The 56,054-nt window shown below is 71.3% G+C and carries 55 protein-coding genes, 1 tRNA gene, 1 pseudogene and 1 riboswitch (1 of these 58 running past the window's edge); of the genes and pseudogenes, 39 read left to right on the top strand and 18 right to left on the bottom strand.

What is annotated here, in order from left to right; translation table 11 throughout:
* Both ABZ806_RS18065 and ispF read left to right on the top strand, forming a co-directional pair.
* Positions 1-24, top strand: the end of a protein-coding gene (locus ABZ806_RS18065) for a CarD family transcriptional regulator (RefSeq protein WP_067634555.1). Its footprint begins 459 nt before the window's first position; only the last 24 of its 483 coding nucleotides appear in the window; the start codon falls outside the window, past its left edge; the stop codon is at positions 22-24.
* A gap of 34 nt (positions 25-58) precedes the next feature.
* The gene (ispF, locus tag ABZ806_RS18060; protein WP_500218437.1) at positions 59-520 is read left to right on the top strand and encodes a 2-C-methyl-D-erythritol 2,4-cyclodiphosphate synthase; all 462 of its coding nucleotides are present in this window, start codon (positions 59-61) and stop codon (positions 518-520) included.
* Positions 521-557: 37 nt separating this feature from the next.
* On the opposite strand, the gene fahA is transcribed toward ispF, so the two are convergent.
* From fahA to ABZ806_RS18045, 3 genes are read right to left on the bottom strand one after another with little or no spacing between them, the layout of a single operon-like run.
* The gene (gene fahA, locus ABZ806_RS18055; RefSeq protein WP_500218436.1) at positions 558-1,775 is read right to left on the bottom strand and encodes a fumarylacetoacetase; all 1,218 of its coding nucleotides are present in this window, start codon (positions 1,773-1,775) and stop codon (positions 558-560) included.
* Positions 1,772-2,551, bottom strand: coding sequence for a hypothetical protein (locus ABZ806_RS18050; RefSeq protein WP_500218435.1), 780 nt, complete (start codon positions 2,549-2,551; stop codon positions 1,772-1,774). The genes fahA and ABZ806_RS18050 overlap by 4 nt, the downstream gene beginning before the upstream one ends.
* A gap of 28 nt (positions 2,552-2,579) precedes the next feature.
* A complete protein-coding gene (locus ABZ806_RS18045; RefSeq protein ID WP_500218434.1) occupies positions 2,580-3,770 on the bottom strand; it encodes a DUF2637 domain-containing protein in 1,191 nt (396 codons plus the stop codon).
* A gap of 215 nt (positions 3,771-3,985) precedes the next feature.
* Between ABZ806_RS18045 and ABZ806_RS18040 the strand changes: the two genes are divergently transcribed.
* From ABZ806_RS18040 to ABZ806_RS18015, 6 genes are all read left to right on the top strand, one after another.
* Positions 3,986-4,747, top strand: coding sequence for a DUF6585 family protein (locus ABZ806_RS18040; RefSeq protein ID WP_500218433.1), 762 nt, complete (start codon positions 3,986-3,988; stop codon positions 4,745-4,747).
* Between the two features lie 94 nt (positions 4,748-4,841).
* The gene (locus tag ABZ806_RS18035) at positions 4,842-5,210 is read left to right on the top strand and encodes a YciI family protein (RefSeq protein WP_500218432.1); all 369 of its coding nucleotides are present in this window, start codon (positions 4,842-4,844) and stop codon (positions 5,208-5,210) included.
* Positions 5,207-6,457, top strand: coding sequence for an RNA polymerase sigma factor (locus ABZ806_RS18030; protein ID WP_500218431.1), 1,251 nt, complete (start codon positions 5,207-5,209; stop codon positions 6,455-6,457). Before ABZ806_RS18035 ends, ABZ806_RS18030 begins: the two co-directional genes overlap by 4 nt.
* A gap of 138 nt (positions 6,458-6,595) precedes the next feature.
* A complete protein-coding gene (gene cysS, locus ABZ806_RS18025; protein ID WP_500218430.1) occupies positions 6,596-7,990 on the top strand; it encodes a cysteine--tRNA ligase in 1,395 nt (464 codons plus the stop codon).
* Between the two features lie 163 nt (positions 7,991-8,153).
* Positions 8,154-9,068, top strand: a complete 915-nt coding sequence (rlmB, locus tag ABZ806_RS18020; RefSeq protein WP_500218429.1) for a 23S rRNA (guanosine(2251)-2'-O)-methyltransferase RlmB — start codon at positions 8,154-8,156, stop codon at positions 9,066-9,068.
* A gap of 546 nt (positions 9,069-9,614) precedes the next feature.
* Complete coding sequence (locus ABZ806_RS18015) at positions 9,615-10,547, top strand: EamA family transporter (RefSeq protein WP_500218428.1); 933 nt, start codon at positions 9,615-9,617, stop codon at positions 10,545-10,547.
* A gap of 18 nt (positions 10,548-10,565) precedes the next feature.
* Here ABZ806_RS18015 and ABZ806_RS18010 read toward each other — a convergent pair whose 3' ends face one another.
* Both ABZ806_RS18010 and ABZ806_RS18005 read right to left on the bottom strand, forming a co-directional pair.
* Entirely contained in the window at positions 10,566-11,726 is a 1,161-nt protein-coding gene (locus ABZ806_RS18010; RefSeq protein ID WP_500218427.1) for an RNA polymerase sigma factor, read from the bottom strand.
* Entirely contained in the window at positions 11,723-12,070 is a 348-nt protein-coding gene (locus tag ABZ806_RS18005) for a YciI family protein (protein WP_500218426.1), read from the bottom strand. Before ABZ806_RS18005 ends, ABZ806_RS18010 begins: the two co-directional genes overlap by 4 nt.
* Positions 12,071-12,424: 354 nt before the next feature.
* Here ABZ806_RS18005 and ABZ806_RS18000 point away from each other — a divergent pair, with 354 nt between their 5' ends.
* Complete coding sequence (locus ABZ806_RS18000) at positions 12,425-12,958, top strand: hypothetical protein (protein ID WP_500218425.1); 534 nt, start codon at positions 12,425-12,427, stop codon at positions 12,956-12,958.
* A 193-nt stretch (positions 12,959-13,151) separates the two neighbouring features.
* Here ABZ806_RS18000 and ABZ806_RS17995 read toward each other — a convergent pair whose 3' ends face one another.
* Positions 13,152-13,616, bottom strand: coding sequence for a MarR family winged helix-turn-helix transcriptional regulator (locus ABZ806_RS17995; protein ID WP_500218424.1), 465 nt, complete (start codon positions 13,614-13,616; stop codon positions 13,152-13,154).
* 102 nt (positions 13,617-13,718) lie between these two features.
* Between ABZ806_RS17995 and ABZ806_RS17990 the strand changes: the two genes are divergently transcribed.
* The 4 genes from ABZ806_RS17990 (at position 13,719) to folP (ending at position 17,364) form a co-directional block, all read left to right on the top strand.
* A complete protein-coding gene (locus ABZ806_RS17990; protein WP_500218423.1) occupies positions 13,719-14,666 on the top strand; it encodes a quinone oxidoreductase family protein in 948 nt (315 codons plus the stop codon).
* A 157-nt stretch (positions 14,667-14,823) separates the two neighbouring features.
* The gene (locus tag ABZ806_RS17985) at positions 14,824-15,060 is read left to right on the top strand and encodes a hypothetical protein (protein ID WP_500218422.1); all 237 of its coding nucleotides are present in this window, start codon (positions 14,824-14,826) and stop codon (positions 15,058-15,060) included.
* A 271-nt stretch (positions 15,061-15,331) separates the two neighbouring features.
* Entirely contained in the window at positions 15,332-16,411 is a 1,080-nt protein-coding gene (locus tag ABZ806_RS17980) for a tetratricopeptide repeat protein (protein WP_500218421.1), read from the top strand.
* 50 nt (positions 16,412-16,461) lie between these two features.
* The gene (gene folP, locus ABZ806_RS17975) at positions 16,462-17,364 is read left to right on the top strand and encodes a dihydropteroate synthase (protein ID WP_500218420.1); all 903 of its coding nucleotides are present in this window, start codon (positions 16,462-16,464) and stop codon (positions 17,362-17,364) included.
* Here the strand turns inward: folP and ABZ806_RS17970 are convergent.
* Complete coding sequence (locus tag ABZ806_RS17970) at positions 17,361-18,017, bottom strand: dihydrofolate reductase family protein (protein ID WP_500218419.1); 657 nt, start codon at positions 18,015-18,017, stop codon at positions 17,361-17,363. The genes folP and ABZ806_RS17970 overlap by 4 nt on opposite strands.
* A gap of 98 nt (positions 18,018-18,115) precedes the next feature.
* Between ABZ806_RS17970 and ABZ806_RS17965 the strand changes: the two genes are divergently transcribed.
* Entirely contained in the window at positions 18,116-18,916 is an 801-nt protein-coding gene (locus ABZ806_RS17965; protein ID WP_500218418.1) for a glycosyltransferase, read from the top strand.
* Between the two features lie 531 nt (positions 18,917-19,447).
* Here the strand turns inward: ABZ806_RS17965 and ABZ806_RS17960 are convergent.
* Complete coding sequence (locus ABZ806_RS17960; protein WP_500218417.1) at positions 19,448-20,200, bottom strand: GntR family transcriptional regulator; 753 nt, start codon at positions 20,198-20,200, stop codon at positions 19,448-19,450.
* A gap of 396 nt (positions 20,201-20,596) precedes the next feature.
* Here ABZ806_RS17960 and ABZ806_RS17955 point away from each other — a divergent pair, with 396 nt between their 5' ends.
* A complete protein-coding gene (locus ABZ806_RS17955) occupies positions 20,597-20,836 on the top strand; it encodes a hypothetical protein (protein WP_500218416.1) in 240 nt (79 codons plus the stop codon).
* A 69-nt stretch (positions 20,837-20,905) separates the two neighbouring features.
* Here the strand turns inward: ABZ806_RS17955 and ABZ806_RS17950 are convergent.
* The 3 genes from ABZ806_RS17950 to ABZ806_RS17940 all read right to left on the bottom strand — a co-directional run bounded on the left by ABZ806_RS17950 (position 20,906) and on the right by ABZ806_RS17940 (position 22,359).
* Positions 20,906-20,978 (bottom strand) — tRNA-Thr (locus ABZ806_RS17950).
* A gap of 41 nt (positions 20,979-21,019) precedes the next feature.
* A complete protein-coding gene (locus tag ABZ806_RS17945; RefSeq protein ID WP_500218415.1) occupies positions 21,020-21,781 on the bottom strand; it encodes a polyphosphate polymerase domain-containing protein in 762 nt (253 codons plus the stop codon).
* The gene (locus ABZ806_RS17940) at positions 21,778-22,359 is read right to left on the bottom strand and encodes a DUF4956 domain-containing protein (RefSeq protein WP_500218414.1); all 582 of its coding nucleotides are present in this window, start codon (positions 22,357-22,359) and stop codon (positions 21,778-21,780) included. Before ABZ806_RS17940 ends, ABZ806_RS17945 begins: the two co-directional genes overlap by 4 nt.
* Positions 22,360-22,506: 147 nt before the next feature.
* Here ABZ806_RS17940 and ABZ806_RS17935 point away from each other — a divergent pair, with 147 nt between their 5' ends.
* The 4 genes from ABZ806_RS17935 (at position 22,507) to ABZ806_RS17920 (ending at position 26,237) form a co-directional block, all read left to right on the top strand.
* Positions 22,507-22,776: a hypothetical protein gene (locus ABZ806_RS17935; protein ID WP_500218413.1), complete on the top strand. Its 270-nt coding sequence runs from the start codon at positions 22,507-22,509 to the stop codon at positions 22,774-22,776.
* Positions 22,760-24,211: a sensor histidine kinase gene (locus tag ABZ806_RS17930; RefSeq protein WP_500218412.1), complete on the top strand. Its 1,452-nt coding sequence runs from the start codon at positions 22,760-22,762 to the stop codon at positions 24,209-24,211. Before ABZ806_RS17935 ends, ABZ806_RS17930 begins: the two co-directional genes overlap by 17 nt.
* Positions 24,208-24,867 carry a response regulator transcription factor gene (locus ABZ806_RS17925; protein ID WP_500218411.1) on the top strand — a complete coding sequence of 220 codons (660 nt, stop codon included), beginning with the start codon at positions 24,208-24,210 and terminating at the stop codon, positions 24,865-24,867. Before ABZ806_RS17930 ends, ABZ806_RS17925 begins: the two co-directional genes overlap by 4 nt.
* Before the next feature lie 128 nt (positions 24,868-24,995).
* Positions 24,996-26,237 (top strand): cytochrome P450, encoded by a 1,242-nt coding sequence (locus ABZ806_RS17920; protein WP_500218410.1) that lies wholly within the window; start codon positions 24,996-24,998, stop codon positions 26,235-26,237.
* 50 nt (positions 26,238-26,287) lie between these two features.
* On the opposite strand, the gene ABZ806_RS17915 is transcribed toward ABZ806_RS17920, so the two are convergent.
* Positions 26,288-27,346, bottom strand: coding sequence for an FAD-binding oxidoreductase (locus ABZ806_RS17915; protein ID WP_500218409.1), 1,059 nt, complete (start codon positions 27,344-27,346; stop codon positions 26,288-26,290).
* A gap of 311 nt (positions 27,347-27,657) precedes the next feature.
* Between ABZ806_RS17915 and ABZ806_RS17910 the strand changes: the two genes are divergently transcribed.
* The 6 genes and pseudogenes from ABZ806_RS17910 to ABZ806_RS17885 all read left to right on the top strand — a co-directional run bounded on the left by ABZ806_RS17910 (position 27,658) and on the right by ABZ806_RS17885 (position 35,051).
* Positions 27,658-27,942, top strand: a complete 285-nt coding sequence (locus ABZ806_RS17910; RefSeq protein WP_500218408.1) for a GlsB/YeaQ/YmgE family stress response membrane protein — start codon at positions 27,658-27,660, stop codon at positions 27,940-27,942.
* Between the two features lie 222 nt (positions 27,943-28,164).
* Positions 28,165-28,692: pseudogene (locus tag ABZ806_RS17905) on the top strand (TerD family protein); the annotation flags it as partial.
* 1,596 nt (positions 28,693-30,288) lie between these two features.
* Positions 30,289-30,576: a DUF485 domain-containing protein gene (locus ABZ806_RS17900; RefSeq protein WP_500218407.1), complete on the top strand. Its 288-nt coding sequence runs from the start codon at positions 30,289-30,291 to the stop codon at positions 30,574-30,576.
* Positions 30,573-32,237, top strand: a complete 1,665-nt coding sequence (locus ABZ806_RS17895; RefSeq protein WP_500218406.1) for a monocarboxylic acid transporter — start codon at positions 30,573-30,575, stop codon at positions 32,235-32,237. The genes ABZ806_RS17900 and ABZ806_RS17895 overlap by 4 nt, the downstream gene beginning before the upstream one ends.
* A 245-nt stretch (positions 32,238-32,482) precedes the next feature.
* Positions 32,483-34,642, top strand: a complete 2,160-nt coding sequence (locus tag ABZ806_RS17890) for a S8 family peptidase (protein ID WP_500218405.1) — start codon at positions 32,483-32,485, stop codon at positions 34,640-34,642.
* A 109-nt stretch (positions 34,643-34,751) separates the two neighbouring features.
* Entirely contained in the window at positions 34,752-35,051 is a 300-nt protein-coding gene (locus ABZ806_RS17885; protein ID WP_500218404.1) for an SHOCT domain-containing protein, read from the top strand.
* 194 nt (positions 35,052-35,245) lie between these two features.
* On the opposite strand, the gene ABZ806_RS17880 is transcribed toward ABZ806_RS17885, so the two are convergent.
* Positions 35,246-35,860 (bottom strand): MarR family winged helix-turn-helix transcriptional regulator, encoded by a 615-nt coding sequence (locus ABZ806_RS17880; RefSeq protein WP_500218403.1) that lies wholly within the window; start codon positions 35,858-35,860, stop codon positions 35,246-35,248.
* A gap of 325 nt (positions 35,861-36,185) precedes the next feature.
* Between ABZ806_RS17880 and ABZ806_RS17875 the strand changes: the two genes are divergently transcribed.
* From ABZ806_RS17875 to ABZ806_RS17865, 3 genes are all read left to right on the top strand, one after another.
* On the top strand, positions 36,186-36,512 hold the full coding sequence (locus tag ABZ806_RS17875) for a DUF3263 domain-containing protein (RefSeq protein WP_500218402.1): 327 nt from the start codon (positions 36,186-36,188) through the stop codon (positions 36,510-36,512).
* 19 nt (positions 36,513-36,531) lie between these two features.
* Positions 36,532-37,353, top strand: a complete 822-nt coding sequence (gene otsB, locus ABZ806_RS17870) for a trehalose-phosphatase (protein WP_500218401.1) — start codon at positions 36,532-36,534, stop codon at positions 37,351-37,353.
* Positions 37,354-38,288: 935 nt separating this feature from the next.
* On the top strand, positions 38,289-39,149 hold the full coding sequence (locus tag ABZ806_RS17865) for a hypothetical protein (protein WP_500218400.1): 861 nt from the start codon (positions 38,289-38,291) through the stop codon (positions 39,147-39,149).
* 52 nt (positions 39,150-39,201) lie between these two features.
* Here ABZ806_RS17865 and ABZ806_RS17860 read toward each other — a convergent pair whose 3' ends face one another.
* Positions 39,202-39,798, bottom strand: coding sequence for a PadR family transcriptional regulator (locus tag ABZ806_RS17860; RefSeq protein ID WP_500218399.1), 597 nt, complete (start codon positions 39,796-39,798; stop codon positions 39,202-39,204).
* Between the two features lie 583 nt (positions 39,799-40,381).
* Positions 40,382-42,487 (bottom strand): serine/threonine-protein kinase, encoded by a 2,106-nt coding sequence (locus ABZ806_RS17855; RefSeq protein WP_500218398.1) that lies wholly within the window; start codon positions 42,485-42,487, stop codon positions 40,382-40,384.
* Positions 42,488-42,609: 122 nt separating this feature from the next.
* On the opposite strand from ABZ806_RS17855, the gene ABZ806_RS17850 reads away from it, so the two are divergent.
* Positions 42,610-43,161 carry an RNA polymerase sigma factor gene (locus ABZ806_RS17850; RefSeq protein WP_371946335.1) on the top strand — a complete coding sequence of 184 codons (552 nt, stop codon included), beginning with the start codon at positions 42,610-42,612 and terminating at the stop codon, positions 43,159-43,161.
* Between the two features lie 239 nt (positions 43,162-43,400).
* The gene (locus ABZ806_RS17845; RefSeq protein WP_500218397.1) at positions 43,401-44,423 is read left to right on the top strand and encodes a sulfotransferase family protein; all 1,023 of its coding nucleotides are present in this window, start codon (positions 43,401-43,403) and stop codon (positions 44,421-44,423) included.
* 60 nt (positions 44,424-44,483) lie between these two features.
* On the opposite strand, the gene ABZ806_RS17840 is transcribed toward ABZ806_RS17845, so the two are convergent.
* Entirely contained in the window at positions 44,484-46,025 is a 1,542-nt protein-coding gene (locus ABZ806_RS17840; protein ID WP_500218396.1) for an alpha,alpha-trehalose-phosphate synthase (UDP-forming), read from the bottom strand.
* A gap of 121 nt (positions 46,026-46,146) precedes the next feature.
* Between ABZ806_RS17840 and ABZ806_RS17835 the strand changes: the two genes are divergently transcribed.
* The 5 genes from ABZ806_RS17835 (at position 46,147) to ABZ806_RS17815 (ending at position 49,770) form a co-directional block, all read left to right on the top strand.
* Positions 46,147-47,085, top strand: a complete 939-nt coding sequence (locus ABZ806_RS17835; protein WP_500218395.1) for a cation diffusion facilitator family transporter — start codon at positions 46,147-46,149, stop codon at positions 47,083-47,085.
* A 116-nt stretch (positions 47,086-47,201) separates the two neighbouring features.
* Positions 47,202-47,343, top strand: a riboswitch (SAM riboswitch).
* Between the two features lie 16 nt (positions 47,344-47,359).
* A complete protein-coding gene (gene thrC / locus ABZ806_RS17830; RefSeq protein ID WP_500218394.1) occupies positions 47,360-48,604 on the top strand; it encodes a threonine synthase in 1,245 nt (414 codons plus the stop codon).
* A gap of 13 nt (positions 48,605-48,617) precedes the next feature.
* A complete protein-coding gene (locus ABZ806_RS17825) occupies positions 48,618-48,893 on the top strand; it encodes a MoaD/ThiS family protein (RefSeq protein WP_067634656.1) in 276 nt (91 codons plus the stop codon).
* Between the two features lie 49 nt (positions 48,894-48,942).
* Positions 48,943-49,344, top strand: a complete 402-nt coding sequence (locus ABZ806_RS17820; RefSeq protein ID WP_500218393.1) for a hypothetical protein — start codon at positions 48,943-48,945, stop codon at positions 49,342-49,344.
* Positions 49,345-49,359: 15 nt separating this feature from the next.
* Positions 49,360-49,770: a DUF5959 family protein gene (locus ABZ806_RS17815; RefSeq protein ID WP_500218392.1), complete on the top strand. Its 411-nt coding sequence runs from the start codon at positions 49,360-49,362 to the stop codon at positions 49,768-49,770.
* Here the strand turns inward: ABZ806_RS17815 and ABZ806_RS17810 are convergent.
* Positions 49,767-50,348 (bottom strand): GNAT family N-acetyltransferase, encoded by a 582-nt coding sequence (locus ABZ806_RS17810; RefSeq protein WP_500218391.1) that lies wholly within the window; start codon positions 50,346-50,348, stop codon positions 49,767-49,769. The two genes, ABZ806_RS17815 and ABZ806_RS17810, sit on opposite strands and share 4 nt — an antisense overlap.
* A gap of 833 nt (positions 50,349-51,181) precedes the next feature.
* Here ABZ806_RS17810 and ABZ806_RS17805 point away from each other — a divergent pair.
* From ABZ806_RS17805 to ABZ806_RS17790, 4 genes are all read left to right on the top strand, one after another.
* Entirely contained in the window at positions 51,182-51,721 is a 540-nt protein-coding gene (locus ABZ806_RS17805) for a hypothetical protein (RefSeq protein WP_500218390.1), read from the top strand.
* A 171-nt stretch (positions 51,722-51,892) separates the two neighbouring features.
* A complete protein-coding gene (groL, locus tag ABZ806_RS17800) occupies positions 51,893-53,524 on the top strand; it encodes a chaperonin GroEL (protein WP_163061358.1) in 1,632 nt (543 codons plus the stop codon).
* 960 nt (positions 53,525-54,484) lie between these two features.
* A complete protein-coding gene (locus tag ABZ806_RS17795) occupies positions 54,485-55,072 on the top strand; it encodes a phospholipid scramblase-related protein (RefSeq protein ID WP_500218389.1) in 588 nt (195 codons plus the stop codon).
* A 60-nt stretch (positions 55,073-55,132) separates the two neighbouring features.
* A complete protein-coding gene (locus ABZ806_RS17790) occupies positions 55,133-55,489 on the top strand; it encodes a hypothetical protein (protein ID WP_500218388.1) in 357 nt (118 codons plus the stop codon).
* Between the two features lie 258 nt (positions 55,490-55,747).
* Here the strand turns inward: ABZ806_RS17790 and ABZ806_RS17785 are convergent.
* Positions 55,748-56,054, bottom strand: a 307-nt coding sequence (locus tag ABZ806_RS17785) for a hypothetical protein (protein WP_500218387.1), incomplete at its 5' end; no start/stop codon positions are given.

The following is a 56,054-nucleotide window of genomic DNA, read 5'->3' as shown; positions in this document are numbered from 1 at the left end:
CTCGACGAGGTCCTGGCCAGCTGAGCGGCCGACCGAGTTGACCGAGCGGCTTCCCCGGGTGGGCGTCGGAACCGACGTCCACCCGTTCTCGTCCACCCCGCGCCCGCTCAAGGTCGCGGGTCTCGAATGGCCCGGCGAGGGCCACGGCCTGGCTGGCCACTCCGACGGCGACGTCGCCGCGCACGCCGCGTGCGACGCGCTCCTGTCGGCGTCCGGCCTCGGTGACCTCGGCGCGGTCTTCGGCACCGCCGACCCGCGCTGGTCCGGGGCGTCCGGCGTCGACCTGCTCCGTGAGGTCGCCCGGCGCGTTACCGAGGCGGGCTTCACCATCGGCAACGTGGCCGTCCAGATCATCGGCAACCGCCCCAAGATCGGCAAACGCCGCGCCGAGGCCGAGAAGACCCTCACCGAGGCCCTCGACGGCGCCCCGGTGACGATCTCCGCCACCACCACGGACGGCCTGGGCCTCACCGGCCGGGGCGAGGGCCTCGCCGCCGTGGCCACCGCCCTGGTCTTCTAGGTCGGTCTTCCAGGGCCGCTCTTCGCAAGCCGATCACCTAGGACTGGGCGGGGTGGACGGTGCCCGTCACTTCGCCGAGGGTGATGCGGGAGCCCGCGGCGCCCGGGGCCTGGGCGCGGATCGTCACCGTGTCGCCGTCCTCCAGGAAGGTGCGTTCGGTGCCGTCGGGCAGTTCCAGCGGCTCCTGGCCGTTCCAGCTGAGTTCGAGCAGGCAGCCGCGCTGACCGCGTTCGGGGCCCGAGACCGTCCCGGACGCGAACAGGTCGCCGGTGCGCAGCGGGGCCCCGTTCACCGTGGCGTGCGCGAGCTGCTGCGGAGGCGTCCAGTACATCGACGCGAACTGCGGGCGCGCCGCCACCTGGCCGTTGATCAGGACCTGCAGGTGCAGGTCGAGGCCCCACGGCTCGTCGCAGCTCAGATAGGGCAGCGGCGCCGGGTCCTGGACGGGCGGGGTCACCCGCGCCGGTTCGAGCGCCGCGACCGGCACCACCCAGGACGAGACCGACGTCGCGAACGACTTGCCGAGGAACGGGCCGAGCGGCTGCGACTCCCATGCCTGCAGGTCCCGCGCGCTCCAGTCGTTCACCAGGACGAACCCGAACACGTGATCGCGGAAGGCGCGGACCGGGACGCCGCGTCCCGCCGACGAGGGGACGCCCGCGACGAACCCGACCTCCGCCTCGAAGTCCAGGCGCAGGGAGGGGCCGTAGGACGGCTCCGGGTCGCCGGACGCGCGGCGCTGCCCCGACGGGCGGATGATCGGCGTCCCCGACGGGTACACGGTCCCCGCGCGGCCGTGGTAGCCGACCGGCAGCCGCTTCCAGTTCGGCGTCAGCGGTTCGCCGTGCGGCCGGAACATCCGTCCCGCGTTCACGGCGTGGTGCTCGTTCGAGTAGAAGTCGACGTAGTCGGCGACCTCGAACGGTCGCAGCAGCTCGACGTCCGCGACCGGGATCAGGTGCGGCTCGACGCGGGCGCGGTACGACGCGTCGGTGAGCAGTTCGGTCACCCGCTCGCGGTTCGCCCGCCAGGCCGGGCGTCCCGCGACCATGAAGGCGTTCAGGGAGCCGGACGCGAAGTAGTGCCGGTCCTCGACGAGCCCGGCGGCCGACATCTCCGCCAGGTCGAGGACGCGGTCGCCGATGGCCACGCCGACGCGGGGCAGCTCACCGGGGCGCGCGAAGACCCCGTACGGCAGGTTCTCGATGCCGAACCCGGCGTCCTCATCGACGTCAACCCACGAAACGGTCGTCATGGAGACATATCTTCCCCCGTGTCCGGCATCAGACCCACCGCGTGCAGATTCCTGCGGCACGTGTCGAGGTCGCGGACGGTGAACGCCGCCAGGAGGCGCCGGGCGGCCCGCGCCGCGTCCTTGGGAAGGGCCTGGACGTCCACGGCGAGGCGCGCGGCGTCGGTGCGTTCGAGCGCCCGGCGGATGTCGCGCTCACCGGCGGCGGCACCGGCCGCGGCCAGCAGCACGTTCAGGCCGGAGCTGGACGCCCGGCCCGCTCCGACCGCACATGTGAACTCGAGGCCGCGCTCGGCGCAGGCCGCGATGAACGCCGCCGACGCGGTCGTGGTCGCGGTGCCGAGGGGCGCGCCGTGGTCGCGGGCGGCGGCGATGCGGTCCAGTGCGTCCCGCCAGCCGGGGGTGGGACGCACCTCGATGCGCGCCGGAACGCCGGACGGCAGGCGCGCGAGCGTCACGGCCACGGCCCGCGCCTGGTCGGCGTCCGGGGGGACGGCGATCTCCACCGCCGACGGCCGGACGCGCGGCTCCGCCCGGACGGCGTCCAGCGCCTCCGGCAGCTCGTCGATCCCGGTGTCGGCGACGAGGACGAGGTCGAGGAGGTCTTCCGGGACGAGATGCGCCCGCAGCTCCGCGAACCGCGAGGCGGGGCAGCGCAGCCGTCCCGCGGCGGGATCGCGGACGGCCGCGCGGTAGGCGGGCAGCGCCTCGCCGACCGGGGCGCGGTCCGGCGGGCAGAGCGCGGCGTCGTCGAAGAGCCGGGCGAATAGGGCGCCCATGCCGGACTCGTACCCCGGGCCCGTCCCGCTAGTCGGCGGGTGGGGTGGGGCCGCTGCGGAAGCTGCTGGACGGCGGCGGGTTCCAGTCCTTGGCCGCGGGGTCGCCGGCGTCGGGATCCTCGGCGCGGTCGGCGGGCGGCGTGTCGTGGAGGTCCTCGTCGGCGCCGGGGATCACGATGTCGGGCCGGGTCGTGGACGCCACCGGACGCTGATCCGCGGCCTCCCGGTCACGGCCGCGGACCAGTTCGACGTCCGTCGGCAGCAGCGCCGGGACCCGGTCGAGCGGCGGCCGCGGCTCCGGCAGCGCGTCCAGCGGCGGCGCCGGCTCGGACGACAGGCCGCCCCCGTAGCCGAACGGCTCGGGGTTGGCGGGTTCAGCGGGCTCAGCGGGCTTGGCCGGCTCAGCTGGTTCGGCGGGCTCGCCCTCGGCGTCGTCCTGGGGGGCCCTTCGTTCCTCCGGCACTTGATCCGCGCTCCCGTGCCCGTCCGAGGCGTCCTCGTGCCGGACGGGCTCCGGAGCGCTCGGCTCGGACCCACCGGACGCCCCCAGGACGGGCTCGGGCTCGGCGGCGGCGCCGGGCCGGTGGGCGGGGAAGTCCGGAGCCTGCTCGGCGGGCGGCTCCGGGAGGAACGGGATCAGCGGCTCCTCGTCGGCGGGTTCGAACGCCGGCTCGGCGCCGGCCGGGGCCTCCAGGGCGAGCGGCGGCGCGGCCGGCTCCAGGACCTTCACGTGGCCGCGCTGCGTTTCGACGGGCGCGGCCTCCTCGGCGGCGGGGCGGCCCACCCGGATCTGCTTGAACATCGTCAGCCACAGCCAGATCGCGATCACCAGCATGACGTGCGGCGCGATCGCGACCCCGGCGCGCACCGCGTCCTCCGGGAGGGAGCCGTACCCCCACACCGAGTGCTGGACGGACGCCGCGGCGCCTCCGGCGGCGAGCACGAGCAGCAGTGCCCAGCGCAGCAGCCGCGTCCACCAGCGGGCACCCCGGGTGACGACCAGCGACAGGATCGTCATCGCGACGAGCGTGTCGGCCATCGCCGGGTACAGCGGCGCCCAGCGGCGGCTCACCCCGCCGGTGCGGGCGAGTTCGCGCAGGACGTCGTAGGTGAGCACGTACGCGCCGGCCGCGAGCGCGGCGACGACGAGGCCGGCGAGGGCGGTCAGCAGCCGCCGCTGGCCGCGGCTGTAGGACGGCGGGGTGCGATCAGATGGCATGGAGTCTCGTTCCGGGGGAGGGCGCCTGAGGGTCCTCAGCCGAGATTAACCAGCCGGGACGGAGGCGAACCGCAACTTCTTGGTGATCACATTGTCGCTGCGCACCATAAGGGGGGAGACGTACGGTATGGACGACGCCATACCGAGGGGAGGCTGCGATGCCGCACGGCTGGTTCGTGGACGGAACGCGGACCCGAACGGCCGGGTAGCGCGGCATGGCATGGCCTCATGACGGGCTGAACGACGGGCCGGACGACCGGCTGGGCGAGCCGATCCGGATCTTCGACGGCCGGGCCGCGGGCCGCCGCACGTGGGCGTGGCTGTGCCTGCTGGGCCTGGCGTCGGCGGCGCTGATCCCGGCGGCCGTCGTCTACCTGCGTGACCGCACGTGGTGGGTGGGCGTCCCGGCGCTGCTGCTCTCGATGGGGTACGCGGCCGCCGCCGGCTGGATCGCGGGACGCGACCGCCCCCGCCTCCGCCACCGGGTCGCCCGCCTCTACACCGGCGGCCTGTCGGTCACGGAACCGGGCGGCGGGGCCGGCTACACGTGGGACGAACTGGTCTCGGTGACCGTCGCGGGCCGGCACCGCGGGCCGCGGATCCGGTGGTGCTTCACGATCGTGGCGGACGACGGCGGCGTCCTGCGCCTCGAAGACGACATCCCGGACGTCCGGACGCTGGGCCTGGCCGTCGCGGAGGAGGTGACGGCCCGGATCGTCCCGCGCCACCTGGAGGCGGTGCGGGCGCGCGAGTCCGTGCGCCTCGGCCCGTTCGCCATCGACCTGGACGGTGTCGAGAAGGATGGCGAGCGGCTGCCGTGGAAGGAGGTCCAGGACGTGGTGATCGACAACGGCATGGTGGCCGTGCATGCGCACCCCGGCCGCGCTGACCTGCTGGCGGTCGCCTCCCAGGTGCCGGACGCACTGGCGTTCGCGGCCCTGTGCCACCGGCTCAGGGACCTCGCCGGATCCTCCTGAGGAATTTCTCGCCGGGGATGTCGAGAACGGGCCCGCCGCTCCGATCGTTCTGTGACGAACGGCCGCCATGGCCGCTCACGACAAGGAGCGCACCATGAAGTACATGCTGCTGATCTACAACCGTCCGGGCTTCGTGGAGGAACTGACGGAGGCCGAGCGCGAGGCGCTGTTCGGCGAGGTCGACGCGATCATGCGGGAGCTGACCGAGTCGGGGGAGATGGTCGGCGGCGACGCGCTCGCCGACCCGTCCACGACGAAGACCGTCCGGGCGGGCGCGGACGGCCGGCCGGCCGTGACCGACGGGCCGTTCCCGGAGGCCAAGGAGCACTTCGCCGGGCACCTCACCGTCGACGTCGAGTCGGCGGAGCGGGCCGTGGAGATCGCCTCGCGCTGGCCGGACATCCGGCACGGCGGGCGCATGGAGGTCCGGGCGATCATGGACGGCGCCGGGACGGAGATGTGAGGACGCCCCCGGCCGTCGAGGACCTGCTGCGCACCCTCGCGCCGCAGGTCCTCGGCACGCTGGTGCGGCGGCACGGCGCCTTCGACGCCTGCGAGGACGCCGTGCAGGAGGCGCTGCTCGCCGCCGCCGTGCAGTGGCCGGGGGACGGCGTCCCAGAGCACCCGCGCGGCTGGCTGCTGACCGTCGCGACGCGGCGGCTCACCGACCAGTGGCGCAGCGAGCGGGCCCGCCGCGACCGCGAGGCCGCCGTGTTCGCCCAGGACACCGCGCCCACGGGCGAGGCCGCGGACGAGAACCGGCCCGGCGACCGGGACGACACGCTCACGCTGCTGTTCCTGTGCTGCCATCCGTCGCTGTCGCCGCCCTCGCAGGTCGCGCTGACGCTGCGGGCGGTCGGCGGCCTGACGACCGCGCAGATCGCGCGGGCGTTCCTCGTCCCCGAGGCGACGATGACGCAGCGGGTCAGCCGCGCCAAGCAGAAGATCAGGGCGGCGGGGGCGCGGTTCGTCCCGCCGCCGGCCGGGGAGCGGGACGAGCGGCTGCGGGCCGTCCTGCACGTCCTGTACCTGGTCTTCAACGAGGGGTACACGGCGTCCAGCGGGCCGGACCTGCAGCGCGCCGACCTGACGGCGGAGGCGATCCGGCTGGCGCGGGCGCTGCACGCGCTGCTGCCGGGCGACGGCGAGGCCGCGGGCCTGCTCGCGCTGATGCTGCTCACCGACGCCCGCCGCCCGGCCCGGACGGGCCGCGGCGGCCTGCTGATCCCGCTCACCGAGCAGGACCGGACGCTGTGGCGGCGCGAGGCGATCGAGGAGGGCAGCGCGCTGATCACGGACGCGCTCACCTGGTCGCCGCCCGGCCCGTACCAGGTGCAGGCCGCGATCGCCGCCGTCCACGCGGAGGCGCGGCGCCCGGAGGACACCGACTGGGCGCAGGTCCTCGCGCTGTACCGGCTGCTGGCGCACCTGTCCCCGAACCCGGTGGTCACGCTGAACGAGGCGGTCGCGCTGGCGATGGTGTCCGGGCCGTCCGCCGGGCTGGACCTGCTGCGGACACTGGACGGCGACGACCGCCTGTCGGGGCACCACCGTCTCGCGGCCGTCCGCGCCCACCTGCTGGAAATGGCCGGAGACCTGGACGCGGCGCGGGACGCCTACCGGGAGGCGGCGCGCCGCACGACCAGCCTGCCGGAACGCCGCTACCTCGAATCCCGCGCCGTCCGGCTCAACGGAGGAAACGGCGGGTGATCCCGCGGCATGAAGGCGGGTGATCCCGCGGCATGAAGGCGGGTGATCCCGCGGCATGAAGGCGGGTGATCCCGCGGCATGAAGCCGCGACGCGTAATGCGCGGCGCGGTCGTGCGCCGATCCAATAGCCTGGGCCCTGTGAGTCTGCGCTTTTACGACACCGGCACCCGCAGCGTCCGCACGTTCGAGCCCCTGGAAGAGGGCCGCGTGGGGATGTACGTGTGTGGTGCGACCCCGCAGGCATCACCGCATATCGGGCACCTCCGCTCGGGCGTCATCTACGACGTGCTGCTGCGCTGGCTGCGCGCGTCCGGCTACGAGGTGACGTTCGCCCGCAACGTCACCGACGTCGACGACAAGATCATCGCGGTGGCGGCGGAACGGGACGTCCCGTGGTTCGCCATCGCCGAGGGCAACCAGCGCGTCTTCACGCAGGGCTACGACCTGCTCGGCTGCCTGCCGCCGACGGTCGAGCCGCGCGCCACCGGGCACGTCCCGGAGATGATCGTGCTGATCCGGCGGCTGATCGAGAAGGGCCACGCGTACGCGGCGGGCGGCGACGTGTACTTCGACGTGAACTCGTGGGCGGACGAGTACGGGTCGCTGTCGAACCAGCGGCTGGACAACACGCGGCATACCGGCGACTCGCCCCACGAGGACGCGAAGCGCGACCCGCACGACTTCGCGCTCTGGAAGGGCGCCAAGCCCGGCGAGCCGTCCTGGGAGACGCCCTGGGGCGACGGGCGCCCCGGCTGGCACCTCGAATGCTCCGCGATGGCGACGAAGTACCTCGGGCCGACGTTCGACATCCACGGCGGCGGCGTCGACCTGATCTTCCCGCACCACGAGAACGAGATCGCCCAGTCCCGTGCCGCCGGTGACGGGTTCGCCCGCTACTGGCTGCACAACGGGCTCCTCACCGTGGACGGCGAGAAGATGAGCAAGACGGTCGGCAACGTGGTTCTGCTGCCCGATCTGCTGGGCAAGGCCCGTCCGGTGGAGGTGCGCTACTACCTGGCGTCCGCGCACTACCGGTCGCTCATGGACTACTCCGACGACGCCCTGGCCGAGGCCGTCTCCGCCTACCAGCGCATCGAGGGTTTCGTCACGCGGGCCTCCGAACTGGTCGGCGCGGTGCCGCCTTCCGCGGTGCCGTCCGAGTTCGCCGCGGCGCTGGACGACGACCTGGGCGTGCCGCACGCGCTGGCGGTGCTGCACGAGACCGTCCGGGAGGGGAACAGCGCCCTCGCGTCCGGCGACCAGGACGCGGTGCGGGACACGTTGGCGTCCGTGCGGGCGATGGCGGACGTCCTCGGCCTCGATCCGCTGTCGCCGCAGTGGAGCCGTGCGGGCGAGGAAGACCTGCGTCCCGTCGTGGACGCGCTGGTGGCGGTGGCGCTGGAGCAGCGGCAGGCGGCGCGCGCGCGGAAGGACTACGGGGCCGCCGACGCGATCCGCGACGGCCTGGCGGAGGCCGGGATTCTCGTCGAGGACACCCCGCAGGGCCCCCGCTGGGAACTGAAGCGGGACTGACCCGGGACCGCCACAGGACTGCCACGGGACTGAACGACGCCCCGCGCCGGATAAAATCGGACGTTCGCGGGGGTGTCGATGCCGTCCCGCCGAGACCGAGCCGCCCCGGCAGCCGCGAGGGCGAGCGAGCACGCAATCGTCATCGCAAGGGGCGTAACGGACAATGGCCAAGCGCAAGGGCAAGGGACCCACTCCCAAGGCCGAGGACCGGCACTGGCACGGCAAGCGCCAGAAGGCCCGCGCCGTCAAGAGCGCCAAGCGCACCGGCACGCCGACGCTCGGCCCCGGCGGGCGCGGGAAGCCCGCCGCCGCGCCCGCCGCCGGTGGGCGTCCGGCCGGGGCGCGGCGCGCGAACGGCGAGGTCCCCGAGCTCGTCACGGGCCGGAACCCGGTCGTCGAGGCGATGCGCGCGGGCGTTCCGGGCACGGCGCTGTACGTGATGTCCAGCACCGACGAGCGGGTCCGGGAGTCGATCCAGCTGGCCGCCGACCGCGGCGTCCCGCTGCTGGAGACCGGTAAGAACGAGCTGGACCGGCTGACGGACGGCGCCGTCCACCAGGGCATCGCGCTGCAGGTCAAGCCGTACCGCTACGCGCACGCGGACGACCTGCTCAAGGGCACCGCCCCGCTGATCGTCGCGGTCGACGGGATCACCGACCCGCGCAACCTCGGCGCGATCGTCCGCTCCGCCGCCGCGTTCGGCGCGACCGGCGTCGTCGTCCCCGAGCGGCGCGCGGCCGGGGTCACCGCGGGCGCGTGGAAGTCGTCCGCCGGGACCCTCGCGACCTGCCCCGTCGCGCAGGCCACGAACCTGACGCGGCAACTGAAGGCGTACCAGAAGGCGGGCTGCTTCGTCGCCGGGCTGGACGCGCGCGGCGGCGTGACCGTCGGCGACCTGGAGATCGCGTCCGGCCCGTTCGTACTGGTCGTGGGCTCGGAGGGCAAGGGTCTCGGACGGCTGGTCGCCGACACCTGCGACATGCTGGTCACGATCCCGATGCCGGGCCGTGCCGAGTCCCTCAACGCCGGCGTCGCCGCCGGCATCGCCCTATACGAGGTAAGCCGCCTACGAGCCTGACCGCCACCGAGCCTGACCAGCGGCTCCGCACCCGAGCAGCGGGCACACCTGACCAGCGTGCGCGTCTGCGCGGCGCCGCACCTGACCGGCGGGTGTGTCTGCGCGGCGCCGCACCTGAATGGCGGGTGCGCCCGAGTGGCGGTTCCGCGCCTGAGTGGCGCCGCTGCCTGAGCGGCGCTGCGCCTGAGCGGCGGCGCGCCTGAGCGGCGGCGCGCCTGGATGGCGGGCGCACCTGACCGGCGGTTCCGCGCCCGAGTGGCGTCGCTGCCTGAGCGGCGGCGCGCCTGAACGGCGGGCGTGGCTGAGTGGCGGTTCGGCGCCCGAGTGGCGCCGTGCGCCCGAGTGGCGGGCGTGCCTGAGCGGCGCCGTGTCTGAATGGCGCGCGTGGCCTGAGCGGCGGGCGTGCCTGAGTGGCGGTTCCGCGCCTGGGTGGTGGGCGTGGCTGAGCGGCGGTTCTGTCGTTGCCTTAGCGGGAATAATCTTAACGTTCAGATACTTATCGTTCATGTACCTGCTCGCCCCGATGTCCCCGTTGAGGTGATTCTCGTGACCGCCATCGCGGCACAGCGGACGCCGCGCGCCCGCTACGCCTCCGACCTCGCCCTCGCCGCCCTCGCGCCCGCGAGCTGGGGCACCACCTACGTCGTCACCACCACCCTCCTTCCCGCCGACCGTCCGCTGCTGGCCGCCACCCTGCGCGCCCTGCCCGCCGGGCTCGTCCTGCTCGCCGTCACCCGGCGCCTCCCGCGCGGCGACTGGTGGTGGAAGTCGATCGTCCTCGGCATGCTGAACTTCGGCGCGTTCTTCCCGCTGATCTTCTTCGCCGCCTACCGGCTGCCCGGCGGGGTCGCCGCGACCATCGGGTCCGTGCAGCCGCTGGTCGTGGCGCTGCTGTCGCTCGGCATCCTGCGGGTCCGGCCGGCCCGCGCCGTCCTGCTGTCGGCACTCGCCGGAACCGGCGGCGTCGCGCTGCTGACCCTGACCGCCGACGCCCGCCTCGACCCGCTCGGCATCGCCGCCATGCTCACCGCGACGTCCCTCATGGCCGTCGCGATCGTCCTGGCGAAGAAGTGGGGACGTCCCGAATCGCCACTGGTCATGACCGGCTGGCAGCTCTCGGTCGGCGGCCTGGCGCTGCTGCCGCTGACGCTGCTCACCGAGGGCGTCCCGCCGTCCATCACGGGCGAGAACGTGCTGGGCTTCGCCTACCTCGGCATCATCGGCACCGCGATCGCGTACGCGCTGTGGTTCCGCGGCATCGACCGGCTCGCCCCGACGTCGGTGTCCCTGCTCGGCTTGACCAACCCGATGGTGGCGACAATGGCGGGCCTGCTGATCCTCGGCCAGACCCTCACCTTCTGGCAGGCCGTCGGATTCGCCATCGCCCTGGGGGCACTGGTCGCCGGTCAGACCTTCAACAGGACGCCTGCGAAGCCCGCCGTGGTCGTGCCGATTCCACAGCCGGCCGGACGTGCCTGACCCTTTTCACGGCCGCACTCAGGCTCGCCGCTTCCCGAGAAAGGCCCGTTCGCTCTCGTTCCGGGTACGCGCGATGGCTGCGGCATACGCCTCCGCGGCCTCCGCGTTCCGCCCCAGCCGCCTCAGCAGGTCGGCGCGGATCGCGTGGAACAGGTAGTACCGGCCGAGATCGAGTTCCTCCACGAGCGCCAGGCCGACCTCGGGACCGTCGATCTCGGCCACCACCACGGCCCTGTTCAGCGCGGCCACGGGAGTGGGCGCGACGACCAACAACTGGTCGTACAACTCCAGGATCTGGCCCCACTTCGTGTCTTGCGCGTTCGCCGCATCGCTGTGCACGGCGTTCATGGCCGCCTGAATCTGGTACGGCCCAGGGCGGTTGATCTCCAGACACCGCCGGACGAGCGACTGCCCTTCCTGCACGAGCCCGCGATCCCACAACCCGCGGTCCTGCTCACCGAGCAGGACCAATGCGCCATCCCTGATGCGAGCGGCCTTGCGCGACTCAACGAGGAGCATCAGCGCCAGCAACCCCAGCACTTCCGGCTCGTCCGGCATGAGCTCTCTGAGAACCCTTCCCAGCCTGATCGCCTCGGCGCCCAGCTCGCCCCGTCCCGGATACCCTTCGTTGAACACGAGGTAGATGACTGCCAGGACCCCGGAGAGCCGTCCCGGAAGGTCCGCCTTCTCCGGTACCCGGTAGGGAATCCGCGCGTCCCGTATCTTCGCCTTCGCCCGGACGAGGCGCTGCGCCATCGTCGCCTCCGGGACGAGGAACGCCCGCGCGATCTCAGCGGTCGTGAGCCCGCCCAGCAGCCGCAACGTCAACGCGACCCGCGCCCGCATCGCCAGCGCCGGATGGCAGCACGTGAAGATCAGCCTCAGCCGATCGTCTTCCACCCCGCCCACCTCGACCGGCCCGCCCTCGCGCACCAGCGCGGCCTGCGCGTGCTTCCCGTCCCGCAGAGCCTCCCGGCGCAGCCGGTCGATCGCCTTGTTCCGCGCCGTGGTGATGATCCAGCCGGCCGGGCTGGGCGGCGCCCCGTCCGACGGCCACCTCCGGACCGCCTCGACGAACGCGTCCTGCACCGCCTCCTCGGCGACGTCGACATCACCGAAGACCCGGGCCAGGACGGCCACCGCCCGCCCGTGCTCCTCCCGGAAGACCCGCTCGATCACACCTCACCCTGGAACGGCCGAACCTCCATCGGCAACCCCGTGGCCTTGCAGAACCGCGCCGCGACCTTCAGCGCCGCGTCCAGATCCTCCACCTGGATGATCGTGACGCCGCCGATGTGCTCCTTGCCCTCCGTCCACGGCCCGTCCGTCGCGACGACCTCGTCCCCCCGGCACCGGACCATGGTGCTCGCCTCGGGACCGTGGAAGCCCCGCCCGAACACCCACGACTCCTCCATCTCCAGGTCCTGCCGGATCTCCGCGATGTCCGCCATCACCTTGTCGAGGACCTCCGGCGGCGGAGGATCACCCACAGGCTGGATCATGTTGAGCGCATAGAGCTTCATGCTTCCTCCTTCTCGTACCTCACGACCACTACCCCGGTAGCCGCCGACGCATCGACCGCCGCGGGCGCCTGCATGCCCCGTCCAGCGGTAGATGCTCGACAAGCCCGATCTTCCCCAGGAAGCCTCCCTGAGTCCGTCTCTCACCCCCCACACGAACGCCCACGCCTCAAATCGACACCCGACCAAAAACTTCCGGGCCAAATCGAGCGGCAGCGTAGGAGCGCCGCCGAGTCACGCGGCCGGAGCATCGCCGCCGATGCGGCAGGCTCATCGGAAGCCGAGGAAAGGGGCGAGATGAGCGTCCGCGAGAGTGACCTCGTCCTGCGTCCGGACGCCCGCACAGGGCTGATCGTTGTGACCGTCACGGTGGTCGCCGGCGTGAGCATCGTCGCCGCGATCCTGATAGGGGACGCCCCAACGCCGTTCGCCCCGATCGTCGGCGCGCTGTTCACCGCGATGACCGCCCTCGGGATCGTGAACCTGCTCCGCACGCGGATCACCCTGACGCCACAGGAGATAGTCGTACGAGGAGTGTTCTCCGGGCAGCACCGTCCGCGCTCGCAGGCGGCAGAGGTCGTCCGCGCGACCATCACCGCGCCGCGCGGAGCATCGGGCGAAAGCCTGTTCGTCCTGGACGCACGTCGCGACCTGCTGATCAGAGTGTCCGGCGCAGGCTTCAAGCGCGAAGACCTCGACCTCCTGGTAACCGAACTAGGCGTGCCGTGCAGGGCCTTCAGCCATCCGGTCGAACCCAAGAAGTTCGCTGAAATGTACCCCGGCCTCATATCCAAGGCCGAGCGACACCCCTACCGCATCGCGTTCACGATCATCGCCGTCATCTGCGCGATCGCGGCACTGACCATCGCACTGATGGCAGCGACGTCCTAACCGCCTGGTGGTAGGCCCCGGTGAACGACCAAGCGCCCCGTCCGGGGAGACCCGCCGAGCTGGCACGGCACTGAGGCCGGGCCGGCACGGGAGTGAGGCCGGGCCGGTGCCGCCTGATGGAGCAAGGTGTCGCCCCGCCGCGGGTGGCGGCGAGGGCCGCAGGTCCGTTCCGTGGCCTGACTGTCGACCCGGCTCAGGTGGCGGGCTTGGTCTCGGGCCGAGGAGTCTGCTCGATCAGGATCGCTGTCGCCCGTTCCAGCATCTCGCAGAACGAGGCGTGTTCGGCGGGTGTGAACGCGTCGGTGAGCGCACGCTCCAGCACGATCACCTCGCTGTAGGCGTGATCCAGCAGCTCGCGGCCAGCCTCGGTGGGCGTGGCGATCAGGACCTTGGCGTGGACCGGGGACGGCTCGCGGGTGATGAGGTTCTTGTTCTGCAGGCCGGTGAGCACGGTGGCCATGCTCTGCTGGGTAACGCCGCAGGCACGGGCGAGCTGGGCGCCGGACATGCCGCCCTCACGGGCCAGCAGCAGCAGCACCGTGTACTGCGTCATGGTGAGCCCATGTCCGCGCAGCGCCGCCTCGTGGTGTCCCATCAGCGCCTGCTCGGTGCGCCTGATCCGGGTGCACAGATACTCCTCGACCGGGATCTCTGCCATCGCTCCCACCGCTTTCACAATTCACTGGGTTGACTCAATGTTCTGATACTCACTACGGTCCTCAAGTATCAGGGTACTGAGTCAACCCAGAAGGTTGTCACCATGCAGGCTGTCGTCCTCGATACCGACGACCAGTTCCACCTCACCGACATCGACGAGCCCGCCCCCGGCCCCGGCCAGGTCGCCATCCGGGTCGCCTACGCCGGAATCCAGTACGGCGACGTGCTGGTCCGCGACGGCCACTTCCCCGTGCCACGTCCGTTCGTCCCCGGCTTCGAAGCCGCCGGACACATCATCGCGGTCGGAGACGGCATCGACCCGGCCCGCATCGGCACACCGGTCACCGCGCTGACCAGCGCCGGCGCCTATGCAGAAGTCGTCGTCGCGCCCGCCGTGCTCACTCTTGACGCCGCCGACCTGGACCCACGGGTCGCCGCGGGCTTCGGCTGGGTCACCCCCACCGCCTACGACCTGATCAACACCGTCACCCGCGTGCGGCCCGGCGACAGCGTGCTCATCCACGCCGCCGCCGGCGGCGTCGGCACCCTGGCCGCCCAGTTCGCCAAGGCCGCCGGAGCCGCCACGATCGTCGGCGTGGTCGGCAACGATGACCAGGCCGTCTACTCCGCGCAGTTCGGCTACGACCAAGTGCTGGTCCGAGAGCAGTTCCCCCACGCACTCGCCGACGACCACTTCGACGTGATCCTCGACCCCATCGGCGGCCCCACCCGCCACGCCAACCTGGAACGCCTCGCCCCCCACGGTCGGCTGGCCGTTTACGGCAACATCGCCACCTTCGAACCCGTCGAAGTCTCCGTCAACGACCTGCTCATGCAGGGCAAGTCCCTGCTGACCTACAACAGCAACCTGCTGAGCAACACTCACCCCGAACGTCTCGCCGCCAGCGCCCACCGGGCACTCGAACTCCTGACCGACGGCCAGGTGCGCATCGACATCACCGCCGAATACCAGCCCGCCGACCTCGACACCGCCATCCAGCGACTCGCCGACGGCGCCACCCGCGGCAAGAGCATCCTTCGGATCACCTGACCACGACCCGCAACGCGTCGTGCCGGGAGGCCGCCCGTCCCAGAGAGGCGGCCTCCCAGCACAACACCGCGCATCGACAAGTGACCGAGCCCCTCACCGGCTACAACGAAGACCGCTGCCTGAACCGCTGAAGGGGGGCAAGCGTAGATTGTCCGAGGTGGGCAAGAGCGAACACGCCGGAGCACTCCCACGCTTCCGCACTCCGGCGGACTATCGCGCCGCAGCGTCCGATCCGAACACCGATGTGCACACCTTCTGCTATCTCGCCCAGTGTCCGTATCCGTTCGTCTGGCAGGCGCTCGCTGTCAACCCGCGTACACCTACGCGCGTCCTGGGAGAACTGTGCTCGAAGAGCGACAGCGCGTGGAACGACAGCCGGCAGTGCAGGGCCTAGCCGCTCTGCCTGGTGCGTCAGCACGTATGCGAACCGGCCTCAATCGCCGCCTGGCCCAACGGCATCCCGAGGACGGCTGACGGCGATGCCCGACGGCACACGTGGATCGGCCGATCTTGGACGGGCGTCGTCGACCTTCACTCGCCTAGACTGCTGGGCTGAGACGAGATCGCGAGAGACGGCAAGGGGCCCCATGGATCACGGCGTTCCGCCTCAACGGCAGAGCCCAGAGGGTGACCGGCTAGCGGAGCGCATGCGGACGGCGTCAGACATGGAGAAGGCGTCCATCCTCGTCGATCACCTGGCGCCCGGTACCTCTGACGCTCCCTCGGCCTGGGTGGACGAACTCGTGTCCCGTATAGAAGAGTTCGGGTTCTCCGTGCCGCAGATCAGGCGGACGGCTACGGATCTCGCATGGATGGCGCGGACGAGTGCGCAGCCGTACCTGAACGATGACGACCGGGCACGTATCCAGCAGGTGAGCAATACGCGAACCGCCCGGCTCTGCCTCGCCTACATCGATGGCCAGAGGCTTCGCTTCGACTACAGGTTTGAACTGCTTCACCGCAGGTGCCTCGACTGGCTGACCGAATTCGAGGATGACGCCCTGATACGAAGCCTCGCGGCGTTTGCCGCACTGGGCACTCGTTCATCCAACGGTCTCAATATGTTCCGACGCGCGGTAGACGCTCCCGACGCGGACGATAAGAGCAACCAGGTGTGCCTGACAGCCATCTGGTTCGCGGACCACCTGCCGGAGCAGCCGACAATAATGCTGCGTCTCTCCGACGAGATGATGGCGCGCGGGCAGGAGAACGAGGTCGTCTACTATCGACGGGCGACGGCATACCGTAAGCTCGGTCAATTCGATGAGGCGCTTTACGAGATAGACCGCGCGATAGAGGGCCTCGGCGTCGGTGACGTACTCAGGCATGAACAGTTCGTGCAGGAGCGGCGGGCCATCGTCCTCGCACGTGACCTGCAAGGACAGATCCAGCGCAGCGCCGACGATATCGCGACGACCATCGGCGACCGGGTGGACCAGAAAATAGCGGCAGCCTCGGCTGACCTGGAAGAGCGGCTGAACGAGGCTTCGCTGCGAATGGCGCAGCGCATCGACGTGGCGCAGGAAATGGTGTCCTCGGGTCTGCTCAAGATGGTCGAGATACTTGGGCTGTTCGTCGCGCTTGTCGGCTTTGTCGTTGGATCGGGTACCGTGGTCGTCAAGGCTAAGGACTTTGAACAGCGCGCGCTGGCCATGGGGCTCGTGGTCGTCGGCGCGCTGATCTTCTTCGGTCTCCTCCGGCTCGTGACGAGCGTCGGTCGGCGGCGGGTGCGAGCAGACAGGTAGTCGACTGTCCGCTTGCTATGCTTGGCGTCCGATTCGACTTAGGTGGTTCAGTGACCGAAAGAAACTCGATCTACTATCCCGAGATCATCAGTCCACAGCGGACGATCGGGCAACGTACGTTTGATTTCTCCCGGCAAGTCGCTGTCATGGCGATAATCAACCGTACCCCCGACTCATTCCATGATCGCGGCCGTACGTTCGCGTTGGATAAAGCGCTCGCCGCTGTTGAGAAGGCGCTAACTAAGGATGCCGACTGGCTTGACATAGGAGGGGTTCCGTTTGCTCCGGGCCCTCCGGTCAGCATTGAAGAAGAGATAGACCGTGTGGTGCCCGTCATCGAGGGCGCCCGGTCCCGCACGGACGCGGTCATCTCCGTTGAAACGTACCGTCCGGAGGTGGCCCGCGCCGCCTTCGCCGCTGGCGCCGACGTACTGAACAACACGAGCGGCCTGCATGACCCGGCGCTCGCCGACGCGGTGGCAGAGGCCGGCGCCGGCCTCATCATCACGCACAGCCTTGCAGACCCGCGGACTCCCTACCCTCGTCCGCAGTATGACGACGTGGTCTCTGAGGTCGCCGAGTTCCTCCGTCAGCGAGTCACCCTGGCAGAGAAGCGAGGCGTACCCGCTGACCGGATCATCATCGATCCCGGCCACGACCTGAACAAGAACACCCGCCATTCACTCGAACTGACGCGCCGACTGCCGGAGATTGCTCAAATCGGCTACCCGCTGCTAGTGGCCGTCTCCAATAAGGACTTCATCGGCGAGACACTGAAGCGAGAGCAAGAGGACCGCATAGAGGGCACGATTGCCACCCTCGTTGTCTCCATCCTGAGCGGTGCCCGCATCGTGCGCGTCCATGATGTCGAAGAGGCACGGCAGGCGGTGAACATGGTCGAGAGCATTCTCGGCTGGCGCCCTCCCGCCTACATGCGCCACAACGTTATCTAGGGCTGCGCCATGCGGTAGCGCAGGTACACGTAATTTCCGTCCTGCAGCGTGTGGCAAAGCTCCATGCTCTGCATGTCCATAACCGGGCCGTCCAAGATTCGCGCGGCGTCGCCGGCGGTGACGACCGGGCTCAACGTCAGACAAAGCTCATGCAACCAACCCGCGGCGGCAACCTCGGCGAGGACGACCGGGCCCCCCTCGCAGAGCTGGCGCGTGTAACCCTGCTCCGCCAACTTCTGCAGCGCCCCGCCCATGTCCGCGGACTCGGCACCGCACACCATGACCTCCGCGCGTCTCTCGGCCTCGCGCAGCCGGTCGGCCGGCGCAGCGTCGCAGGTGATGACGATCGGCGGTGTGGGCGCCTCGACGAACAGCGGTCCGTCGAAGTCGAGTCGAAGACTCCGCGACACAATCGCCAGCTTCGGCGCGGCGGGCGGATACGTCCCGTACTCCCGGACGGTCGTCGCTCCCATGATCACTACGTCGGCCAACGTCCGGAGGTGCTGCATGAGAGTCCAGTCGCCCTCATACCCGAGCGCGCTCGTGTTGCCTCGGTACTGGATCCCGCCGTCAAGCGTCGTGATCATGTTCGCCCGCAGCCACGGCGTCGTCTCGGGATAGGCGTACTGCCCCAGCATCGCGCTCACGTCCATCTGAGCACTGTAGGCGACGCCCTCTCCCTCCCCCCGCCTCGGACTATGTGAGGATTCAGGGCCGGATGTCCGGGCCGGCGTCCGTCAGGAGAGGTGACATGCCGCTGATCTCGATCATCACCGCCGTACGCGACCCGATACCCGACTACCTGCGGCAAGCCGCTGCCGGCGTGGCCGCGCAACGCCTCCCGTCCGGCTGGGAACTTGAGTGGCTCGTCCAGGAGGACGGCGAGAAACCCGCGGCCCGTGACCTTTGCCCCGGCGCACTCTATGAGGCGAACGGCGCCCAACTCGGCACCGGAACGACACGGAACTTCGCACTGAGCCGCGCACGCGGCGAACTGGTCGCGGTACTCGACTACGACGACGTCCTTCTCCCCAATGGCCTCGCAACCCTGATCCCCGCCTTCGCCGAAAACCCCGGCATCGGCTGGACGATCGGCCAAGCGGACGACCTGATCGACGGGCGCCGCGTGCCCTATCCACTCGCCTACCCCTGCGGCCTGGTCCCGGCCGGAACCATCGGCCATCTATACGAACAGACTGGCCTATGCCAAGCGGCCTGCGCCGGCCTGGTCGCGCCCACCGACCTAATCCGCGCGTTCGGCGGCTGGGGCGCTCTCCCTCGTGCGCAAGACGTAGCCCTCTTCATCGCACTCAGCGAAGTCTTCGACGGCTACCAAGACCCCTCCGTGACCTGGCTCTACCGCAAGCACCCCGACCAGAGCACCCACCCCACAAAGACCGACACATGGGCCAGGCACCAAGACAACTTCATACGCCAACGCCTAGACGCCATCCGTACTCACAACCCGGTCTCTCTCGCAGTAAAAGGAGACCTTCCGAAGCTTGGGCCTCGACTTAAGAAGGCTCGGGTACGGATAAATCATGTCGACTAATCAGGTCTGCGATAACTGCCGTGCAAAGAACCATGCCGGGTGTGACCGGGTCGCGCAGCCATGTCCCTGCAAAGACGTCCCTTATCCCGAACATCGGAGCTAGGGCCGGAGACTCGACAGGGCGACAACTTCCGGCTCACAGCGGCCCAGGTGCACGCAACTCTCAGTTCGGCTGGTGCTCAGGGCCGTTTATGCTGTGGGCCGGTCGTCCAGGTCGCCTTGTTGAGGCGCTGCCAAATGATGCGCTCGACCTCGGCCAGGGCTTCGGTCAGCGCAGGGCATGGGTAGGCGCGCGTCGCGCTCTCCGCTGAGCTGCACGGCCAGGACGGTGCGGGGACCCTATGCCATTGCGGCGAGGCCACGCTTGTCCAGTGTGGTTATCAGGGCGGACGCTGCGTCGCGCCATTCGCGTTGACCGCCGGGCGCGCAGGGACTCGTCACATCCCCGAACCGTCCGGGTTCGGGGAACGCCTCCGGGGCGGGCTGTGACGCGTCCACGTCGTCGGAGTGTGCTCCTCCCCGGAGCGGGCTCTACTTCGTGTGGTGGATGGCCTGCTGGTTGCGGAGAACGAACCGGTCACCGCGCATGATGATCTCGGCCGTCTCAAGGGGAATGGTCCCCGCGAAGTGCGTGCGCTGGATGTGGAACACGGGCACGCCTGCGTTGATCTTGAGGCGGTGCGCCTCGTCGGGGGTGGGCATGCGGGTACGGATGTCCTCCTGGACGTCGGTGACATTGAACCCGATCGACGCGAACCGAGTGATCACGTCGGGCTGTCCGCGTTCGCCGGCGGCGGGCGTCTCGATCTCGGTTCCGCCGGTGATCGCCAGGGGCTCCCACTGGGTGCTGATCATGACCGTCTCGCCGTCGTGGTTCCACGTGTAGACGGCTTCGCTCACCCGGTCGCCGGGCTCGATGGCGAGGCGCTCGGCGATGCCGGGGTCTACCTGGACCTGTCGGTGCTCGGCCCGGACGTCGTAGGCGTAGTGTCCGGCCTCCTCCTCGATGAGGTTCGCGGGGCGGCCCTGCCCGTACCTGTCGGCGGTGTACCGCAACAGCTCCCGCGTCGTCTGGACGAAGACGCCCTTGCCCTGCTGGGAGTAGACGAGCCCCTCCTTCTCCAATTGCGCGATCGCGGCCTTCGCGGTCGTGGTCGAGATGTCGAACTCTTCGCGTAGGTCTCGCTGACTCGGCAACAGGCCGCCCGGCTCGTACTCGCCTCGGCTGATGCGGTCTCGCAGGACGTCCGCGACCCGTGCATACGCCGGTTGCGTGATCGCCATCGCAGTTCCTCTCTTAGTGTTCATAGCGGGCTGCGCATACTTAGAAGGTTAACACACTAAGTACGTCTGGTTTCCTCGTCTTCCGACTCGTCCGCTGCGGTGGGCGTGGCCTGAACGGCGGCGGACTGGTCATGACTGACTTCGCCCTGGTGCTCGGAGGCCCCGGCCGCTGCGGCGGCCGGGCTCTGGGACTGGCGCCGGTCTCACCCGGCCTAGTTCTGGTACGGCATCGGCTTCCCGCTCCGGGCTGCTGCTGGTCTATCTGACGTGGCATCACGCCGCCTCGGGCTGCAAGCTCACCCGCAACCGGCGGCGGTTCCGGCTCACTCTCGACGCCCTCCCGGTGGGCCGTCGGGTCGAGCCGCGCAACGTCAAACCGGGCTTTCGAGTCGCGGTGTGCCGCTGCTTGGGGGCAAGGTCATCCGGGTTCACGACACCCGGCACACGTCCGACAAGCTCCTGGCCGGGCTCGACATCCACCCTTGTGTCGCCATGCAGATTCTCCGGCACAGCAAGATAAGCCTGACCATGGAGATCTACACCGAGGTACCCCTAGAACAGACCAGGGCGGCGCTCAAACGGCTCGGGGATCACCTGCGGCAGGTGGGGGACGGCAGCGACGGTAAGTCGTCGTAGCTACACTTTGTTGCTGTACCTGTTAGCAAACAGCCCCCTTCCGTGATCGCAAGGGGGCTTTGAGCTGGGAGCCGGCGAGGGGACTTGAACCCCTAACCTTCTGTTTACAAGACAGATGCTCTGCCAATTGAGCTACGCCGGCGGGCTCGTTCCGCATCGTAGTCGACTTCGTGGGAGTCGCGCTCAGGGCCCCGTGGGGGTGAAGTAGCGGCGTAGGGGGCGGTGCCAGGGGTTGGATGTTGTGCCCGGGTAGAGGGCGGCTATCGCCAGGCAGTACTTGCTGAGCTTGGTCGGGCGTTGGCCCAGGTGGCGTAGTAGGCGGTCTGCTGGGGCGTCGGGGGTCTCGGACTTGGATTCGAGCAGGACCCACGCTTGGTCTGCTTCGATGCTGGTGGCTTGGGCGGTGCAGACCAGGGCCGTGTCCAGGGTTACGCGGCCTGTGCCTTGGCGTTGGACGAGTGTGGTGCGGTTGTAGGACGTCGTCGCTGTTGGGGTCAGGGGCGATGGGGGGTTCATCCGGTAGGCCGATAGGAGGGTCTGCCACAGGAAGTCGTGCGCGGACGGGGTCAGTTCGGTGCGGTTGGCGGGGTCGTAGGGCATGCGGCGTTTGTCGGTCGAGTCTCGGGTGCCGCTCAGTTTCACCTCGAAGGTGCACTCGCCGCTGTCCAGGTACGTCCGGGTGCGGATTTTGAAGCGGCGGCGCCTGTCCTGCAGGTGCTGCCGGTAGGTGAGGAGGTCGGGGGTGTCGAAGTAGGTCGAGGTGTAGCGGAACGTGCGGAGGCCGTCGATTTCGAGGGCCGCGTAGGTACCGGCCATCGCCTCCAGGAGGCGCGGGAGTAGCAGGGAGGGCACCAGGTACTTGCGGTCTAGGCGGAGTTGCAGAGTGGAGCGGGCCAGTACCTCGGTCAGGTCGACCGCGGGAAGTGCCGCCAGTGGGGTGGTCATCGGAGGCTCCGGGTGGTGAGCCGCTGGTGTTCTCCACGGCGGTAGCGGACGTCCACCACCATGACGTCCCGGACGTAGTCGACCTCGGTCACCGTCTGCCGCAGGACGGTGCCGCCGAGCCGGTTCTCCAGGTCGGCGCGCAGGGCTCCGTCGTCGCCGTGCACCACGTCCAGTGTGATGAGGCGGTGCTGGGTGCGGGCCAGGAGGCGAGGATGGTCTGCGGCGTACATGACCGTCAGCAGGACGATGTTCAGTGTGAGCGTCACCGACGGGACCTGGGCGGCCAGGCCGTTGACCAGGCCGAGGGCCAGGGCGACGAAGTAATAGCCGACCTCCTCCTGGGTGAGGGCGCTGGAGCGTAGGCGGATGATCGACAGCACGCCGAACAGTCCGAAGCCGATCGCGAGGTCCGCGCGCTGGAGCAGGAGGAGCGATACGACGGTGAAGACGCCGACGTTGACCGCCACGTAGGCGAGTTGGAGGTCGCGTCTGCGGTGCCGCCGGAAGTAGATCAGGTGCGCCAGTGCCGTGATCGCCACCAGGTCGGTGGCCAGGCCGTAGACGATGTCGTCGCGCACGGTGCCCTCCTTCGGTCGTGTGATCGAGAGACTCTCGCCGGTCGATGAGGCGGCGGTGAGGCCAGGGTGAGGGCCTTCTCATCCGGATGAGAGGGTTCTCATCCGCGACGCGTCGCGGGAGGCGGGGCGGCGGGAGATAGTGGGCGCATGGCCACCCGTGCGGCGATCGCCGGTGTGGGGACGGCGGCTCTGGTCACTCTCGGCCTCGCCGCCGGGTTCGCCCGCGCCCAGACAAGTGACCCTCCGCGGCTCGGCGACATCGTGCGGGTTTCGCCGCCGGTCGAGTCGCACTCCAGGACGCCGTCCGAGGCGGCGAGTCCGGTGCCCAGGCAGAAGGCTCGGCCCGTGCCGGCGCCGCTTCCGCCGGGCAGCGATGACGATGACGACGTCGATGACGGCGATGCCGACGACGACTGAGGCGCACGGTGTCAGCGCCCGGGCCCGCATCGTCGGCTGGATGCTGCTGCTGGTCGCGCTCGCACTGGGCGGGTCGGTCTTCGCGACCTGGTCGGTGCTGTCGGCGCGGCTGGACGAGCGGGTCAACGAGGAACTGGGCCACGAGGCCGCGAAGCTCCGCGAGTACGCCCAGAGCGGCGTCGACCCGGCGACCGGGCGTCCGGTGCGGGACGTCCGGACGCTGCTCACCGCATACCTCGCGCAGAACCTGCCGGACGGCCACGAGTCCTTCTTCAGCATCGTGAACGGCCGCGCGGACCGCCGCAGCCCGTACCCGCCGCCCGCCCGGCTCGACCATGACGCGGCCTTCGTCGCGCGGGTCGCGCGCGCCGGCCGTCCGTCCCATGGGTGGGCGGACAGTGCGGCGGGGCGTGTCCGGTACGCGGTCCTGCCCGTCCGGGTGGCCGGTGATCCGGCGCGCGGCGCCCTGGTCGTGGTGCAGTTCCGCGACCTGCAGGAGGATGAGGTCGTCGAGACGACGCGGGTGCTCGGGATCACGGCGTTCGGTGCGCTCGCCGCCGCCGGGCTGGCGGGCTGGCTGATCGCGGGGCGGGTGCTGGCGCCGGTCCGGCTGGTGCGGCAGGCCGCCGAGCGGATCGGCGGGTCCGACCTGACGCGGCGGCTGGAGGTGCGCGGCAACGACGACGTCGCCGCGCTGGCCGCCACCTTCAACGTGATGCTCGACCGGCTGGAGGCGGCGTTCGCGACGCAGCGCCGGTTCGTGGACGACGCGGGGCACGAGCTGCGGACGCCGCTCACCGTCATCCGCGGGCATCTGGAGCTGATGGGCGACGACCCCGGAGAACGGGCCGAGACGCGGGAGCTTCTCCTGGACGAGCTCGGCCGGATGAGCCGCATCGTCGAGGACCTGCTGGTCCTGGCCAAGGCCGAACGCCCCGACTTCCTCGCGCCGGGCGAGGTGGACCTGGCCGACCTCACGGTCGAGACGGTCGCCAAGGCGCGCGGGATGGCCGCCCGGCGGTGGCGGGTCGGCGACGTGGCGGAGGTGCGGATGGTCGCCGACCGGCAGCGGCTCACGCAGGCGCTCATGCAGCTCGCGGCGAACGCCGTCCGGCACACCGGCGAGGACGACACCATCGAGATCGGTTCGGCGGTGCGCGGCTCCACGGTCGTGCTGTCGGTGCGCGACACCGGGCCGGGCGTCGCCGAGGCGGACGCCGGGCGCATCTTCGACCGGTTCGTCCGCGCCGGTCCGGGGCCGCGGCCGACGGATGGCGCGGGGCTCGGGCTGGCGATCGTCGCCTCGATCGCCCGCGCGCACGGCGGGCGCGCGGCAGTCGAGCACCCGCCCGGCGGTGGTGCCCGGTTCGTCCTGGAACTGCCGCTGTGGCCGGCCGACGCCGCCGCGGTGCCCGCCGTCAAGGAGGACGCATGAGCCGGATCCTGATCGCCGAGGACGAGCCGCGCATCACGTCCTTCCTGGAGAAGGGCCTGGGCGCGGCCGGGTTCGGCACGGCCGTCGCCGCCGACGGCGTCACCGCCTGCGAGCAGGCCCGCGGCGGCGCGTTCGACCTGATGATCCTGGACATCGGGCTGCCGCTGCGGGACGGGTTCACCGTGCTGCGCCGGCTCCGCGAGCAACGCGTCGCGCTGCCCGTCATCATCCTCACCGCCCGCGACAGTGTGGCCGACACCGTCGCCGGCCTGGAGGGGGGCGCCGACGACTACATCCCCAAGCCGTTCGCGTTCGAGGAACTGCTCGCCCGGGTGCGGCTGCGGCTGCGCGCCGACCGGATCCCCGAGCCGACGCTGCTGCGGGTCGGCGACCTCGCCCTGGATCTGCGAACCAGGCGCGCCCACGTCCCCGGGCGGACGGTCGAACTGACCTCGCGCGAGTTCGCGCTCGCCGAGATGTTCTGCCGCAACCCCGACCAGGTGCTGACGCGGGAGCAACTACTGGCGCACGTGTGGGGCTTCGACTTCGACCCCGGCTCGAATGTCGTGGACGTCTACGTCCGCTATCTGCGGCGCAAACTCGGCGCCGGCCGCTTCGAGACCGTGCGAGGTACCGGCTACCGCCTGCGCCCGTAGCGCGCGGATCCGGTGGCCGGAGGTGGCCCCGGAAATGGGGATCGGCGGGAGCGTTTTACGGTGGGGATATGGGTGCGTTGGGTGTTGCCGGACCCGGGAAAGCTGAAGCCTTCCGGTGGTGGGGGCGGATGGCCCGGAGTCCGCTGGGGACGTATGTGGGGCTCGCGACCCGGTACGGGGACGCGGTGCGGGTGCCGTTCGGGAGGCGGCGGGCGTTCTATCTGCTGTCGCGCCCCGAGCACGCCGAACGGGTCCTGGTGGCCAACCAGGACAACTATGTGAAGGCGTTCACGTACCGGCCGTTGCGGGCCGTTCTCGGGGACGGTCTGCTCACCAGTGAGGGCGAGACGTGGCGGCGGCATCGGCGGCTGGTGCAGCCCGCCTTCTCGCAGCGGCACGTCGTCGGTTTCGCGCCGCAGATGGTGGAGACGGCCGTCCAGGGCGTCGAGCGGTGGCCCGACGGAGTGACGCTCGACGCCGCCGGGGAATTGCGGAAACTCACGCTGGACATCGTCGGGCGGGCGCTTTTCGGAAGTGCGCTGGCCGGGGAGGCGGGCCGGACCGGGCGGGCGCTGGAGGCCCTGCAAAGGGGCGCCGTGATCGGCACGTTCCTGCCGGGGGCGACGGCGAAAAGGGAGATCTACCGGCGCGTGCCGGGACTCGGGGGCGCGCTCACGCATCTGGACGGGCTGGTGCGGCGCGTCGTCGAGGGATCGTCCGGCGGGGAAATGCTCAATCTGCTCAAGGAACGCGGCGAACTCGATGCCGAGGAACTCCGGGACGAGGTCCTGACGCTCCTGCTCGCCGGGCACGAGACCACCGCCGCTTCGCTGGCCTGGACGCTGATGCTGCTGTCCAGATACCCGGCGGCCAGGGACCGGCTGGAGAACGAGGTGGACGAGGTCCTCGGCGGCCGGGAGCCGAAGGCCGAGGACGTCGATGACCTGCCGTGGACGAAGGCCGTCCTTTCGGAGGCCATGCGCCTTTACCCGCCGGCCTGGACGATCGAGCGCGACGCGGTCGAAGGCGATGACATCGCGGGTGTGCATGTGCCGGCCGGGTCGACCATTGCCGTCCCGCCCTATCTGATTCACCGGAACGCGGAGATCTGGCCCAATCCGGAGGGCTTCCAGCCGGAACGGTTCATGGGGGAGCAGCAGCGTCCCCGGTATTCGTACCTGCCGTTCGGGGGCGGCAGGCGGATCTGCGTCGGCGCCGGATTCGCGATGCTGGAGGCGACGCTGGTCCTCGCGACCATCAGCCGCACCCATCGGCTGGACCTCGCCCCCGGAGTGAGCGTGCCGTGGCGGGCGGAGATCACGTACCGGCCGGCCGGGGCCGTTCCCATGCGGGTCTCCCGCCGAGCGTGACGACCCCGATCCCGAGCCCGAGTCCGAGCCCGAGCCCGTTTCCTCGCATCTCAGGCGGGCGGGATGTTGTGGTTGCGGTGGAACACGTTCTGCGGGTCGTAGGCGCGCTTGACCTCGCGGAGCCGCCGGAAGTCCGCCGGGGTGTAGGCGGTGGCCGTCCTGGCCGGGTCGTGCAGGAAGTTCAGGAACGAACCGCCGGTCGCGTACGGCAGGAAGGCGGCGTCGTCGGCGTCGGAGCCGTCGACGGTGAGCGAGAACGGAACGCCCCTGTGCCCGACGGGGCCCGCGTCCGCCGCCGGACGGGCCATCGCGCCGCCCCAGTGCCGCACCTCGATGCCGGACGCGCGGCTGCCGGCGATCGCGGCGATCAGCGCGTCGGGAAGATCGGCGTGAAGGTGGAAATGGTGCGGCGCGGTACTGCCCAGCGACTCGGTCCCGGCGTACGGCATCGTCCGGAAATCGTCCCGGAGCGGAGGCCCGCCGGCCTCGCGCAGTGACCGCAGCGCCCGGACGCCGCCCGCGGCCGGGCCCGCGTAGACCGCGCGGACGGCGACGACCCGGCCGTGGACGGCGTGGTCGGTCAGCGCCACCGAGACCGACAGCGCATCGGGACGCGTGTCCGCCTCGTCCCGGAATCGGGCGAGGATGCGGGCGGCCCGCTCGACCGGGAACAGCGCGATCCCGCCGTAGACCGCCGAGACCGGGTGGAGCCGGAACTCCAGCGACGTCACGACGCCGAAGTTGCCGCTGCCGCCCCGCAGCGCCCAGAACAGGTCGGGGTGCCGGTCGGCGTCGGCGGTCAGGTACCGGCCGTCGGCGGTGACGATCCGCACGCGCAGCAGGTGGTCGGCGGCGAACCCGTACCGGCGGGCCAGCCATCCGACCCCGCCGCCGAGGGTGTAGCCGGTGACGCCGACGGACGCGTGCGACCCGGACAGCGGCGCGAGCCCGAGCGGCGCGGCAGCGGCGATGACGTCGCTCCAGCGGGCGCCGGCGCCGACGCGGGCGACGCGGCGGGACGGATCGACGAGCACGCCGGACATGCGCGACGTCGTCAGCAGCAGCCCCTCGTCCGGCGGGACGACCGTGCCGTGCCCGGTGGCCCGCACGGTCAGCGGCAGCCCCGGTCGCGGGAGGCGAGGATCGCGGCGCGGGCGTCCGCCGGTCCGGTGGCGTCGGCGGTCAGCGGCTCGGTGCCGAAGGCGGTGGCGTTCATGGTCCTGTCCTTCCGGAGGGCGGGCCCCACATGGGTGCCGGCTTCGTGCCTCACACACTATGGTCACGGAACCTGATAATCAAGATTCGTGACTAAAATGAGCCGCCACGGCGCGCCGGGACGGCGGCATCCGCCCGCCACGGAAGAGTCAGCGCAGGTGATCAGCGCAGGTGAGAGGCCATCCTGAGTGGGCACAGGGGCGGCATGAACATTACGGGGATCATCTCGGCGATCATCATCGGAGCGATCATCGGGGCGGTGGGCCGGCTGCTGCTGCCCGGCCGCCAGCCGATCGGCGTCATTCTCACCGTGATCGTCGGCATCATCGCGGCGATCATCGGGACCGGGATCGCGCAGATCATCGGCGTGCGGACCACCTCGGGCATCGACTGGATCGAACTCGTCTTCCAGGTCGGCCTCGCGATGCTCGGCGTCGCCCTCGTCGCCAGCCTCCAAGCCCGCCGCAAGCAACGCCGCATGCCCCGCTGACCCATCGCCCGCCCCCACCCTGTGGAGCGGGGCTAGCACCGACCGTGGCCGCGTGTCAGCGACTTCACGTTCCGTGGCCGGACCCCGCCATATCTTCGTGCGGACGACCGATCACCCCCGCTGCGGTGGAATGCTCGGCCCCGGCCCGCTCCCGGCCGCGATGGTCATCGCGGTGGCCGACGACGCAAGTCCGGTCGATACGGGGAGTGGCGCGTGCAGAACATGCTCAAGGGGGCCAACGCCGAGCTGGCGAGCCTGACCGAGGCGAAGGGGCCGGTCACCGTGGCCCTGCGGTGGGCCGACCCGTCCGGCAGCGGGGAGGCGGACGTCGCGGCCCTGCTGGTCGCAGGCTCCGGCAAGGTTCGCGACGACGGCGACTTCGTCTTCTACAACCAGCCGGCCAACCAGGACGGGTCCGTCCAGCTGCTGGGCAAGACGCCGACCGGCGGCGGCAGCGAGGACCGCATCATGCTGGACCTCGCGGCGCTCCCGGCGGACGTCGAGCGGGTCGTCGTGACGGCCAGCCGGTACGCCGGGGCCACCTTCGGCGATCTCGACGATCTCGGCCTGACGCTCTACGACAGCACCGGCGCGGCGCTGCTCGGCTTCGACATCGGCGACGCCGGGACGGAGACCGCGTTCGTGTTCGGCGAGCTGTACCGGCGGGGTGACGGCTGGAAGTTCCGGGCGGTCGGGCAGGGATACGAGTCCGGGCTCGCCGGGCTGGCAGGCGACTTCGGCATCAACGTCGAGGACGGCGACAGCGACACCGACGGTGCCGCCGATGCCGACGCCGACGAGACGCCCGCCGACCGCGCGGCCGCCGAGAACGCCGAGAACGGCGAGGCCACCGCGAAGCGGCAGAGCCCACCGGTAGCCGAGGAGGCGACCCCATCCGAGAAGGACGCCGGGAAGCGGCGGCCCGCGCGCGTCCGCACCGCGAAGAAGCGCAGCACGCTGCCGAAGGCGCCCAAAGCGGACCTCGCCGACCACCCGTCCTGGCAGAGCTCGCGGCTGTTCCCCGTGGCCGGGCTCCGCAACGAGCACGAGCGCGAAGCGCGGGCGACGTCGACGCTGCTGGCGGTGATGGCGCAGGTTCCGGAGTTCGGGCGGCGGCTCACGGCGCGGTTCGGCGCGCCGGCCGGCACCGTCCAGACGTTCGTGGAGACGTCCTTCAAGCACGGCGACACCAAGGTCCGCCCGGACGGGGCCATCCGCGTCGCGCGGGCCGGCCGGATCTGGACGGCGCTGGTCGAGACCAAGACCGGCGGCAGCCCGCTGAAGTCCGACCAGGTCGAGGCGTACCTGGAGGTCGCCGCGCGGAACGGCTACGAGACCGTGATCACGCTGTCCAACGACCTGGCGCTGGACGGCGAGCACCCGCTGACGGTCGACAAGAGGCGGCTGCGCAAGGTCGCGCTGCGGCACCTGTCCTGGGCGGAGGTCGCCCATGAGGCCCACATGCTGTGCCACCACCACGGGCTCGCCAGCCCCGTCCACGCGTGGATGCTCGGCGAACTGCTGCACTACCTGCGGCACGACAACGCCGGATGCCAGGGGTTCCAGGACATGGGCGCGTCGTGGGTGCCGATGCGCAACGCGATCACGGCGGGCACGCTGCGTCCCGGCGACCGGCACGTGGAGCGGGTCGCGGAGAGCTGGGAGAAGCTCGTCCGGCAGCTGTGCCTGCGGCTGAGCGGGGAGACCGGGCTGAACGTCGCGCCGGTGACGCGGCGCAGGCGCTCCTCGGACGCCGCCGCCCGGCGCGCGGAGGTCGTGGCGTCGCTGCTGGAGGCGGGGCGGATGGGCGCCGAGATCCGGATGCCGGACGCCGGCGGGCCGGTCCGGGTCGAGGCCGATCTGCGGACCGGGCAGATCGAGACGAGTGTGGCGATCCCGGCGGCCGTCCGGGCCCGCGCGCTGACCCGGGTGCAGTGGCTGCTGCGGCAACTGGCGGACGCGCCGCCGGAGCTGCGCGTGGAGGCGCTGGCGGACGGGTGCGACGAGGGCCCGTGCGACCTGCTGAAGAACCTGCGGAGCGAGCCGGGGCTGCTCGTGTCCGGGGGCGAGATCACCTCGTTCCGGCTGACGCTGTCCACCGGCATGGGCGCCCGGCGGGGGACGGACGAGGCGGGCTTCGTGCGCAGCGTCGACGTCGCCGTCGACCGCTTCCACCAGCAGGTGATCCAGGCGATCGAGGTCGAGACCGACTAGGGCCCCGAGCAGAGCGTCGGGCAGGGGCTTGCGTATGCATCTCGCAAAACGGGTCTTGTCGTACGTGAATCTTTGATCTCATAGTGCGCTCGGATCAATGCGGAGAGTCACGTCCGGTCAGGGGGAGGCCAGATGGTCGGGGGACTTGCGCCGGTGGCGGAGTACGAGAGGTTCCTGCTGCTCAGGAGGAGGTTCCGGCGCGCGGCCGCGGTGGTCGCCGGGGTGTTTCTCGGGTGGTATTTCGTCTATGTCGGGTTGTCCGCGTTCGCCCGCGGCTTCATGGCGCGGACGGTCGTCGGGCACGTCAACGTGGCGCTGCTGCTCGGCCTGCTGCAGTTCGTCTCGACGTTCGCGCTCGCCGCCGGGTACGCGGCCTACGCGCGGCGGCGCCTGGACCCGCTGGCCGGTGAGCTGCGGTGAGCGGGCGGACGCTGACGTTCGGGCTGTTCGTCGTGTTCATCCTGATCACGCTCGGGATCACGATCTGGGCGCGGGCGAACACGCGGGGCGCCGACGACTTCTACGCGGGCGGCCGGACGTTCTCCGGCGCGCAGAACGGGGTCGCGCTCGCCGGCGACTACATGTCGGCCGCGTCCTTCCTCGGCATCGCGGGGATCATCGCGCTGAACGGCTACGACGGGTTCCTGTACTCGATCGGCTTCCTGGTGGCGTGGCTGCTCGCGCTGCTGCTGGTCGAGATGGTGCGCAACGCGGGCCGGTTCACGATGGGGGACGTCCTCGCGCGGCGGGTCCGGCGGCAGGCGCCGGTGCGGCGGGCCGCGGCCGTGTCGACCGTGACGGTGTCGGTGTTCTACCTGCTCGCGCAGATGGTCGGCGCCGGCGCGCTGGTGTCGCTGCTGCTCGGCATCCACCGTGGCGAGCGGTTCCTCGGCATGGACGCCGGCACCGCGAAGACCGTCACGATCGTCGCGGTGGGCGCGCTGATGATCTTCTACGTGGCGTTCGGCGGGATGAAGGCGACCACCTGGGTGCAGATCATCAAGTCGGTGCTGCTGATGGCGGGCGCCGTCGTGCTGACCGTGCTCGTCCTCGGCAGGTTCGGGTTCGACGTCAGCTCGCTGCTCGGGTCGGCGGCCGACGCGAGCGGGCGGGGCGAGGCGTTCCTGCGCCCCGGCGAGCGCTACGGGCGGGACGTCCCCGGCGACGCGTACCAGACGATCGTGAACAAGCTGGACTTCATCAGCCTGGCGCTCGCGCTGGTCCTCGGCACCGCCGGGCTCCCGCACATCGTCAGCCGGTTCTTCGCCGTCCCCGACGGCCGCGCCGCCCGCAGGTCGGTGTCCTGGGCGATCGGCCTCGTCGGCGTCTTCTACCTGATGACGCTCGCGCTCGGCTTCGGCGCGGCGGCCCTCGTCGGACGGCAGGCGATCGTCGCGCAGGACCCGTCCGGCAACACGGCGGCGCCCCAGCTCGCGCAGGCCGTGGGGGAGCACATCGGCGGGCGCCTCGGCGGGGACGTCCTGCTGGCGTTCATCGGCGCGGTGGCGTTCGCGACGATCCTCGCGGTCGTGTCGGGCCTCGTGCTGGCGTCGTCGGCGTCGCTCGCGCACGACTACTTCGGGCAGGTGCTGATGCTCGGCCGGCCGCGCGAGTCGCAGGAGGTGGCGGTCGCGCGGTTCGCGTCGTTCCTCGTCGGCACGCTCGCGATCGTCCTCGCAGTGGTGGCGCGGAACCTGAACGTGGCGTTCCTGGTGGCGCTGGCGTTCGCGATGGCGGCGTCGGCGAACGTCCCGGCGATCGTGCTGTCGCTGTTCTGGCGGCGGTTCAACTCCGCCGGGGTCGTCGCCGGGATCTACGGCGGGCTGGCGAGCGCGCTGGTGCTCGTGTTCTTCTCGCCGATCGTGTCGGGGAAGGCCGACCCGGTGACCGGCGACAGCCTGTCGCTGTTCCCGGCGGGTGTCGACTTCCACCTGTTCCCGCTGGAGAACCCGGGTCTCGTGTCGATCCCCATCGGGTTCGCGTGCGCGGTCGCCGGGACGTTCCTCGGACGCGACAAGTCCGACACCGAACGCTATGACGACCTGTCGGTCCGGGCGCTCACGGGCGCCGGCGCGCACTGACGCGGGTCTCGCGGAGCGCCGGGCACCGGGCGCCGGGCTGACGCGCGCGGGTGTGGGCGGGTTAACATTCGTCCACCCGGCGGTTACCCGCGAGTACAGAGCGCCTGGCGGGGAAGGGCGGGGGAAAGATCCACAGTGTCCCGGGCCTGCCCGAATGTGCCGAGTGCCGGGGCCGGGGCGCGGTCGTCATGGCAGAATGTCACCCGCCGTGGAGCGCGGCGGTGGCCGGAGGGAGGTGCGGCGGCGTGTCCGAAGCCGGTCGACGCCGTCAGGGGCGATCCCGACCGACCCGACCGACTCTGTCCCCGCACCGGCTCGGCGCCCGGGCGACCGCGGTCCTGACCGTCGTCACGCTCGGCGCCGCGGTGGCCGTGCCGGTGGCGATGGTCTCCGGCGGGGACGGCCCGGCGCGGCAGCAGGCCGTCCGCGGGGCGGCGGCCGGGGCGCTGGTCAACGCGCGGGCCGACCAGATCCGGTCCCGCGAATGGCACCTGAAGGTCCTGCACGCGCAGAAGGCGTGGAAGTACACCAAGGGGCGCGGCGTCACCGTCGCCGTCCTCGACACCGGTGTCGACGCGAACCATCCCGACCTCACCGGGCACGTGGTCGGCGGGCCCGACCTCACCGGCGGCGTCCGGTCCCCCGGCACCCGCTACTGGGGCCTGCACGGGACGTCGATGGCCAGCATCATCTCCGGGCACGGCCACGGCCCCGGGCTGTCGCAGGGGATGATGGGCGTCGCGCCGCTCAGCCACGTCCTGTCCGTGCGCGTCACGCTGGAGAACGACGACCCGCTGCGGCGCGACAACGGGCAGCAGAACGGCGACACCGGCGAGCACGACGCGGTCGCCCAGGGCATCCGCTACGCCGTCGACCACGGCGCCGGCATCATCAACATGTCGCTCGGCGGCGGCCGCCAGTTCTACACCGGCACCAAGTCCCAGGAGAGCGCGATCAAGTACGCGCTCGGCAAGGGCGTCGTGCTGATCGCCTCCGCCGGCAACGACGGGTCCGGCGCCAACCGGGAGAACTTCCCCGCCTCCTACCCGGGCGTGATCGCCGTCGGCGCGCTCGACCGCCGGCTGCGCCTCTGGAAGGACAGCAACCGCCGCTCGCACGCCGCCGTCTGCGCCCCCGGCGTCGACATCGTCAGCGCCGACGCCAGCAACGGCTACGTCGTCGGGACGGGCACGAGCGCGTCGTCGGCGATGGTCGCGGGGGTCGCCGCGCTGGTCCGCTCGCGCTATCCGAGGCTCACCCCGGCCGAGGTGCGGCAGGCGCTCATCCAGGGCTCCCCGGCCCGCCGCGGCCACCCGACCGGCTCCGCCGCCTGCCGCGGGACGGTCGACGCGCTGCGCACCCTCTACGCCGCACACAAGATCAACAAGACGTCCAGCGGGCCGGTGGAGACGCAGCCGCCCGCGCCCTCGCCCACGCCGACGCCGGTCACCGCGCTGCCCGAACGGGACGCCGGGGTCCTGCTCCCGCTCGTCCTCGGCGGCGGCGGGCTGCTCGTCGTCCTCGGGCTCGTGCTCGGCTGGCGGCAGCGGCGCCGCCCCGAGGACGACATCGAGGAGACCGAGGACGTTCCCGAGTACGGGCTGCCGCCCGCCCCCGCCGCCGCGCGCGAACCCGCCCCCGTGGTGCCGGGGCCCGCCGCGCCGGGCTCCGCTGTGCCGGGGCCTCCTGTGCCGGGGCCTGCCGCGGCCGCCCCCGGGCAGTCCGACGGGGAGCCGGGGTGGGCGCCGGTCAGCGTGCCGCTGTGGCAGAACACGCAGGCGTACCAGGGTCCGCCCTTCGATTCCGTCCCGCATGCCGACGCCCACTGGAGCGCCGCACCACCGCCGGACCCGTCGCATCGGGACGGCCCGCCCCGTGAGCCTTCGTCCTGGGGCGGCCCCGAACCGTGGGCGTCCCCCGGCGGCGAGCCGCTGCCGCCGCCCATCGAGCCGAAACAGCCCCCGATGATGTCGCACGAGTTGCGTCCGTTCGTCCCGGGCGAGTTCGCGTCGAACGGGCACGCATCCGGCAACGGGCTCGCCAACGGGCACGGCCATGGCAACGGCCGCCACGCCAACGGCCGCCACGCCGCCGACCTGAACGCCGCCGCCGACCTGGACGCCGCCGCGGACGACGACGAGCCCACCCTCGACGACGCCGACTGGGAGGCGTTCCGGCGCGGCGCCCTGGCGGACCCGGGAGCGACCGATCCGCTCCCCGCGGTATCCACCGAACCGCCGGACGACGTGCCGCCCCCGCCCGTACTCCCCGTGGACGAGCAGGCGACGGGGGCGTTCCCCGCCGTCCCGCCGTCCGATCCCGGCGACGCCGAACCCCCGTACGGGCCCGGTTCCCGGGATCCGCGCCCCGCCGAGGACGAGGACTACCGGCCGCCCTGGTGGTGAGCGCGGTACTCCGCCGGGCGTAGGGCGAGTGCCTCCGGCCGGCCGACGCGGCACCCCGTACCCGTCGCCGAGCATCGACGTATCCGCACACAGGAAGGGTCGATGAACCATGTTGACGACGTTGGCGGCACAGGCCGCGGCGATGCACCCCGGCGGCTGGCAGGACGGGGACGCGCCCGCCTTCTGGCCGGTCTTCCCGATCACGTTCGGCCTGTTCTGGCTGGCCGTGCTGGGAACGGTGTTCTATCTGATCCGCCGCCGCATGACCACGGGTTCCACGGCGGCCGCGGCTGCGGCGGCCGACCCGATGGCCGGGGCGCGGTCGCTCCTCGCCGAGCGCTTCGCCCGGGGCGAGATCGACGAGGACGAGTACCTGATGCGCCTGTCCACCCTCCGCAACGGCGACTGACCGCCGTCCCCCGGCAGGGGCTCACCAGGGCCGCGCACCACCGCGCCCGCCCCGGGCGGCCGCCCTCGGCTCGGAGACCGCTCTCGACTCCGGCCGGGGGCAGCGGCGCGCGCGGAGGCTCCTGCCACGACGTGCGGCGGCCGCACGCCGCTTCGCCTCCGCCGTACCCCGCCTCGCCTCCGCCGCGGGCCGGGTCAGTCGGCGGCGGCTTCTTCGAAGATCCGGCCGATGCCGTCCGAGTACTCCGGCGCGTGGGTGGCGGCGTCGGCGAAGCGGGTGAGCAGGTGGGCGAACTGGGCGCGCTCGTCCGCCGTCCAGCCGCCCATGAGGGCGTCGAGGTAGGCGCGGCGGGAGCGGTCGGCGACCCGCTTGACGCGCAGCCCGGCCTCGGTCAGCCCGAGGTTGGCGCGGCGCGCGTCGACGGGGGACGGGCGGCGCGACACCAGCCCGGCGTCGATGGCGTGGCCGACCAGCCGGCTCGCCGTGGACGGGTCGATCTCCAGCCGTTCCGCGACGGCGCCGACCGTGACCTCGCAGGGACGGGCCGCGCACTCCGGCCTCTCGGCGGCGGCCGTGAGGGCGGCGACGGCGTTCACCACCATGAGGTTCGACAACTGCAGCGGCCGTCCGTCCGCCCCGGCGGAGGTCTGGGCGCGGATCCGCCGCATGAGGTCGGGCTTGGCCCACACGCGGCGCAGATGGAACAGCGCCATCGCGATGTCGGTGAGGGCGGGATCTCCCTGCGGCCCGGGCGGCGCCGGTGCGTCCGGCTCGGCGGGCCGTCCCGTGGCAGGGGTCTCCGTCGCCATGCAAGGTCTCCGTTCGCGTGTCGGAAGCCGGACGCTGCGAACTCCTCACTTTAACCTATGTAGTCTGCACACGATCGGGACCCGCGGGACTGCCGTTCGCGATGGGACACACGGCGCGAGAGAGCCCCAGGTGAAGCGGGATGTGATGCACTGAACCACCGGCCCCCGTTCCCCGCGAACCACCGGAACTTGTCGGCCCGGACGCGTAGCATGGCACCCGCCCGAACCCGGACGAGCCGGGATCAGTAACCACAGAGGGGACCTGATGCGAGCGGCGAACGCCCCCGACGGGCCCCGCGGTGACGTCCCCCCACTGGACGGAAGCATGGACGATGGCCGACCCCCGCGACCCCTGACCGAAGACGATGAGGGAGGGGCCGACGACGCCGCCTTCCATGCCGACCACCTCTCCGAGCGCGACCGGCGGATCCTCGCCTTCGAGCGGCAGTGGTGGAAGTACGCCGGCGCCAAGGAGCAGGCCATCCGCGAGAACTTCGACATGTCGGCGACGCGGTACTACCAGCTCCTGAACATCCTGATCGACCGACCCGAGGCGCTCGAGTGCGACCCGATGCTCGTCAAGCGCCTCCGCCGGATGCGGTCACAGCGGCAACGCAGCCGCGCCGCGCGCCGACTCGGCATCCGGCCCTGACCCGACCACACTGGGTCGGGTGACTTCTCCCCGCTCCGCGACGGCCGCCGGCGACGGCGGCCTCGACGCCATCCGCAGGAACCCGGCCGGGGCCGTGCTCGGCTTCGACTTCGACGGCACGCTCGCGCCCATCGTGGACGATCCGGCCTCGGCCCGGGCCCATCCCGGCGCGGCCCCCGCCCTCGCCCGGCTGGCCCCGCTGGTCGGCGCACTGGTGATCATCACGGGACGGCCGGCCGCGGTGGCCGTCGAGTACGGCGGCTTCGCGGGCATCGACGGGCTCGTCGTCCTCGGGCAGTACGGGCTCGAACGCTGGGAGTCCGGCGTGCTGACCGAACCGGAGCCGCCGCCGGGCGTCGCCGAGGCCCGCGCGAAACTGCCCGGCGTCCTCGCGGCGGCGGGCGCCCCGCCCGAGACCTTCGTCGAGGACAAGGGGCAGGCGCTCGCCGTCCACACGCGGCGCTGCGCCGAGCCGGAGGTCGCGCTGGAACGGCTGCGCGGCATCCTCGCCGCGCTCGCCGAGCGGACCGGGCTCACCGTCGAGCCCGGACGCCTCGTCCTGGAACTGCGCCCGCACGGCATGGACAAGGGGAGGGCGCTGCGCCGGTTCGTCGACGACCTCGGCGCCCGTCCGTCGGCCGTGCTGTTCGCGGGGGACGACCTGGGCGACCTGGCCGCGTTCGACGCCGTCGAGGCGCTGCGCGCGGAGGGCGTGCCGGGCGTGCTGGTGTGCAGCGGGTCGGCGGAGGTCACCGAACTCGCCGAGCGGGCGGACGTCGTGGTCGACGGCCCGCCCGGCGTCGTGGACCTCATGGGCGCCCTGGTGGACGTACCGTCCTGACCTGGGCACTACCTTGTCGGAAAAGTGACAAGACACCCAACCGGAGTTGTCGTATCTCGCGAGACTCTGGGGGCACCCGTAGACGTCGGGTCCAATTGGGCCAAAATATGGTGGATTGCGACAAGCGTGGCTCACGGGGGAGCCACGCTGAGGACATGGGAGGCTTGATGGTGGACACGGGATCGGGAGCCCCGCGCCGTCCGGACGACATCAGGCACACGCCCGCCGGCGGCTTTCCTAGGGCCACGCCCAGGGAGGGCACGCCGATCCAGCCGGCGGACGCCCGCCCGCCGGGCGCGCCCATCCCACCGGGCGCACCGACACGTCCCATCGTCCAGGCACCACCCGGCGAAGCACCACCACGCGCCTGGGGCACACCCCCAGCCCCCGCACCCCCCCAGCCCAGCACCACCGCACAGCCCGGAGGCACCTCACAACCCGGCACCACGACGCAGCCTGGTGGCGTCCCGCTGACCGGCGGAGTCTCGCAGCCCGGCTCGGCCCCGCAGGCCAGTGGCGTTCCGCAACCCGGCGATGTCTCGCAGGCCGGCATGGCCCCGCAGGGCGGTGGCCTTCCGCAGGCCGGCACGGCCCCGCGGCCCAGCAGCGTTCCGCGGGCCGACGGTGTCTCGAAGCCCGGCGATTTCTCGCAGGCCGGTGGCGTCCCGCAGGCGGGCGGTGCCGGCCGGCCGGGCGATGCCGCGCGGCAGGGAGGTGTCTCGCCGGGAGGTGGGCTGCCGCAGCCGGGCGGTCTTCCGCAGACCGTCCACCTGCCGGAGCCCAGTACCGGCACGGGTACCGGCCCGCAGCCGTCCGTACTGTCGCAGACCGGGGGATGGCCGCGGGTCGGCGGTCCGTCCGAACCCGGTGTCGCAGGTGCCCGGCCCGCCGACGCGCGGCCGTCCGAGCTGTCGCAGACCGGCGGGTGGCCGCGGGTGGGCGGTCCATCCGAGCCCGCCGGTCCGGCGCGGGCCGGCGCCGCTGAGTGGGCCGGGGTGCCGGAGGCGCAGGACGCCTACTCCGAGCGCGAGGAGCGCTCGTCCACGGCCGGGCCGATGGGGGTCCGGGAGACCAGCGGTGTGCAGGTCCGGCTGGGGTCGCGGGAACGGGAGCGCGACCGGCAGGCGCGCCGGCGCGCGGGGCGCCGCAGCGGGCTCGTCGCGGCGGGCGTGCTCGTGCTCGCCGGGCTCGTCACGGCCGGCCTCGTCCTCACGCCGGGATCGGGCGACGACGGCGGGACGGACGCGGCGCCGACCAGCGGCGAGCAGAGCCCGGTCGGCACCGCCGAGATGCCCGACGCGGGCAACCCGATCACCGTCGGCACCGCCGACGGTTCCAAGTACCGGATCGCGACGGTGACGAGCGGGGTCAGCGACGGGGTGGCCCCGACGTCGCAGTCCTCGCCGCCGTCGGGGACGTCGTTCCCCTACGTCGAGTACATCCTCAGCAACCCGACGCAGAAGAGGGTCCTGCTCGACTTCCCCGGCGACGTGTTCGTCAAGCGGAGCCTCGTGACGCCGGACGCGCAGGGACGGTGCATGCCGCAGGCCGGCGTCCCCGAGGACATGTGCACCCCGCCGACCAGAAGCCAGGTCGTGCGGCATCTCGCGGGCGGCAACCTGGTCCCGGGCGACGGCGGCGACAAGTACCTGCCGCCGGGCTCGTCGTTCCTGGTGCGCGCGACGGTGGACGTCCCCGTGAACCGCGCCGTCAAGCGCTCGGACATGGGCCTGTTCGTGTGGAAGCAGCTCTATATGGCCGACCAGCTCGCCAAGCAGGCGCCCTTCCCGCGCTGAACGCGAAACCGCCGCGGCCCGGCTGGGGCGCGGCGGTTGCGGTCGTGCGGGTTCACTCGGCTTCGGGGTCGTCGGCGAGGATCCCGTAGAGGCGGCGGCGGGCGTCGTTGACGACGTCCAGGGCGCGCGCCTTCTGCGCCTCGCTGCCGACCGCCATCACCTGCTGAAGGGCTCCCATCAGCTGGCCGATGGCCTCGCGTCCGCGCAGGACGTTCTCGCCGGCGGCCGCGGTGACCTCGTCCCAGGGGGCGATGGTCTGCGCCTCCGCCTCCTCGCGGCCGGTGTCGGTGAGGGAGAACAGGCGCTTGCCGCCCTGCTCCTCACTGCCGACCTTGCCCTCGTCCTCCAGCATCTGGAGGGTCGGGTAGACCGAGCCGGGGCTCGGCCGCCAGACGCCGCCGGTGCGGCCGTCCAGCTCCTGGATCATCTCGTAGCCGTGCATGGGGCGCTCGGCGAGCAGGGCGAGCAGCGCCGCCCGGACGTTGCCGCGCCGGGTGCGCCGGCCGCGCCCACCGCGTCCGCGATGGCCGCCCGGCCCGGGTCCGGACCCGGGACCGCCCGGCCCCCACGGACCGAACGGGTCTCCGCGCCGCCCGCGCTCCACGGGCCCTCGGCCCCCGCCGCGCCTTCTCATCGTGTGGTCGTGCATCGCAGTCTCCTTATCTAGTGATCGGTTGCGATGTATTAACGATATATCGGAACACAACGCGATGCAACGGCAATCTCAGTGATCTGAGTCACGGAAAGCCTGGTTATCCACAGAACCACGTTCTGCTTCCACGTGCGGCGGGTGCGCCTCAGCATGGAGCCAAGCGGGTTCGTCCACTGAGGGGTGTGTCATGGGATTCGTCAAGGCGCTCGTGCGGGACGGTCACTTCGTCGCAGGCGGTTGCCGCGTCCCCATGAGTGGTCCACCGACGCTGCCGGGCTCGGTGACCTGGCCGGGCGTAGTGAGAGCGGTGATGAGGAGCCGTCGTTCTACAGCGTCCCCGGACGCGTCCCCTCTTGGGGAGGGCCTGAGCCTTGGCGGTGACCGGAGCGGCGGCCACGGGCAGGCACGCGGAGGGCGCCCAAGCGCCCGGAGCGGGCATGCCCGCCGAGCCGGGCGACCGCAGCGACACGGCGCAAACCCGCACGGTCACAACACACCCGCACCGTGGCGTGAGGATCGACCGGCTCGTGACGGGGGTTCCAGGGGGTCGCCCCCCTGGGTCAACACAGCGCCCTGGGAATTAGAGCGTCACCTTGAGGTGGTCGAGGATGTCCTTGGTGGCGTTGCGGTCATCGGTCTCCTTGACCCGGATCCACAGGCCGAACTTGCCGGACTTGTCCTTGAGGCCGATCTCGGTCACCGACGGCGTGCCGGTCTTGCAGGCGGTGAAGCGGGTGATCGTCCCGCTGAGGGCGCCGTCCGGCGTGGTGTAGTTCTCCGGGGCGGCCTTCGTACACTGCGGGTGGTTGGACGCGCTCTGCGGCGGAAGCTGGTCGGGGCGCACGTCGGTGGTGACGCCGATGAAGACGCCGGGGCCCTTGCCGTTGCCGAGGAACGCGGCCTTGTCCGGGGTGGCGCGGAGCACGGGCCGGGGCTGGTTGTCGTTCAGCCGGACGGTGGACGGCGTCCACGTCTGCTCCTTGTCCAGCGGCCACGCCTTCGGCACCGCGGTCTTGATCTTGCCCGCGGTGTCGGAGGCCGCGACGAAGTCCTTCGGGATCTCCGCCGCCTTCTTCTCCTTGCCGTCCTTGCCGTCGCCGCCGGAGAACAGCAGGCCGAGCGTCAGCCCGCCGACGACCGCGACCGCGAGCACGACCACCGTGATGACCAGCGGCGTGACGAACTTCTTGGACGCGCCGCCGCCGGAACCCCCGCCGCCCGACAGCCTGCTCATCAGCCCGCCCCGCTTGGCGCCCTGGCCCTGGCCCTGCACCGGACCGGGGGAGGGGGGCTGGAACCCCGTGGGCGGTGGCGGACCGCCGTAGGGCCCGCCCGCCGGCGGCATGGGCGCGCCGCCCTGGGGCGGCATGGGGGCGCCGCCCTGTGGTGGCATGGGGGCGCCGCCCTGCGGGGGCGGCTGGGTCGGGAACACGGCGGTCTTGTTGTCGCCGCCCTGCGGCGGCCCCTGGTAGGACACCGTGCGGTCGTTGTCGTGGTCCGGGGAGGTGGGGCCCTCGCCCTGCCCGAACGGGGTGGCGCGCCTGGCCGGGTCGTCCACGATCGTCGCCTGGCCGTCACCGCGCGGGCCCGGCGGGAGGCGCATCTCGGACGTGCGGACGTCGTCCTCCACGGGCTGGTCCAGCCGTGTCCGCATGTCGGGCGGGACGCCCTGGTGCGCGGCGGCGGTCTGCCCCGGGCCGGGCGGCTGCTGAACGGGACCAGCACCGTGACCAGGGCTGGAACCAGGACCGGGGCCGGGACCGGGGCCGGGACCGGGAGCAGGACCGGGAGCAGGACCAGCAGCGGGCGGCTGCGCCGGGGTGCCGTCCCGGTAGAAGTCCTGGACGGTCGCGTCCGCGTCGATCCGCGGGACCGGGGCCGGAGCCGGGGCGTGGGTCGGGGCCGGGGCCGGGGCCGGGGGTGCGGCCTGCATCGGTGGCGGGCCGGGTGCCGCCGGGGCCGTCGTCGGGCGCAGCGTGGACAGCGCCTCCGCGAACGCCTCCGCGGTCGGCCACCGCTTCTCCCGCTCCACCTCCAGCGCTCGCATGATGACCTGGTCGAACGCCGGCGGCAGCCCTTCGCGCAGCTCGCTCGGCGGCGACTTGACCGGCGCCGGGCCCGGGGCGCGTCCGGTGAGCATGTGGTAGGTCAGCGCGCCGAGCCCGTACACGTCGGCGCGCACGTCCAGGCCGCCGCCGAACCGCGCCTGCTCCGGCGACATGTACCCGGGGGTACCGACCGGCAGCGTGAAGGCCCCGGAGGCGTGCGCGAGGGCCTTGGCCAGGCCGAGGTCGGCGATGAGCAGCTTCTCGCCGCCGTCCGCCGTCGACTGGAACAGCACGTTGGACGGCTTGAGGTCGCGGTGGATCACCCCGAGCGTGTTGATCACCTCGACGCCGTAGGCGATCTGCTCGGCGAGCGCGACGACCTCGGTGACCGGAAGTGGCCGCTCGCGCATGCGGTCCCCGAGCGTCCCGCGGTCGGCGTACGACATGACGAAGTAGGGGCGGGCGTCCGGGAGCTCGCCGATGTCGTGCACCCGGACGAGCCGCTCGGAGTCGGCGCGGCGCAGGATCCGGGCCTCCTCGAGGAACCGGTTGCGCACGTCCAGATCGTCCACCAGGTTGCTGTTCAGCACCTTGATGGCGACCTGCGACTCCAGGGCGTCGTCGTGCCCCAGCCACACAGAGGCGAACGCCCCCGAACCCAGGACGCGATCGATTCGGTAACGGCCTACAGATGCTGGGAAGGACACTCCCGTATCATCCCAGCAAACGGGGTGAGCCCGCGAACGAGCGATGAGGCGGCATGGCATTCGACGAGAGGACCGAGGAGTTGGCGGTGAAGGCCGCTCAGGGCGACCAGGGCGCCCTCAACGAGCTCCTCCGCAAGATCGAGCCGGACGTGCTGCGGCACAGCTCGCGCTTCCTGCCCTGCCGGCAGGACGCCGAAGAGGCATGCCAGGACGCGCTGCTCCAGGTCGCGCGCAACATCCACCGGTTCGAGGGCCGGTCGCGGTTCAGCACATGGCTGCACGTCGTCGTCTCCAACTCCGCCCGGTCCACCTACCGGTCGCTGAAGCGGCGGTCGGTCGAGCAGGCGGGCGAGCTTCCGCAGCAGCGCCCCGACCCGCGCCGGACCAGCGTCATCGCCGGATCCCGGGTCGACATCCTGGACGCCATGGAGGACCTGGAGGCCCGCAAGCCCGACCTCATCCAGGCCCTCGTCCTGCGGGACGTGTCCCAGCTGGAGTACGCGGAGATCGCCGAGCAGCTCAAGCTGCCGCTCGGCACGGTCAAGTCCCGCATCCACGAGGCGCGCAAGCAGGTCCGGCAGACACTGGGCGAGTCCTACACCTGACCGGCCCCTGGCGGGGCGAGCCCGTCATGGCCGGGTCGACCGGCCACGGGTGTGGACCCCGCCCTTGACGGGGCCCGTGGCGGGGCGAGCCCGTCATGGCCGGGTTGACCGGCCACGGGTGTGGACCCCGCCCTTGACGGGGCCCGTGGCGGGGCGGGCCGTCAAAGGTCGGTCATCGCGCGGTAACGGTGCGTCCAGAACAGGGGCCGTGACCAGGGCGCCTCCACCAGCATCGGTGCATGCCATCAGGATCCGCCTCCCGCCACGACCGACCGATCTTCGTTCTCGGCTGCGCCCGTTCGGGGACGACCCTGCTGCGGCTGATGCTCCACTCGCATTCCCGCATCGCGATCCCGGCGGAGACGAAGTTCGTCCTCCCCGCCTATACGGCGAGGTGCGACTTCGGTGACCTCGCGGAGAGGAACAACAGGCGCGCACTCGCCGAGTGGATCACCAGCGACCGCTCCACCAAGGTGCGGGAACTCGGCCTGGACGCCGGCGAGGTCGTCGACGAGATCGCCGACGGGCCGCCGACGCTCGGCTCCGCGCTCGGCATCGTGTTCCGCGCCTACGCGCGGCTGCACGGCAAGCCGCGCTGGGGCGACAAGCGGCCGAGCTACGCCAGGCACGCCGGCACGCTGCTGCGGTTGTTCCCGGACGCGCAGTTCGTCCACCTCGTCCGGGACGGCCGGGACTGCGTCGCCTCCCTGCTGGAGATGCCCTGGTACGACGGCGACGTCCACCACGCCGTGTCGCTCTGGCGGGAGACCGTCGACCAGGGCCGCCGGCTCGCCGCGCGCCTCGGCCCCGACACCTACTACGAACTCCAGTACGAGCGGCTCGTCGCCGACCCGGCCGACGAGCTGACGCGGCTCTGCGGCTTTCTCGGTGAGGAGTTCGACCCGGCGATGACGCACCCGGAGGGCCTCGCGCGGCAGATCGTCCCGTCCCGCAAGAGGTGGCACGGCCGGACGCGCGACGAGGTCAACACGGGCCGCATCGGGTCGTGGGCGGAGCGCCTCGACCCGTGGGAGATCAGCCTGGCCGAGGCCGCCTTCGGCGAGCGGCTCGCCGAGTACGGCTACGAGCCGAGCGGGCTGCCGAAGCCGTCCACGTCCCAGCTCGCCCACTTCACCCGGGTCAGTGCCCACCGCCGCATGGCGCAGCGCAAGGACGCGCTGCGCGAACGCTGGAAGCAGCACCACGAACCGAACCCGGTCGACTGCCGGCTGGTCACCGAGACCTCCGCCAGCACCTCCTGAAGCCTGCGGTGTGCCGCCCGTCCACCCGCCCGGAGCGGGCGGCGCACCGCGATCCGTCCACTAGTCCAGGGCGGCGAGCTGGTCGGCGAACCAGCGCTGCGGGGGGAGCGCCGTCGCGGCGGCGGTGAGGCGGGCGCAGCGCTCGGCCCGCTCGGCGCGCGGCATCAGCAGCGCCTGGTGCAGGGTCTCCGCCGTCTGCGAGACGTCGAAGGGGTTGACCATCAGCGCGTCCTCCGACAGTTCGGACGCCGCGCCCGCCTCCCGCGACAGCACCAGCGCGCAGCCCTGCCGCGACAGGACGGGCCCCTCCTTCGCGACGAGGTTCATCCCGTCGCGGATGGGGTTGACCAGCAGGACGTCCGCCAGGCCGTAGGCGGCGAGGGACCGCGGGTAGTCGTCGTTCACCTGCAGGATCAGCGGGTCCCAGTCGGCGGTGCCGAACTCCTCGGTGATCTGCGCGGCCATCTGCTGGACGGCCGCCGTGTACTCGCGGTACTCGGGCAGGTCGTAGCGGGACGGGTACGCGAACGCCAGGTGCACGACGCGTCCGCGCCATTCGGGATGGTTGACGAGCAACTCCCGGTAGGCGGCGAGACCGCGCACGATGTTCTTCGACAGTTCCGTCCGGTCGATGCGCACGATGAGCTGGCGGTCGCCCACCTGCTCCCTCAGCGCGCGCGCTCGCTCGACGACGTCCTGCTGGTCCGCGCGCTGCCGCAATGCCTCCTCGTCCACGCCGAGACCGTGGACGCCCACGTGCGTGGTGTGCCCTGAACAGGTGACCGTGCGGGCGGCACGGTCGACCCGTGCCCCCGGGACGAGTTCGCAGCAGTCGAGGAACGCCGAAGCCCACCGCTCGGTGAGGAACCCCGCATGGTCGGCGCCGAGTATGCCGAGGAGGATCTGCGTACCGATGTCGTCCGGGAGGAGTTTGTAGTACTCGGGCGGCGCCCAGGGCGTGTGGGAGAAGTGGACGATCCTCAGGTCGGGACGACGTTCGCGGAGCATCCGCGGGGCCAGCGACAGGTGGTAGTCCTGGATCGCCGTCTTCGCGCCATGGGCGGCGTCCCGTGCCAGGGCGTCCGCGAAGGCCGCGTTGTACGCCTCGTAGGACTGCCAGTCGCGGCGGGCGCGGGCATCGAAATGCGGGCTGCGCGGTGTGTCGTACAGAAGGTGGTGGACGAACCACAGCGTCGAGTTGGCCACCGCGTTGTACGCACGGTGAAACGTGTCCGCGGGGATGTCGAGCATCCGTACCGCCGCGCCACCGGTGTCGTATCCCGCCTCGTCTATGCGGCCGTCCGGTGAACGGCGGGCGGCCGTCCGATCGGCCTCGCTGAGGCTCGCGCACACCCAGAGCACAGCCGGGCCTGGAGCGGACGGCGACGGCGTCCGGGCGGACGGCGACGATGTCGGGGCGGGCTCTGACGGCGCCTGGGCGGGCTCCGCCGGGCGGGGCGGCCCGGGGTCGCGCGGGGCGCCCGTGACGGCGGCCAGGCCGGACACCAGCCCGCCGCCACCGCGCCGCATGGCGAGCCCACCGTCCTCGGACAGCGAGAACGACACCGGGCCCCGGTTGGATGCCACCAGCACTTGGCTCATACCGGCAGGGTCTCAGTTGTGACCGGGGTGCTCCACAGTGACCCGCGTGGTTTCCGCCACGGCCGGACATCGGCCGGACATCGGCCGGATTAGCCTGTTTTGTAAGGGGTAACGGAGCGGGATGAGCAGGTCCGACACGACGAAGACCGTGCTCGTCGCCGGTACGGCCAACGCCATCCTCGCGATCACCAAGCTGGTCGCCGGCCTGTTCGCCGGGTCGAGCGCGATGCTCGCCGAAAGCGCCCACTCGATCGCCGACACCCTCAACCAGAGCTTCCTGCTCGCCTCGCTGCGGCGCAGCGAACGTCCCCCCGACCGGCGCCATCCCTTCGGCTACGGCAACGAGCGCTACGTCTGGTCGCTGCTCGCCGCGTTCGGGATCTTCGTCGCCGGAGCCGGGTTCTCGATCTTCGAGGGCATCCTGACCATGACCGGCCACGGCGCCGCCGGCACGGCCGTCTGGCTCGCCTACGCCGTCCTCGCCCTCGCCGCCGTACTGGAGGGGACGTCCTGGATCCGCGCCCTCTACCAGGCGCGCAAGGAGACCCGCGCGACCGACCGCGACCTCGTCGAGCACGTCCGCAAGTCGCCCGACCTGACGTTCAAGACCGCGCTGTTCGAGGACAGCGCCGCGATGGTCGGCCTCGCGCTCGCCGCGGGCGGGCTGGTGCTGCGGCAGATCACCGGGTCGGACTTCTGGGACGGGCTCGCGTCCGTCCTCATCGGGCTGCTGCTCGTCGCGCTCGCGCTGCTGATCGGCAAGGAGAGCACCGGCCTGCTCATCGGACGCGCCGCCGACCCGGACGCGCAGCACGAGATCCGCGCGGAGATCCTCGACGCGCCCGGCGTGACCGGCGTGGACGAGCTGCTCACCATGCACTTCGGCCCCGAGCAGCTGCTCGTCGCCGCCAAGGTCAACTTCTCCGACCACATCAGCGCCGACCAGGCCGAGGACGTCGCCGGGGAGATCGACCGGCGGCTCCGGGAGCGGCTCCCGATCGTCCGGCACGTGTTCCTCGACCCGACCCAGCGGACCGTCCGCCGGGAGTCGCCGGCGTGATCAAGACCTCGTCCGGGTAACGTCTCAATCGGTGGACCGCGCTGTCTGGCATCCGATCAGCTCATGTAAAGTCACCCATACGAGTTCAAACCACTCGTGGATCGACAACTGAATACCGCTCATCCAGAGGGGTGGAGGGACCGGCCCTGCGAAGCCCCGGCAACCACCCGGCTATGGCGCACTCGCGATCCTGCGAGGCCGGCCGGGAGATGGTGCCAACTCCGGCCTGCGACCAAGGTGGCGCAGGGAAGATGGGGAGAAAGGCCTCGCCCTCATGGCACTCACGCCTGCCACAGACCTCGGACCCGCTACCGCGCTCGTCTGCCGCGAATGCGGCTCCACGCGCGATCTCGGCCCCTTCTACGCCTGTGAAGAGTGTTTCGGCCCCCTGGAGATCGCCTACGACTTCCAGGGCGTCACCCGCGACTCCATCGAGTCCGGGCCGCGCAACATCTGGCGCTACCGAGGGCTGCTGCCCGTCCCGTCCAACGTCGCGGACACGCCCAACACCGAGCCCGGCCTGACCCGCCTCGTCCGCGCCGACAACCTCGCCGAGAGCCTCGGCCTGCAGAGCCTGTGGGTGAAGGACGACAGCGGCAACCCGACCCACTCGTTCAAGGACCGCGTCGTCGCCGTCGCGCTCGCCGCCGCCCGCGAACTCGGCTTCAAGGTGCTGGCCTGCCCGTCCACCGGCAACCTCGCCAACGCGGTCGCCGCCGCCGCGGCCCGCGCCGGGATCCGCAGCGCGGTGTTCGTCCCGTCCGACCTCGAAGCCCAGAAGATCATCACGACGGCCGTGTACGGCGGGACGTTCGTGACGGTCGACGGCAACTACGACGACGTCAACCGGCTCGCCTCGGAGATCGCCGGTGAGCAGGAGGACTGGGCGTTCGTCAACGTCAACGTCCGGCCCTACTACGCCGAGGGCTCCAAGACGCTCGGCTACGAGATCGCCGAGCAGCTCGGCTGGCGGCTGCCCGACCAGATCGTCGTCCCGGTCGCGTCCGGCTCCCAGCTCACCAAGATCGACAAGGCGTTCCAGGAGCTGATCAAGCTCGGCCTCGTCGAGGACAGGCCGTACCGCGTGTTCGGCGCCCAGGCCGCCGGCTGCGACCCGGTCGCCGCCGCGTTCAAGGCCGGGCACGACGTGGTCCGCCCGGTGAAGCCCGACACGATCGCCAAGTCCCTCGCGATCGGCAACCCCGCCGACGGCCCCTACGTCCTGGACGTCGCCCGCCGCACCAACGGCGCCGTCGAGGACGTCACCGACGCCGAGGTCGTCGAGGGGATCCGCCTCCTCGCCCGCACCGAGGGCATCTTCGGCGAGACCGCCGGCGGCGTCACCGTCGCGACCCTCCGCAAGCTGATCGGCGCGGGCACCCTCGACCCGTCCGCCGAGACCGTGATCATCAACTCCGGGGACGGCCTGAAGACCCTGGACGCCGTGGCCCCGGTCGTCGCGCCGTCCGCGAACATCGCCCCGTCCCTCGACGCGTTCCGCGCCGCCGACCTCGCCTGAGAAGAGGAGCACCATGAGCGTTTCCGTGCGCATCCCGACGATCCTGCGGACCTACACCGGCGGCGAGTCCGAGGTGAAGGCCGACGGCACCACGCTGCGCGCCGTCGTCGCCGACCTGGAGACGAACTACTCCGGCATCTCCGCCCGCATCCTGGACGACGCCGGCAAGATCCGCCGCTTCGTGAACGTCTACGTCGGCGACGAGGACGTCCGCTTCGCCGACGGCCTGGACACCCCGACCCCCGACGGCGCCCAGATCTCCATCATCCCCGCCGTCGCCGGCGGCTGACATCACCCGCGGGCCCGGCTCCGGCCGGGCCCGCCCCTATCATCCCCGGATGACCCAAGCCACGTTCTGGCGCTGGCCGGGCGCGCTGGCCCCCGCCCTGACCGGCCTGGCCATCCTCGGCTTCTGGGCCATGTCCGCCCTCCAGGCCCGCGCCGACCGCGCCCGCGAACTGGACTGCCTCCACCACCGCGCCGCCGCCCACTGGAGCCACGGCTACGGCGCCTGGCTGCCCGTCGGCGTCTTCGCCTCCACCGCGCTGGCCGCGGTCCTCGCCGTGGCCGTCCTCGCGGCCGGCGCGCGCTCGCCTCAGTGGGCCCGCGTCCTCTGTGCCCCGATCCTCCTGATCGCCCTCTGCGCCCTGGTCCCCGCCGGCCTGGCCGCCGAAGCCTATTTCGTCTTCCCGGGCGCCGACGTCTCCACCGTCAGCGCCGCCCCCTGCGGTGTCGGCTGACCCTAGGATGGCGCGGTGGCAGAGCATGACACGGTCGAACTCATCCATCTCGCCGACGACCTCGGAAACAGCGTCGTCCTCCGCATAACAGGCCAGGACGCCCGCGGCCTGAACGGCGTCATCGAGGTCGGCAGCTATCTCGTCAACGGCAGCATCAAGACCCGCCTGACGTCCGCGGACCTCGCCGAATGGGAGAACGTCCTCGACTCGCTGGCCGAAGGCGCCGACGCCGCATCATGGCGAGAAGGGCAACGCGCCCCCGAAATCCACCTGGAAACCGACGGCAACCAGGTAACCGTCACCGTGGCCGACGCCCACTCCTACCTGGTCACCGTCGAACTCACCATCGAGGTGGCCAAGGACTGGATCGAAACCCACCAGTCCCACCTGGCCGCCACCCGCACAGCCCACACTGGTCTGCTCTAGGCGCCCGTCCGCCGAGTCATCGACCAGGTGCGAGGACCACCGCCCGGCAGGACGTATTCGGCGGTGACCTCGAATCCGAGCTTCTCGTAGAAGGCGACGTTGCGGGCCTCGGAGGTCTCCAGAAAAGCGGGGACGCCTTCGCGGTCGGCGGCGTCCAGCCCCGGACGGATGACGGCGCCGCCGAGACCGCGCCCCTGCCGGCCGGGGTCGACGCCGACGGCGCCGAGGAACCATACGGGCTCCTCCGGCCGGTGCCGGGCCATGGCGGCCTCGGCCTCCTCGTAGGCGGTGAAGCGGTCGCCGGCCAGTTCCGCGAAGCGCGGCCCGAGCTCGGCGAACACGTTCCCGGCGTCGGCGGTACGCGGCGTCGTCCACACGGCGACCGCGTCACCACCGCCCGCGACCCAGACGCTGCCGTGGTCGAGTCCGATCCGGTCGATGAACAACTCTTGGAACCGCTCGACGCGCCGCAAATGGTCGTCCGCCGCGATGACGTGCCGCGTATAGGCATAGTCGGCGAACGCACGCCCCAGCGTACGGACGGCACGCGGAACGTCCCCCCGAGTCCCAGGACGCACCTCAAAGTCCCGCGCGAAACCACCAGTAGCCTCGGCCACACTCATCCCCACACCCCCCAGAACCTCCCGAACGAGGCTACCCGCCACCCACCCCGCCTCATCCTCCACGCTCCGGAGCAACCACCCGGCAAGCCCACCTGTCACTCGCCGTACTGAACGCCAAGGGCGCAAAGGACCCAGGTAGCCACCACCACCGACGCCGAAGCCCAACCCCGCCCGCACCGACCGGCCCACTGACCCGTACCGGTCAACAAGAACCAAAAGAGCAACCCGGGGCCGGTTCCACACCCCACCCGCGCAGGTGAGAACAACCGGCAGCCCCACCGAGCAAGAACGGGGCCGTCCGTTCCGTGATTGTTCCGCGCGCCCAGAACTAGGCTTCAGCGGGTTGCGTGATCTACCGCTTCCGAGTCCGATAGTGCCTGAGCTGTTCCGTGATCTTCGCGGAGTCCCGGTCTCCGTTCAGCTCGGCCAAGAGGTCGTCGGGGCACAATTCGTAGTGGTCTCCCCACCACTTGCGCGCCTTTGCGTCCCAGATGCGGTAGCCGCCGGGAACCCCGCGGGCTACGTAGCGCCTCTTCGCCACACGCCCCTCCATCGCCAACCCAGACAGCCGCTCGACCGCACCAAAGAGCCTACGAACGGGCCTCGGCCGGGTCTGGACGCATCGCCCTATGGCGAGTTGTGGCGCCAAGTCCGGGAGACTGTCGCAAAGACCTTCGAGGCGGGCGGTGGCGCGCCCCCCTGACAGCCGTCCGCCGACGGGCGGGCGGAGGTCTCGCGATGTCCAAGCATCGGGGAAACAAAGGACCGATGACGGCCAGTATCACCAGGTGCGCAGTCTCAAGGCGCGCGCCGACGAGGTGAAGCGTCCGGTGCCGGCCTGCCCCGAAGTGGTCGTTATCTTGCGTGCCCACGTGGACGAGTTCGGCGCGGCCGAGGGTGGTCGGCTGTTCGGCAATCAGCGCGGCCACCGTCTCGCGTTGGTCAGTTATGAGTCGGTTTGGTGGCGCGCCCGTGAACACGTCCTGACCGCTGCCCAGCTCGCCACGCCGCTCGCTCAACCGCCGTACGACCTGCGGCATGCGAGCCTGTCGCTCTGGCTCAACAGTGGGGTGCCGGGGGCCAACGTGGCGGCTCGTGCCGGGCACTCGGTGGCCATGCTGCAGAGCACATATGCTCACTTGTCCCATCCCGGTGCGCGCGTTCCGCGATCGTTCCGCGACTACCGGCGGACGATCACGCACCGTGGATCACGGCGACACACCCGTGAGGCTTCCGAACGAGGCTCCGACGCAGGTGGGAACGGGTCCGGACGGGTAGATGAACCTTCCCCCGCCCAGGATGTGTGGCGCTTGCACTCGGCAGGGTAGAGTGCTAAACAAACGGTTGGCACTCTGCTGTGGAGAGTGACAGCTTCACAGTCTGGGTCGGGGCGATGAGGCCTCAGTCCGGCGGCGGAATGGCAGTCGTCGGCGGGGGCCGTCCGTCGCGGGCGTCGGCTCGATCCTTTAAGCCACCTTGTTCCGGGAGGACTGGAGCCTATGGCTGCAAAGATGATCGCGTTCGACGAGGAGGCCCGTCGCGGTCTCGAGCGCGGCATGAACCAGCTGGCCGATGCAGTAAAGGTGACCCTTGGTCCCAAGGGTCGCAACGTCGTGCTGGAGAAGAAGTGGGGCGCCCCCACGATCACCAACGACGGTGTGTCGATCGCCAAGGAGATCGAGCTCGAGGACGCGTGGGAGAAGATCGGCGCGGAGCTCGTCAAGGAGGTCGCCAAGAAGACCGACGACGTCGCGGGTGACGGCACCACCACCGCGACCGTGCTGGCCCAGGCGCTCGTGCGCGAGGGTCTGCGCAACGTCGCGGCGGGCGCGAACCCGATGTCGCTGAAGCGCGGCATCGAGGCCGCGGTCGAGCGGGTCAGCGAGGAGCTGTCCAAGCTCGCCAAGGACGTGGAGACCAAGGAGCAGATCGCCTCCACGGCGTCCATCTCCGCGGGCGACCCGCAGATCGGCGAGATGATCGCCGAGGCGATGGACAAGGTCGGCAAGGAAGGCGTCATCACGGTCGAGGAGAGCCAGACCTTCGGTCTGGAGCTCGAGCTCACCGAGGGGATGCGCTTCGACAAGGGCTACATCTCGCACTACTTCGTGACCGACCCTGAGCGGATGGAGGCGGTCCTCGAGGACCCGTACATCCTGATCGTTCAGAGCAAGGCGTCGGCCAACAAGGACCTGCTGCCCGTCCTCGAGGGCGTCATGCAGTCCGGCAAGCCGCTGCTGATCATCGCGGAGGACGTCGAGGGCGAGGCCCTGGCCACGCTGGTCGTCAACAAGATCCGCGGGATCTTCAAGTCCGTGGCCGTGAAGGCCCCGGGCTTCGGCGACCGCCGTAAGGCCATGCTGGGCGACATCGCCACGCTGACCGGTGGCCAGGTCATCAGCGAGGACGTGGGTCTCAAGCTGGAGAACACCACGACCGACATGCTGGGCCGCGCCCGCAAGGTCGTCATCACCAAGGACGAGACCACCATCGTGGACGGCGCCGGTGACGCCAACGAGATCGCGGGACGGGTCAACCAGATCCGCACCGAGATCGACAACACCGACTCCGACTACGACCGCGAGAAGCTCCAGGAGCGCCTGGCCAAGCTCGCGGGCGGTGTCGCGGTCATCAAGGCCGGCGCCGCGACGGAGGTCGAGCTCAAGGAGCGCAAGCACCGCATCGAGGACGCCGTCCGCAACGCCAAGGCCGCGGTCGAGGAGGGCATCGTCCCCGGTGGCGGCGTGGCGCTGCTGCAGGCCGGCACCAAGGCGTTCGACAAGCTGGAGCTCGCGGGCGACGAGGCCACCGGTGCCAACATCGTCAAGCGCGCTCTTGAGGAGCCGCTGAAGCAGATCGCCGTGAACGCCGGCCTTGAGGGCGGCGTCGTGGTGGAGCGGGTCCGCAACCTGAAGCCGGGTGAGGGCCTGAACGCCGCCACCGGCGACTACGTCAACATGTTCGAGTCGGGCATCCTCGACCCGGCCAAGGTGACCCGGTCCGCGCTGCAGAACGCTTCGTCGATCGCCGCGCTGTTCCTGACCACCGAGGCCGTCATCGCCGAGAAGCCGGAGAAGAACCCGGCCCCGGCGGGCGACCCGTCCGGCGGCATGGGCGGCATGGACTTCTGACGCGTTTCCTCACGTCGGTGAGTCTCAAGGGGCGGTCCTTTACGGGCCGCCCCTTTCGCGTTCCACGTTTCGGTGCGGCGCTGCCATCACGCGGCTCCAGGCCCGACTTTCAGCTCCGGTGCTGCGTGTCGACCAGCCGCGCGGCGCGCCAGCGGCCCTCCTACCCGGTAGAAGGCGTTCGACGGTCAGGGCACGCTGCTCGCCATCGCGGCGGAGCGTGACGTCTCGCTGCTCCGGCAGGTGCTCCGGACGCCCCTAGGCGGAGACGGCGACCTCCGCGCCGTCGCATCGCCGGGCCGCGGGCCGTCGCGCTGCGGGCCGTCGGGCCACTTGGTCGGCCGTCGCGGCTGCTGGGCCGTCGCGCTGCCGTGCCGCCGGGCCGTCGGGCCGTCGGGCCGCTTAGCGTGCCGTTGTGCCGTTGTGCCGTTGTGCCGTTGTGCTGGTGGGCTGTCGGGTGGGGCTTCTGGGGGGACGGTCTGCGGTTCCCGGCCGCGTCGCGGTTCACACGGTCGATCGAAACCGCGTCCGCCACGGCGGGCGGGGGGCTGGGGTAACTAGGCCGAAGTAGCCGCCGGGTCCTCTGTGCGCCTTGGGGCACCCGGGGGCAGGGGCAGGGGAAGGGGTGCTGGGCGGCGGAACACCGGACCGCCGGACCAGACCGCCGGACCGCTGGAGCGCTGGAGCGCTGGATGGCGGGCTGTGTGCATGGGTGGGGCCGGACGGGGTGCCCGGACGGCGAGAAGGATGTGTCTTTCGTATCGGCGCCGCGGTGCGAGTTCGCCGAGGTCAGCCGTGGTGTGAGCGTCGCGCCAGTGGGTTACGGGACGGGGCCGTGCGCCGAAAGAGCTTTCCCTTCCGGGGCGGAGCTTGGGAGGATCGCCCGTTGAACACCCCGGGCAAGGGTGTGCGGTCATGGAAGTGAGGCGGCCCGCGCATGCGGTCGATGAGGCAGGAGAACACGTGAGCGAAGTGTTCAGCTCCCCGGTGCTCAAGGTCGAACAGCCTCGCAGGGGCCCGTTCGCGAAGTCGCAGTACAAGGTGATGGACGGCGACGGGACCGTCCTCGCGATCGCCGGCCAGACGAACGACGAGGGCCGCTCCGAGATGCGGGGCCTGTTCCCCGGCAAGTCGAACCTCGATGCCCGGGCCGTCCTGCTGACCACGCCCGACGGCGAGCCGCTGCTGATAGTGGACAAGCAGAGCGGGCGGGAGTACACCGAGATCTTCCGGCCGGAAGGCGAACGTGTCGGGTCTTTCGTCACCGAGCGCGTCGGGCGCCGCTACGTCATCTACGACGACGACGGGACTCTCATCGGTGCCGTGGACGTCGACGTTCCGCGCAACAACTTCCTGGTCAAGGACGCTGACGGTGGCAAGGTCGCGCATGTGCGCAAGAAATGGGCGGGGCTCGCCACCCACCTGCTGACGACGGCGGACAGGTACGCGATCGAGATCTCCGACCCCGTCCGGGAGCCGTTGCGGACGATGGCCGTCATGACGGCCATCGTCATGGACATGAACCTCCACGAGGCCAAGGAGATCACCTGACCGTGGCCGTGGCCACGGATGGGTCTTCACGGCCTCCACGGGGCGAGGTACCTTCCGTGCGTGCAGGCCATGCCCGGGCGAATGAACGGCTGGTGGATCTCGCCGGCCGTCCCGACCATCGCGAACTGCGTGCTGGCCGCCCTCTGGCTCTTCTCCGCCATCGGAGGCTGGGGCGACGCGGCCTTCTGCGGTGAGGACGAGCGCCACGATCCGCGATGCGGGGCCGGCTTCGAAGATGCGGTGAGGCTCTCGTCTCCGGCCGCCGCCATTGCCGCGGCCGTGGCCGTCGCCGCTTGGGCAGCGCACGGCATCCGGCGCAGGCCCGGCCTGTTGGACGCGTCCCTGACCATCGCGGCATTCATCTGGGTCCTCGCCGAGGCCGTTCTCTTCATCGGTGGATACCTCGCCAAGCCGTGAGCGCAGCTGCTCGGGCCGCGTTGCCGAAATGAAACATTGGCGCTTCGTGCGGTGCGCCAGATGCGGCTGATGGGGGATGAATCAGATGAAAACCGAGGTAGATCGAGCCTCGTCCCTCCTCGTGACCGGCGGGGAGGCGGGTTCCAGGACGATCCGTTCCCGCGCGCTGGTTTGACGTCCACCTACCTTGGGCATACTGTTCACTTCGCCCCACGGGGTGCGGGACGCCTGACGGCGGCCGGCCCGAGGGGAAACCACCTACGAACCAGCCGATGCGGCTTCGTCGCGTCTGCTGTGCCGTGCGGTGGCGTCGGAAAGGCTCCGTTTTGACAATCGGGCCGGATCTGATGAAATAGCTCCACCGCTCCGAAGGTGCCGCGCAAGTGACATTGGACGGGCGTTATCGAAGAAGGCCGAAATTGACAGACCGGCCGGATCCGGTAAAGTAAGACGAGTCAGCCCCGAGGCGAGAAACGCGAAAGCGGGTCCAGCACGGTGGGTGTCCGTTTCTTGAGAACTCAACAGCGTGTTAAAAGCCAGTGCCTTTATCGGCTCGGTCGTTTTT

Source organism: Spirillospora sp. NPDC047418 (assembly GCF_040643275.1).
GTDB lineage: Bacteria > Actinomycetota > Actinomycetes > Streptosporangiales > Streptosporangiaceae > Spirillospora.
This window is presented reverse-complemented; position numbering and strand designations above follow the sequence as displayed.

Coding starts and splice junctions, on each gene's coding strand:
- fahA (WP_500218436.1), bottom strand. CDS start 1,775: ATGACGACCGTTTCGTGGGTTGACGTCGATGAGGACGCCGGGTTCGGC.
- ABZ806_RS18050 (WP_500218435.1), bottom strand. CDS start 2,551: ATGGGCGCCCTATTCGCCCGGCTCTTCGACGACGCCGCGCTCTGCCCG.
- ABZ806_RS18045 (WP_500218434.1), bottom strand. CDS start 3,770: ATGCCATCTGATCGCACCCCGCCGTCCTACAGCCGCGGCCAGCGGCGG.
- ABZ806_RS18040 (WP_500218433.1), top strand. CDS start 3,986: ATGGCATGGCCTCATGACGGGCTGAACGACGGGCCGGACGACCGGCTG.
- ABZ806_RS18035 (WP_500218432.1), top strand. CDS start 4,842: ATGAAGTACATGCTGCTGATCTACAACCGTCCGGGCTTCGTGGAGGAA.
- rlmB (WP_500218429.1), top strand. CDS start 8,154: ATGGCCAAGCGCAAGGGCAAGGGACCCACTCCCAAGGCCGAGGACCGG.
- ABZ806_RS18005 (WP_500218426.1), bottom strand. CDS start 12,070: ATGAAGCTCTATGCGCTCAACATGATCCAGCCTGTGGGTGATCCTCCG.
- ABZ806_RS17995 (WP_500218424.1), bottom strand. CDS start 13,616: ATGGCAGAGATCCCGGTCGAGGAGTATCTGTGCACCCGGATCAGGCGC.
- ABZ806_RS17990 (WP_500218423.1), top strand. CDS start 13,719: ATGCAGGCTGTCGTCCTCGATACCGACGACCAGTTCCACCTCACCGAC.
- ABZ806_RS17980 (WP_500218421.1), top strand. CDS start 15,332: ATGGAGAAGGCGTCCATCCTCGTCGATCACCTGGCGCCCGGTACCTCT.
- ABZ806_RS17970 (WP_500218419.1), bottom strand. CDS start 18,017: ATGGACGTGAGCGCGATGCTGGGGCAGTACGCCTATCCCGAGACGACG.
- ABZ806_RS17965 (WP_500218418.1), top strand. CDS start 18,116: ATGCCGCTGATCTCGATCATCACCGCCGTACGCGACCCGATACCCGAC.
- ABZ806_RS17960 (WP_500218417.1), bottom strand. CDS start 20,200: ATGGCGATCACGCAACCGGCGTATGCACGGGTCGCGGACGTCCTGCGA.
- ABZ806_RS17945 (WP_500218415.1), bottom strand. CDS start 21,781: ATGACCACCCCACTGGCGGCACTTCCCGCGGTCGACCTGACCGAGGTA.
- ABZ806_RS17935 (WP_500218413.1), top strand. CDS start 22,507: ATGGCCACCCGTGCGGCGATCGCCGGTGTGGGGACGGCGGCTCTGGTC.
- ABZ806_RS17930 (WP_500218412.1), top strand. CDS start 22,760: ATGCCGACGACGACTGAGGCGCACGGTGTCAGCGCCCGGGCCCGCATC.
- ABZ806_RS17925 (WP_500218411.1), top strand. CDS start 24,208: ATGAGCCGGATCCTGATCGCCGAGGACGAGCCGCGCATCACGTCCTTC.
- ABZ806_RS17920 (WP_500218410.1), top strand. CDS start 24,996: ATGGCCCGGAGTCCGCTGGGGACGTATGTGGGGCTCGCGACCCGGTAC.
- ABZ806_RS17910 (WP_500218408.1), top strand. CDS start 27,658: ATGAACATTACGGGGATCATCTCGGCGATCATCATCGGAGCGATCATC.
- ABZ806_RS17900 (WP_500218407.1), top strand. CDS start 30,289: ATGGTCGGGGGACTTGCGCCGGTGGCGGAGTACGAGAGGTTCCTGCTG.
- ABZ806_RS17885 (WP_500218404.1), top strand. CDS start 34,752: ATGTTGACGACGTTGGCGGCACAGGCCGCGGCGATGCACCCCGGCGGC.
- ABZ806_RS17880 (WP_500218403.1), bottom strand. CDS start 35,860: ATGGCGACGGAGACCCCTGCCACGGGACGGCCCGCCGAGCCGGACGCA.
- ABZ806_RS17875 (WP_500218402.1), top strand. CDS start 36,186: ATGGACGATGGCCGACCCCCGCGACCCCTGACCGAAGACGATGAGGGA.
- ABZ806_RS17860 (WP_500218399.1), bottom strand. CDS start 39,798: ATGCACGACCACACGATGAGAAGGCGCGGCGGGGGCCGAGGGCCCGTG.
- ABZ806_RS17850 (WP_371946335.1), top strand. CDS start 42,610: ATGGCATTCGACGAGAGGACCGAGGAGTTGGCGGTGAAGGCCGCTCAG.
- ABZ806_RS17845 (WP_500218397.1), top strand. CDS start 43,401: ATGCCATCAGGATCCGCCTCCCGCCACGACCGACCGATCTTCGTTCTC.
- ABZ806_RS17840 (WP_500218396.1), bottom strand. CDS start 46,025: ATGAGCCAAGTGCTGGTGGCATCCAACCGGGGCCCGGTGTCGTTCTCG.
- ABZ806_RS17835 (WP_500218395.1), top strand. CDS start 46,147: ATGAGCAGGTCCGACACGACGAAGACCGTGCTCGTCGCCGGTACGGCC.
- thrC (WP_500218394.1), top strand. CDS start 47,360: ATGGCACTCACGCCTGCCACAGACCTCGGACCCGCTACCGCGCTCGTC.
- ABZ806_RS17825 (WP_067634656.1), top strand. CDS start 48,618: ATGAGCGTTTCCGTGCGCATCCCGACGATCCTGCGGACCTACACCGGC.
- ABZ806_RS17820 (WP_500218393.1), top strand. CDS start 48,943: ATGACCCAAGCCACGTTCTGGCGCTGGCCGGGCGCGCTGGCCCCCGCC.
- groL (WP_163061358.1), top strand. CDS start 51,893: ATGGCTGCAAAGATGATCGCGTTCGACGAGGAGGCCCGTCGCGGTCTC.